The following is a 49,542-nucleotide window of genomic DNA, read 5'->3' as shown; positions in this document are numbered from 1 at the left end:
AGGGGTTCGAATCCCCTAGGGGATACCACTTTCTTAACTCTGAGTTATCAAACTGAGTTTTAAGTAATATCAAAGCCACTTAATTGTGGTTTTTTTATGTCTGAAATTTATCACTAACTCAAAAAGACCTCTCTAAATGAATACCTATACGTAACGACTATAATGTCAACGCCTAAAGTGTTAGTTAGCAACGCCAATCAAATCAAGATGAGCTCTTAATAATTACATAATCTATCTAGGATACTTAGTGAGTTGAGGCTTTAGCTATTCTTTAAAGTTCACTCTAAAATGAGTGCTGAACAATTAAAATCAAACATTACGTATTGTATTTGTACATGAGGTACAAAGTGAATGTAATAACTGGATACTAACGTTGTTTCAATAGACAACTCAGTTTTGAACGTCGAGCAGGCTTAGCGCAAGAAAAAACAACAAAAAAAGAGGCCTTTAGGCCTCTAATTCAAAGGTAGAAAACTTATCTATGTCGTTACTGTGTTTGCGTATTGAGCTCTTGTTCAGCTGCCTTCGATTGATGATGTGTCAACCTTAAAATAGCCACTAATAACAGAGACAATAACCCTACCGAACCAATAACAACACCTTGCCACTCTGATTGATGCCAAAATATCATCAAATAAGGGCCTCCAAGGGACGCTCCTAGATAATAACTGCAAAGGTATAGGGAAGTCGCCTTAGCTCTATGAGTCGATGCTCTTATCGCCACAAACGAATTACAACAACTATGAGTTAAGAAAAAACCACTCGCAGTCAGTAAAAAACCAATTGTAATGCAAAGTAGATTATCCATTAAGGTCAATAACGTGCCAAGCAGCATCACAACCAATGCGCCTTTGAATAATCGTTGAGCGCCAAATTTAACCACCCACTTGGCAGATAAATAAGACGTTAATGTTCCACTTAAATAGCAAAGAAAAATTAAAGTCGCCGCAAAACGGCTAAAATTGTATGGCTCATCCATTAAGTGCAGCTGGATAAAGCTAAATTGATTCACCATCATCATAAAAGCAAGTCCACCGATGGCATATACAAGCCGCATCTGGGGATCTGTCAAATGATAAATAAAACCACCGATATCGTGCTTTATTTTATTAATGACGCTCGTTGAGTGTTGGGTTGCCGCGCACTTTATTTCTCTTCTTGGTAGCAAATATGTGACTATAGAAATCCCAACCAAAGTAACCGAAAAATTCACCATCATGGCTTGTTCCCAGGTAAAGTATTGAGACAAAAGCCCTCCCATTAACCTGCCACCAATACCGCCTAAACTATTTGCCATAATGTAAATACCAGCCGCTTTTAATAAAAAACCTGCTGGTAATTGTTCTTTAAAATATGCCATTGCAATGGCAGGTACTGCTGCGAGTAATCCCCCCTGCAATAGCCTAACCAATAATAAAGCATCAAAGTCTCGAGCAAGAATAAGTAATAGATTGGAAGCGACTAACATCCATAAGCTGACCATAATTGGCGCTAAACGGCCTACTCGGTCTGAAATTACCGCATAAATAAGTAACGAAAAAGCCAGCGAAAAACTGGTAACAGACAAAATCAATGTTGCTTTAGCACCACTGACATTAAAATGCTCAGCAATTAAGGGCAGCATGCCTTGTACTGCATATAAATTGATATAAACAACGATAGATGCGAGACACAATGCCCAAATTAATCTTTGTTCGCCACCAGATTGGTTTTCAGGGGCTTCTTTGGCAAGTAAATCAGGCACAACATAAGCCTCGATTAAATAGTTAACTGAGCATTGATTATTGCTCGATGAAGACCATAAGCAATTTGAGAAAGTTAAAGATGTGAGTTATGTCTTAATTTGTCAGCATAATCATTAAGACATAACGTAAAGTTCGAGCAATAGTTTTACTATTGAACCCTGATGTTTTTAAACAGGTGTAAAGTGGTCTGTTTAGCGCTCTACCTTTTTCATAATAACTTCAGTGGTGAACTTATCATTATTGATAACCGGAAATTTCTCATAGGTTTGAAAAATAGGTCTATCTTGATACAGAATCATCGCAACAACCCCATACTCAATATCTTCATCAATACTGTCCGCAGGTAAAGTAAACTTAAATGGTACTGGTGCTCTGGCAATATCGAACGTTTTTTGCGAGATAATTAAACCTGGGGTATTAAGACCAATAATCGCAATGTTAATTTTACAGTTTTGAGGCAATACAATTTTCTCGAGGTAACCCGCATAGCCATTAATAATAACCGGTTCATCTGGGGTAACGGTTACACACGCAGTCATCATAAATGTCATCAACGCAAACATTGCTGCTTTTACACCGAACTTCATATTTTTATCCTTTCGTCATTCTTAATAAGCCTTCTTGTGTTGCAGATGCAACCAAGCGACCTTGTTGATCAAAAAACTGCCCTTTAACAAAACCGCGGCCACCGCTGGCATTGGTACTTTCTACACTATAAAGCAACCAATCTGAAAAATTAAACGGCCTATGGAACCACATGGCATGATCTATCGTCGCCATTTTAATCCCTGGCGTTAAAAATGACACACCATGAGGCTGAGCCGCAGTCACCAGAAAGTTGAAATCTGACGCATATGCAAGTAAATATTCATGAACACTGTGATCACTTGGAATATGGCCATTCGCTCGCATCCAAATATACCGCTTGGGTTCAGTAGAGTCTGGAGCGATAGGATGTATTGGATTAACCAAGCGCATTTCTATCGGCGAGTCAGCCATGAATTTTTCAAGTATGTTAGCGGGTACTTTATCGCGCATTGTAGAAGCTAATTCTTGCTGATTTAGTAACCCGTCTGGACCATCGACGACTGGCATTTCAGCTTGATGTTCAAAACCTTCTTCAGGAGCTTGAAACGAGCAAGTCATGTAAAAAATAGGGCGGCCTTTTTGAATCGCTTTTACTCGTCTTGCACTGAAACTGCCCCCATCACGCATGTTTTCAACATCGTAAACAATAGGAAGTTTCTCATCACCCGCCCGCAAAAAATAAGAGTGTAATGAATGCACATGCCTATCTTCACTTACTGTTTGCTTTGCAGCACTTAACGCTTGCCCCATCACTTGTCCGCCAAAGACATGACCGAAGCCTAAATCCTGACTTTGCCCACGGAACAGCCCTAGTTCGATTTGCTCTAATGAAAGCAGTGATAATAAATCGTTTAAAACTTGACTCATAATTTCCCTAACGTCTGCACAATCTGACTCAATAAACTTAGATTACCTTAGAACCACACGCCTAGCGTAAATATATTCTCGAATTTACGTACAAATAAACAAAAAAACGATAAAATTCAGCACAATTAGTAACAAGATTTTACTTAATTGCGCGATCACAACCTCGTACTTAATCAAAAAAAGTTGCTATGCTATTAGTCTATCCTAATTTAACTCGATATCTTGAAGCCTTAACAATATGCAATCTTGGATTTTAGCCATTAGACCTCGCACTTTACCTGCTGCCATTGGTCCATTATTAATTGGTAATATTTTAGCCCTACACCTTGAGCAATTCAGTTATACCATTGCTTGCATTTCAATGTTATGTGCCATTTTATTGCAAATTGCCGTCAATTTAGCCAATGATTATTTTGATTTTAAAAATGGCATCGACACAGAAGAACGAGTAGGGCCTGTCAGAGTGACCCAAAGCGGAATGTTATCACCTAGCAGTGTACGCAATGCCATGGTTGTCTGCTTATTGCTTGCATTATTGGTTGGTTCAGCACTTATTTTTCATGGTGGCTGGCCTATTGCAATATTAGCCGTGGCATCCTTACTTGGTGCGGTATGTTACAGCGGTGGACCTTACCCTTTAGCATCACATGGTTTAGGTGAAGTGGCAGCATTTGTATTCTTTGGACTTGTTGCCGTCGTTGGTAGTTATTACTTACAAGCAGGTGACACAAGTACCAGTGCTTGGCTGTTAGGAAGCGCTATTGGCATGTTTAACGCAGCGATTATGCTAGTAAATAATACCCGTGATATTCAAACAGACACCAAAGCAGGTAAAAATACCCTTGCTGTCAAAATTGGACAAGCTCAAGCTAGAGTCTTATATCAAGCATTAGTCTATTTACCTTTTGGTCTTATTATTGGTGGTTTTTTAATGGGTAACCTTGCAGGCCTTCCAGTGCTGCTAGCAGGTTTATCATTAATCTACGCTCGTCAACTCAGCGGAGAGTTCAGTAATACCAGTGGTGAAGCCTTAAACCCAATCTTGGGGCGCACAGCTAAATTAACAATGATTTTCAGCCTATTGTTCAGCATAGGATTAATCTTTAGTTTGCCAATGTAACTGACCGCTCGCACAATAAGTCTTCCTATGAACTTGCTTTAACATTAATACAAGCATGTCATAGGAAGCTTTTTACCTTATTAAGCCTATACTTAATCCTGTAATAATTACCCTTTTCTTCCCTCTTCATGCCATTCAAGAATAGCACTATCATCCAGCCTATAAAGCGGATAATACACAGCTTCATTTGGTTTAAATGCTTGATTAGTAATTGCATTGTAAGCACATATCATCGACCATCTAGGCTTATCTGAGCGATTTTGATTTGATTTATGCAGCAAGTTGCAATGAAAAAACAGAACATCCCCTGTTGCTAACTCAACATTGACTAAAGGATGATACTTCATTGCTTCTTCGACAAAAGTCATGTCTGCGCCTTTTTGATCGCCAGTTTTAGCGTGATCTAACCTTCCTATATGATGTGAGCCTTTTAGTACCTGTAAGCAGCCATTTTCAACTGTTGCAGGGTTGATGGCAATCATGCAGCTAATCGCTTTTGGGTACAGCATAAGGTTATCTTGATGCCAATAACCGAAGTCTTGATGCCATTCCCAAGCGCCTCCAACCAATGGCTCTTTCATCATGATTTTGGTACTCGTATGGTAAGCCTCCTCTTCTAGTATCTTTTCTACTGAATCAACAAGTCGTCGGCCTCTAGAAAACATACTGTATAAGTCATCACCAGTTTGCTGCCAAATGCACACCTTGCTTAAGGCGCCTTGACTGTCTTTCTTATTCCATGCTTGTTGGTACAAACCCTCATCATTAAAAGCGACTTGCTGCAATTTCGCCATTTCTTGTTGAGAATAGTACCCCTTTACAATGACATAGCCATCACGATTAAAATCTTTAATCTGTTCAACTGTTAATTCAAGCTTACTCATCTTCCATACTTCCTTTTAATTGCTAATGTTAGTTCCGTCTTTATTCATCTTGCTCGATAATGGCAAAATAAACGCCTAAACAAACCAAGTATTGTTAACAATAATCAATTAAACTTATTGAGATCGCAAGTTTTTATTTACATATAAACATTAAATTCATATAAGTATTAATCTTATAAATAAATACCCTGTCGGTTTTCTATGCAAATTTTGCCCAAATAGCCTTACCTACATCTCAAAGAAAAAGGCCAACCGAACAATTGGGCACCATTAATAAAAGGGAAAGGTGATATGCCAGCAAGTGTTAACTCAATAGCAGAACAAAAATACTCTGTGCCAGCATTGGACAAGGGCTTTGATATTTTGGAATTTTTAGCTGAGCAACAAACCCCTTTACTTCAATCAGAGATAGCCAAAGGTATTGGGCGTAAGCCAAATGATATCTATCGGGTATTGGTTAACCTTGAAGCTCGGGGATATCTTCATCGGGATGAGTCTTCTGGTCGATATCAGCTGTCTTTGAAAATATATAACCTCTCAAGAGGAATATCGCCGATTGATAAAGTGAGGCAAGCAGCGCTGCCGTTAATGGAGGATTTGGCGGTTACAACAGGTCAAGCTTGCCACTTAAGCATGCTTTACCAAAGTCAGGCAATGGTTATTGTACAAGCAAAAAGTCACTCCCCAGTGTCAATCAACATAACTGAAGGAGCAATGTTCTCTACCGTTTCATCAACTGCAGGTAAGGTATTACTGGCAAACAGTAACCCTGATGTCGCCTTGATGATACTAAAACGAGATGCACTTTATTTAACAATGAATCAAAAACAGAAAATGGCTTTATCTGCTCAACTGGAAGAAGTTAAGCAACAAGGTTTTTTGTTTACGCATACAAGCCATATTGAAGGTATCGCGGAATATTGCGCATTGATTGGAGAACCAGAAGGACAAGTGATTGCCGCACTCACCTTTTCAGTGTTACCCAATGTGCTAAACCACACAGAGCTAAACCTGCTTCAAAATGCGCTGAAGCAAACAGCGAAACAAATTACCCACCAGTTAATAAGTTAAACGCAATCCGCTTAATACGCCTTTCCTTTATGGGAAAAGGCGTTTTGGCATACGTAAAAACTTAGCACTGTAGACTTTTAAGATTCAACTTCTGCCGTTGCATTGGCCGAGATCTGTTTTCGGTCAAAATCATCATTAAGCAAGATCATGTCGGCTAAAGAAGCTCTTAACTTCACTGATGCAGGTGCTTTAGCTGCCGTTCTTTGACTTAACGATTCCCTTAGCAGTACGACTTCAAGTAATTTTTCTAGTGCATCATTATTGTCAATTTCAAGGGGGGGGAGTTTTTTGGCAGCATTTTTGGAGTATTGTTCATATTCAAACGTGACGCTTTCTATCGCTTCGGCTATTCGTTTCTTTTTATCAGCTTTTGTCGGCATTATATTCCCTCATAACTATGAATTTTTACTTACAAACCTTACTGCTTATAGTTGAACCTATAGCAGTCAAGCCGCAGTTACAAGTTTTGCTTACCCGCTGGATTGGGTAATATCATTATTCTATACACAAAAAAGCACTTCTAAATAGAAGTGCTTTTAATCAATAGCCAGCTAAAAGCTGTTATTCAAACTCGATATCAGACTTTTGATAATGTGCGTTGCTTAGCACTCCAATCTAGATGATATTTTTCACCTGCTGGTTTATCGGTACGTTCAAATGTATGAGCCCCAAAAAAGTCACGTTGACCTTGGAGTAAATTTGCGGGCAAGGTTTCACTGCGATAGCTATCATAATAAGCCACTGCAGAACTAATGCAGGGTGCAGGGATCCCTTGCATGACAGATGCCGCAACGGTCTTGCGCCAATTCATATGCTTAGCTGATAAACTCTCGCTAAAGGTATCCGCCATGAGTAAGTTTGGAAGCGCTGCATCATCTTGATAAGCTTTAGTAATTGACTGTAAGAAAGTGGCACGAATGATACAACCCGCACGCCAAATCTTGGCGATTTCAGCAAAATCTAAATCCCAATTTTGCTCTTTAGCCGCCATCGCCATTAATTGAAAACCTTGGGCATAACAACATACCTTGGCGCAATATAAAGCATCTTCCAGGTTAGCGATAAACTCCGCTTTTTCGGCATCGTTCAATGGTATTTTTGCAGGACCAGAAAGCTTACTGCTTAAATTAACCCGCAAGGTTTTTTGCGTACTCACCGCACGTGCATAAACCGCTTCAGCAATTGTTGGCGCAGGGCAGCCAATTTGTAAGCTGCTTACCGCAGTCCATAGACCAGTGCCTTTTTGACCCGCTTTATCTAAGATCATTTCAACCAGAGGTTGACCGGTTAACGGATCATCTTGTTGTAACACCTCTGCGCTTATTTCCATAAGATAGCTATTTAAACTACCTTGGTTCCAAGTATGGAAAATACTACCAACTTCATGAGCAGATAAACCTAAACCATCATGCAATAATTGATAAGCTTCGCAAATGAGTTGCATGTCAGCATATTCAATACCGTTATGCACCATTTTAACGTAATGGCCAGAACCCGCAGGACCAATGTAAGTCGTGCATGGCTCCCCTTCAATCACTGGATTGCCCGGCTCAAACCGCTCAATAGGCAAGCCAGTTGCAGGATCAACTTTTGCTGCCATTGCTTTCCATACAGGTGCTACGTATTGCCAAGCATCTTTATCACCACTAGGCATTAAAGAAGGTCCAAAACGTGCGCCAACTTCTCCACCTGAAACGGCAGAACTGAAGAATACAAACTTACCTTTAAAGCGCGCTTCACGCTCCACAGTATCAGTCCATAGACTATTACCTGTATCAACAATGATATCGTCTGATTCGATACCTGCTTCAATAAGCGCATTACACACGCCATCAACAGGTCCACCAGCAGGCACAGATAACACAATGACGCGAGGTTTAGCTAAAGAATCAAGCATTTCAGTAAGATTATTACAGCCTAGCATTCGGGGAGCTAAGTTTGCTTTTCTTTCTGCTTGTTCTTGATTTATTGCGGTATTCACTTTGTCGCTGTCGAGGTCGAAAGCCGCGACCTGGTAGCCATTATCAGCAATATTTAACGCGAGATTCTTGCCCATTACACCGAGGCCGATAACACCGATGTCTGAACGAAAGGGTTGGGTAGTCATTATTATTTTCCAAAGGTCACAGAGATTAATCGCGCGTAGCGAATCCATTTGGACGGTGATTATACTGATTTATGTAACTAAATTACAGTCGCAAAATGTGCACACACAATTGCATAATTAGGAAAGCAAACTAATAAACAAGTTTTAGCTAATAAACACAGTGAGTTAGAAAAAATTAAGACGGATTGTAAATAATCGTTACAACATTTATTCCAGCAGTCTGAAAATACAAGATTTTTGGTTAAATAACCAAGCCAGCGACCTTAATAAAACATGATTAATGAGCTCACTTTAGCTTAAAAGTAACTAAAAAAGGTTGTATAAGCTAATCTAAGCAAGCTAACTCATACAACCTTTAACACATTGATGAACGATTTAGTTCAGTCCGTGCATCACATCAATACCTAAGCTTTTCCCTTCGCCATGACAGGTTTGGCAAGACTCATCACCAGGATGATATATTGCGCCAGAGCTTGCATCTTGTTGGAATACACCGCCGAAGCTTTCTGCATGAGCTGCCCAGCTTGCTTCAGTGTTATGGCATGAGGCACACACAGCAACAGTCGGTGAATACTCAGAAACTTGACCCGATGAGGTCGCATCACGAGCTGCCACTATGACTGAGTCTTGCGCAGCAAGCGTATCCATTTGGAGCTGACCTTCATCATGACAAGCACGACAATCGTTCGCAGAAGCCGGATACGTCATTGCTTCACGTTCACTACCGGTATAGCCTTTGGTTGTGCGAGTTAGTGCATGCAGTGAATGCACTAACTCTCGATAACCTAGACTATTATTAATAGTTCTAAATGCTTTAATACTTGCATCACCTGGTGTGTGTTTGCGTGTGGCATTCATGTATTTAACCATGTCGTTGGTATGACAGCTTTGACAACTACCATCTGCTAAGGTTGTCGCAACTTGTGGCGAGTGACAAGCACCGCAGGTTGCCCCATTAGCTGGTGTAGATATTTTACTGTGAGCCTCATTCACTCGTTGCTGGAACTGTTCATCATGGCAAGCAATACACTTTTGGTTATTCACTAATTCAGTATAAAGCTCAACATTCGTGGTTAATGGTATCGCTGCATCAGCTGGGACCTCAGCAAGCACGATACTTGCTTCCGTCTCTAGTGCCTCACATGAAGCTGCTAGACCCGTTAGTTTGTCTCCGCAAACCATAACCTTCGCATATAAGGTACCCGTCGTATTCAGCCCAAGATCGGCAACACCAGCATTGTTAATCGTCACAGTAACAACTGAGCTCTCTCTAATTAACGTGATATCTTCTGAGCTTGATACCAGGTCCCACACTTTACGCTGGCCATTGTTTTCTGGCATTACAGCTTGTTGCGGATTACCTGATGCCACCAGCCAAAGGTTATCTATAGCGGGATCAGCATCTGGATTCGTGCTTAATTGGTTAAAAGTTAGGGTAGCTGTTAACGTGTCTTGCGCCTCATCTACCACACTGTCAGTTAACGCAAACTGATATTGCTCAATCAAGGAATCTGTCACACTCACAGTAGCATTGTGGAAAATGGCCGAACCTAATGGATTATTACTATCTGGATGACAACCACTGCAGCTCATCGCCCATGCATCAGGAAACGCATCTCGATCGTGAAATAAGCCTACCGCAGTCCCATTCCAGGTATCAGGTGCATATTTCTCATGACAACTTAAACAGGTTTCTTGACCAGGGTATTGGTAAAAGTCAGCTTGAGGCGCACCATCTTCAATATGACATTGCTGACATTGATGCATATCACCAGGATAAGTCAGATCGCTATAATCATGGACAGATCCTTTATAACCAATGACCAAATAATCACTTTTATGGATTCTATGTACTAAGCTGGCCATGCCAATGCTCACGCCTGTTTCAGGATCGCCAGAATAACTGGTATGACACATCACACAGCCTTCGTAATCAAAGCGTTTATTGCCATGCATTAATAAGCTATTGTCAGCACTTAAGTCATTTGTATGGCATCGATAACAACTCTGCTCCGCTGTCAGTAACACCCGAGTATCTTCTGCTGGAGCGTTTACGCCAGTGGTCGGGTCAAAGTCAAATGTGGTGTTCACCAACATCGTACTGATGTCTGCATCGGAAAAAGGCATTAACTCTAAATACACCCGATGAATATTTTCTACATTGTATTCAGTATTAATTCCATCAATATTTGAATAGCTATCTAAAGGCTGTGAAAACGTATAGCGATATAAACCGTTTCCAATAGCTTCAATACAAGCTTCTTTACAATCCGACTCAATACTTGCTTGCCACTGAGTCCCTTTGTGCTTGTCCCAGCCCTCTTCTAAATCATTGTCCGCAACGTCTCCAGGCTCAACCACGTTATTGATATAACTCGTCCATTGTGGTGATAAATCAGTTTCAGCAGTTGTCACAACAGTAGCGCTATCTGCTTCATTCAATGGGCGCACGCGCCTTTGTTGAACTCCGAGCTTAGCAATGCCTGCCCCTAAAGTTGAAATGGACGCCACATCGGCTAAACCACTTACAGCTACACCGTTGGCATTACTAAGATAAAACTCAAAAGAAACCTGCAACGACTCATCAATCGTGACCTTTTCAATTTCAGCTTGTAATGATTTTGCCGATGAAATTGCAATGTTAATGTCACCAGATTCTCCATCATCGCCATTTTTTCCGTCATCACCGGAACATGCAGTAAGTGCAACCATTGGAACTAAAACAAGCGGTGTTATCCACTTCTTATATTTCCTAATTAACAATTTGCTCATCATTATTATTCCTTTTATTAATTCACGGCATTTTTAATTTTTAGTAATAATTATTTATTTATAAAAATCTTATTGTGATAAAAATCATGAATCCACTCAAAATATTAAAACAACAACTAACAAAACAGTACATTCCACAAAGTAAAATACTCAGTTCAAAAGTAACAATTCCAAAAAATGGAATCGAATAGTATTTCTCAACAATTAAATAGAAAAGCAACTTTTAATAAATGGAATACACAGCCAAAAAATGTGACTTAAGATATATATTAAGACTAATTAGAAAAACAAGAAAACAAACGTGATCATAATCAACTTGTTTTTAAATTAATTAAATAATACTCGAATCATAAATATAAACATAAAAGCAATATTTATAATTAAGAGGAAACAAATATGATTACAAGGAGAGCACTACTTGCTAATGGCGCTAAGGTCGCTGTCGGAACCATTTATGGTGGAACATTAGTCGGTTTTTTAACTGGGTGTGGTAGCAGTGATGACGCAGAAACCCCAATAGTTGAAGTCATACCCGGTGGACTCATGGTCGTCAACCCTATCTTATGTGTAGGTTGCCGACGTTGCGAAATAGCCTGTAGCTGGAGCCACGGAAAATCAGCTGTCAGCCCAAGTACCTCAAGAATTAAAGTTGCCAAAAACCTCAATTTTGGCCCCCATGGCGTGCAGCCAAACTATCAAGACCAGCGTGGTGAACAAGGTGATAGCACCATTGTGCCATCAACCTGTCGTCAATGTGATGTTTGCATGACCGTTTGCCCTCAAGAAGCGATTACCGTTAACGAAGAAACGGGAGCCAGAGTGGTCAACGATGACTTATGTGTCGGTTGTGGCTATTGCGCTGACAAATGCCCGCAGCAAGTTATCACCATAGATAAAATCACTCGAAAATCTCTCAAATGCGATCTCTGTGAAGGCAGTCCTAATTGTGCCCAAGTTTGCCCAACTGGCGCAATTAAGTTTTATACCTGGGAAGACGCTGTTGCCGAAGTTGAACTTCATGAAAAGTATTTAGAATTAGTTTAAAAACTAAAAAGGAATAATTATGACTACTACATATGGTGGCTGGGCCGGTTATATTTTAAGAGTTAATTTAACTACAAAAGTTATTACTAAAGAAACAACAGAAACCTATCACGATTATATTGGCGGAATGGGAATCGGTTATAAAGTTTTATGGGATGACCATGTCGATGGAATTAAAGCAACTGATGAAGAAAACCAATTAGTTATTTCAGCGGGGCCATTAAGTGGCTCAGGTGCAATTTGTTCGGCTAGAACAACGATTACTTCTCGTAACCCTGTTATTCGAAATCACTTAATCACTGATGGCCACTTTGGCGGTCACTTTTCACCAGAGCTTAAATTTGCTGGTTACGATGCAATTATTATTGAAGGTAAATCAGAAACCCCTGTATGGCTAAAAATTGTTGATGACACTGTCACACTCGAACCCGCAGATTCTTTATGGGGAGTAGGCATATTCGATACCTTTGCCAGCATCAGTAAATTAATGGGACAACAAGCTCAGGTTGCAGCAATTGGCCCTAGTGGTGAACACCTTGTAGCTCAATCAACTATTCAAACTCAAGGTGGCCACTCAGCAGGCGGTCATGGGGCTGTACTAGGCTCTAAAAAACTTAAGGCCATTGGTATTATTGGCACTGGTACAGTCGATATCGCAGAATCGACAACCAATGAGCAATTACGTGCATTAGATGACCATATTCTTGGGATCATTGGTGCTAACAATCAAGGAGTTGTTCCTAATCAGCCGCAATCTTGGGCAGAGTATAGCTCTACAGGCAGTCGTTGGCGTGGCGGTCCAGGCGTCACATGGGGAGCAGCAGACAATCCTGTAGATGTGGGTGAAACACCATGGGATGACCGCCAAAAAGTGGGCATGCGCACCTCAATGGCCGAAATGTATTTTGGCCGTGACGAAGCCAATAAAATCTTCAAACGTCCAGGCGGTTGTCACTCTTGCCCTATTCGCTGTTTTTGTGAAGTTAAAAACCCAAAAATGAAAACCGAATACAATTTGCCAACCGAAAACATTACCAATGTATGTTTAGGTTTTCTCGATCCTTGGTACGCCATGGGGAAACCAAGCAATGGTGAAAAACGAACCGACATTCAAACCGTTGGTGCCTATTATATGGATGATAATGGTATTTGGAGTGCTTACGGCCAACTGTCCCATTTAATGCGAGAGTTTACCGCCCGCGGCTTTTGGGAAATCATTCTACCAGCTGAAGAATATGCTGCGATTAATTGGGCACAATACGCTGATCTCGATGCGCATTTTATGCAAGATTTCTATACCCGTATTGCCTACAGTGAAGATTATCCTGGCTCAAATATTCTAGGGCGCTGCCTAGGCCGTGGCTTACATGAATTCATTAATGAAGATGGTGAACTGTACAACGTTGAAGATATTCTTAATGAGGTAGAATCTCCTCGTATGGCGGAATTGACCTTCGAGTTAGAATCTGATGCAAATTATGATTTAGTCGGTAAAACCTACAGTGTATTTCTCGATAAAAACATGAAAGTGTTTAACCGTTCTATGGTGGGTGGCGTTCACCACGCCAGTGAATCAGCAGGTCAAGTAGGAGCGCTGCTAAACACAGTATTTAACCGTGATCCGCAATGTCACTCGCACATCAACTTAATTAACTGTGGCCTTCCCCACGCCAAGATCGCCGAAGTAGCCGCGTCACTATGGGGCGAAGGCGCATTTGATCCAGTTCAACATTACACCGCCATGAATACCTCCAAAGCAAAATTTGCTAAATGGTGTTTAGTGAAAAATGTATTACATGATTCATTAACCCTATGTAACTGGATGTTCCCACTCGTTGTTTCACCAGATGCCAATCGAGACTATATCGGTGACAGCTCAATCGAAGCACAAATGTTCAGCCTTGTCACAGGCATTGAAACATCAGAAGCCGAACTGGACGCCATGGCAGAAAGTGTCTTGCAATTGCACCGCGCACTTACCGTGTTGCAAATGAATGAAATTGATCAGCGAAATAAACATGATGTCTTGTCTGAATGGGTTTATGACTTAGATCATGACAAGAACTTCGGCGACGAAGGCACGATTAAAATGGATCGAGACGATATCCAAATAGGCTTAGACATGTTTTACGCTGAAATGGGCTGGGATAAGGATACTGGCGTGCCGACTCGTGCAACATTAGAAAAATTCAAACTGGGTTACGTCGCTGACAAGCTAGAAAGCTTGGCATTGTTACCAGCATAGGTAAATAAAATATGATTGAACTGGTTGATTATATTCGCTTGCTAAGTAAGGACGGTCGTCTGGTGACGGCCGAGCAAGTTATTGCTGTCGCAGGCCTTGATGTAGAAATAGAAGATGTTGAACTCGCTCATCAGCAATTGATTGAAGATAGCCAATATCACGATATCGCCATTATAGCGGGAGAAAAAGAGCACTATTTTTATTCTAAAAGGTTCATTGTAAGAAGTTACGCCATCCAATGGATTGGGGTAAAAGATGATAAGTTAATTGAAACAATGGCGGATTATATTCGCCGTTATTCAGCAATGGGCGAACTCGTTGCAGCGGTTAACTTTAGCTATCCCCCTTATAAACTTGAACTCAGTGAATTAACGACATTAATTGATAAATTTAGCCAAACTGAGGGGTGCGAAGACATTCATTTTCAAGCCGATGCCAAGAATCATGAAACACAAACTCATGGTTATTACTTCTCCATAAAAACCATGACCAACACTTATGCCAAAGTGTTGGCTGACCATGATCCATTTGAGTGGTCTGCATAGGTAAACGTTATTGCCTTATATGCCGTGTATAAGGCAATAACACCCCAATAAAATGAATATAGGCTAAATTTCTTATTTATATTTAAGCCAGTTTGGCTATGTACAGAATAAACTTTTGACTGATTTTCGCTAATCTTATTCGTTAGTTAACACTTCAAGAATAAAAACGCCGCTTTATCGTGACTAAGGTAAAACTTATCTAGTTTTTAACTCCTAAATTACCTCCTAGTTGGTACATTACTCATACATGATTCCAACTAAGTGTGATATATGAAGCCAACAACTACACAAGAAAGTCTTCTGCATCTTGATTACATGACTTTGCTGGTATTTCTTCGACTTTACGAGTTTCAAAGCGGTAAACTCACAGCTGAGTCATTTAAAGTTCCCCAATCAAAAATTAGTCGTTGCCTGTCTAGGTTACGAGAAGCTTTTGATGATCCCTTGTTTATCAAAAAAGTGTCAGGCTTAGAAATAACCGATAAGTCTCAGCGCCTTTACCCTATCCTTAAACGTATTGAGATCAACCATATCGATCTTGCACAAGAAATAGATAAAAGCATCGAAACACTTAACAGTGAAATTGTCATTCATGCGCCTTCTGGTTTTACAAATGGCGTGCTAAGGAAACTGTATAACTGCCAGTGTAATAACGCGTGTATGAAACCCTGCGTTAAATCTGCAGTATTGCAAGACAACGGCGCAAATGACGAAGAAATGTTACTGAATAGTCATTGCGACATCGTCATTACCTGCAATCCGTCCATTCATGTTGGCATACAAAGTCAGAAAATTTGTGAAGTTACCGACACCTTTGTAGTCGCAAGAGAAAACCACCCAATTTGGGATGAGATGTATAAGCCAATTTTAGATCGTGTGCTTAATTACCCTGTAATTTTGACTGAAGTGCTGCATTTTAATAGCGAACTTGAAGCGACACCGCTAAAACAGTTTGCCGATTCTCGTCAAAGAGAATTACTCGTTGCCGCTAAAACAAACAACCTCAATGAAATTTCTGACTTCTTAGTCGGCACTGACGCTATTACTTTAGTGGTATCTCAAGGTGCGGTAGATTATTTAACCCATGATGACACCATCAGAGCGCAAATTGTCCCACGAAAAGAACGTGAAGAATTAATGCGTAATAAGCCCAATATGACGCTCTACATGCAAACCAGAAAGTCTGAACGTAAGCTATCTGAATGTGTAAAAAACAAAATTGCCGAGCTCATCACCACAGGAGCAAATGGCTGCATTAAAGCTTGTCAATTTGAGCGCTAAAATGATTGCCAGATTGTTAGTTAACCTAATACAAATAAACAAAATACCAGAAAGACTAATAAGCTAAATACTAAAACCTTACTCTATACACCAGCCGCAATGGCTGGTGTTACCATGCTTTGCCATCACTTCCCTTTCAATCACAAAACACGCAAAAGCCATCGCAAGGTTCATTTCTAAATACGCCTGACAACTCGAGATACTGGTTCCGTAAGATTTCAGCAGTAATCTCTTCACCGGCCCACGGTTTAAATAGCATCGTTATTATTCACTCAGATTTGACACTTGTTTGGAATGTCCGCAAGATAATTTGAGCTTTTGCTCTTTTCTCATCCAATCGGTTGAAAAACAGCAAGAAATTTATCGATAAAAATAACACAGAAACAACGTTAAGTTTTCTTGTTCGTGTTTAATCAGAATGGAATCAAGATGCATAGACAAAATATCATTATCACAGGGGCAAGCTCAGGTTTAGGTCAAGGTATGGCTATAGAGTTTGCTAAACAAGGCTGCAATCTAGGACTTTGTGCTCGTAGAACCGAACGATTAGATGCATTAAAAAGTCAAATCGAGTCGATTAATCCGAATGTCAACGTCTGGTTATTACCGCTAGATGTCAATGACCATCAACAGGTGTTTGACGTTTTTGAGCAATTTACTCAGTTAATGGGGCAAGTTGATCGCATCATAGTGAATGCAGGAATGGGAAAAGGTGGCTCAATAGGCACAGGATTATTTGAAGCCAATAAACAAACTGCACAAACTAATTTCATCGCAGCTTTAGCTCAGTGTGAAGCTGCAATGAGTATATTCCGTAAACAAAACGCGGGCCACTTAGTCACAGTTTCCTCAATTAGTGCACTGCGAGGTTTTAGACGAGCAATGACCGTTTATGCAGCAACTAAAGCAGGATTAAGCTCGCTTTCCGAAGGCATACGGTTAGATGTAATGAATACACCGATTAAGGTTACTTGCGTACACCCTGGTTACATTAAAACAGAAATTAACGATCACGCCGATGGGGCATTATTTATGGTCGATGCTGAAACAGGCTGCAAAGCTATGGTCAAAGCAATCAATAAGGAACCTGCGAATTGTTATGTGCCGAGTTACCCTTGGGCGATGATTCAATTAATCCTCCGTATATTACCTGATAAGTTTTTACGTAAAATGAGCTAGAAAATCGCTTACTTTTCAGCTTGTCGTCATATGTTGTTTACACTAAACCTCAAACATAAAAGAGCAATAAAACAACATATTGCAGACATATCAAACTAAAAGCACACAAAACTGTTCATTAAATAATTTGATACCAGTTCATAAAAATTAAGTCAGAAACATAAAAAGAGAAGCGTAAAGCTTCTCTTTTTATGTTCAAAATACTGAAACAGGATTACTTTAGCTCAGTAATATTAATCGAGCCTTTGCCATAGGTTGGATGGCCTTTTTGTTGTTCTTCCGGTAATTGATTTATGCAGTAATTAATATAAAAAATATTAAAAATTACCGTGAAGAACTTATTCATCTTGTAATCAATATCGAAGTTAACGTGAGCATAATCTTGAATCGCCGCTCTGGCACGAAAAGACCAAAAAACATAAAGACCAAATGCGATCAACAGCATCATATTTCCGACAAATCCGAATAATCCCATATCACTGTGGGTTAGCACGCCGCCAAGGCCAAAACACACAGCAATAGTTATCACGAAGCTATCGTCAGCAGTGCGAATTGAGGTGATATCATCCATTTTAGGGTATTTCGCAAACAACCAAAGAATGGGATAAATACCGCCAGTGAATAACGTCAACCAAAACAAACGACTTGTTTTAGTGTTAATTTTTTCAGGCAATTCTTTAATGTTGGAAATCATGAATGCTAAAACCTTTTTAATCGAATAAGCTGCTAACAAAAACGGATTGTATTAGCTTATTATAAAACTAATTTGCAGTCGTTATTATCATGCAAAGTAAAATTAAATAATAAAATCAGTGTTTAGCTCTCATTTTAGACTAATAATGTCGCTTCGCCAGTCATGCCATATTGAGTCACCTTTTAGCGACACCCCCCCAGCATTACACGAGATTTCAGGCAATTATTCATCAAGGCGCAAAACTCATCAAAAAAGCTGAGCGTAGATTAAGCTCAGCTTGTTCCCAAACGCATCTTCTTGTCACAGCTATACCACAGTGTAACTCAAGAGGCTGTGAGTTCCTTTGCTAACGCATCGGCATATCCCATCTTAGTTAACGCTGAGCGCACAATATCTAAAGTCATGGGATCTTCGATTGTGGCAGGCACAGTAAAGGCACTATTGTCGGCAATTTTACGCATCGTCGCCCGTAATATTTTACCTGAACGGGTTTTAGGCAGCTTTTGCACCGCACTCACCAATCTAAAGGAGGCAACAGGACCTATTTCATGGCGAACTAAGGCTAATAACTCCTTATATAATTGCTCATCAGAGATATCGACACCATTTTTTAATACCACTAACCCTAGAGGCACTTGGCCTTTAAGTTTATCTTGCACACCAATCACCGCCGCCTCAGCCACAGCATCATGTTGACATAATACTTCTTCAAATCGACCTGTCGATAAACGGTGCCCAGCAACATTTATGATGTCATCAATACGACTCATAATATAAAGATACCCGTCTTCATCGATGTAACCAGCATCACCCGTTAAGTAATAACCGTCATACATGGATAAATAACTGTCGACGTAACGGCTGTCATTATTCCAAAGCGTGGTGAGATTTCCTGGCGGCAATGGCAATTTAATCACGACATTACCACTTTCATTGGCAGGCACTTGCTCACCCATAGCATCAAGTACTTCAACTTGGTAACCCGGTACTGGCCTTGCTGGCGATCCTGCTTTAACTTCAATAGGATCGGCTCCCATTAAATTGGCAGCAACTGGCCAACCAGTTTCAGTTTGCCACCAATGATCAATCACTGGCTTGTTCAACTTTTCTTGCGCCCAGTAAAGCGTATCAGGATCGCAACGCTCACCCGCTAAAAAGACCTGCCCAAGACAAGACAAATCAACGCCGTCTAATCCATCACCATTAGGGTCTTCTCGTTTAATTGCACGAATGGCCGTAGGAGCGGTAAAAAAACTTTTAACGTTATATTGTGCAATAATTCGCCAAAAAGCCCCAGCATCAGGCGTGCCAACGGGCTTGCCCTCATACATTAAGGTTGTCGCTCCCGCCATTAACGGTCCATAGACAATGTATGAGTGACCTACAACCCACCCCACATCTGATGCAGCCCAAAATACATCGCCCGCATCAATATTATAAATATGTTTCATTGACCACATCATGGCGACTGCGTGGCCACCGTTATCTCTTACAACTCCTTTTGGTTGCCCTGTGGTACCTGAGGTATATAACACATATAAAGGGTGAGTTGACTCAAGGGGAACACAATCAATTAATGGTGCATCTGCTACTGCTTGCTGCCAATCAACATCGCGCTCACTCAGTAATTCAGCTTGATATTGTGGTCTATTTAAAATGACACAATGATTAACTTGATGAGTCGCTTGCTCTAACGCTTCATCCAGTAGCGGTTTGTATTTTACAACACCAGATGGCTCGATACCGCATGATGCTGATAACACAAGCTTAGGCTTAGCATCGTTAATTCTGGTCGCAAGTTCATTAGCAGCAAAGCCACCAAAAACGACAGAATGGATTGCACCGATACGAGCACAAGCCAACATTGCATAGGCGGTTTCTGGCACCATGGGCATGTAAATGACGACTCTATCGCCTTTTTTAATACCAATGGATTCCATGTAACCTGCTAAACGACTGACTTGAGATAACAATTCTTGATACGTAATACTGTAGTGATTTTGAGTCACAGGACTCACATACTCGATGGCAATACGATCGCCATGACCCGCTTCAACATGCCTGTCGACAGCATTAAAACAAGAGTTCATTTTGCCACCAGCAAACCACTGATAAAAAGGGGCATTCGACTCGTCCAACACAGTGTTAAAGGGGGTAAACCAAGTCACTGCTTGTGATGCTTGTTGCCAAAACGTCTGCTTATCTTGTATAGATTGCTGATGCATCTTCATCCCTAATCCAGCCATATGCTATTCCTCTATCAGTTTTTTATTCGCAATTGATATTTTTATTTCTGATCATAATTTTTTCATTATGGCGTGGTTAAAAAATAAACCCTATTAGACCAAGGGATATAGAAATACCGATAAATCCCGCTGCAATTTGCATAGAAATAATTAACTAACTAGCTGAAATTAAAACAGTCGTATAAATTTTCATGATAAACAGCAGCAAAAATTTGCTACACTTCGCCCAATTAAACACAAGCCTTTTCACCTCACCGAAACTGAGATTTTCTCAGTATTGGCAAGCTCAATTTACAACTTCATCAAGCGAAAACACATCACAAACCGGTGACAAACTTTACCTTTACGTAAACTTCATATATCTTGCATCAAAAGACGTATTTTTGGTGAGATGATGAGCGCGAATATAAACCCACAATCAACCTATTCAATTAGTGATTTATCAAAAGAATTTGATATCACGACTCGGAGTATTCGTTTTTACGAAGACCAAGGGCTTATTAAACCTAAACGCCGTGGGCAAACCCGTATTTACAGCTTAAAAGACAGAGTTCGTCTAAAACTGATTTTGCGTGGTAAGCGATTAGGCTTTTCGTTAGCTGAAACCCGTCGGTTATTCGAACTGTATGATGCGGATAAAAGCAGTACGTCACAATTACATACCATGCTCGACTTAGTAGAAGAAAAGAAAGCTTCGCTGCAGCAGCAAATGGATGACATCAAAGTCGTACTCATGGAGCTGAATTCTGCAGAGCAGCAATGCCGAGCGGCGCTAGAACAAGATTAAATAATTGGGGGGAGCCCCCCTCAAAGCATCACAATTAACAACTAAGCTCAAAACGTCGCACTCATCGACTCGATATAACGTTAAACCAAGCAATTAGTCACTAAGAACTGATGCTTAACCAATACAAAGCTCAACATAAAAATTATAAGCCTAAGAAACAACATAGTTTCACGGTAAAAGTACCTAATATTCAACAGGACACAAGACAATGACATCACTCTACACAAGCCTTAATTTCGGCCTGGGCGAAGACGTGGATATGCTTCGCGACGCCATCAATGATTTCGCAACAAATGAAATCGCACCGATTGCTGCGCAGGTCGATCAAGACAATACATTCCCTAACCATATGTGGCCACTATTAGGCGAAATGGGACTACTAGGCGTGACCGTACCTGAAGAGTTCGGCGGCGCTAATATGGGCTACCTTGCTCATGTTGTAGCCATGGAAGAAATCTCCCGCGCATCAGCTTCAATTGGCCTTAGTTATGGCGCACACTCAAACCTTTGCGTTAACCAAATTAACCGTAACGGTAATGCTGCTCAAAAAGCCAAGTACCTGCCTAAGCTGGTTAGTGGTGAGCACATTGGTGCCTTAGCCATGAGCGAACCTAATGCGGGTTCCGATGTGGTATCGATGAAACTTCATGCTCGTAAAGAAGGCGACCGCTACATTCTAAATGGCAACAAAATGTGGATCACTAACGGTCCTGATGCCGACACTCTAGTGATTTACGCTAAAACCGATATCGATAAAGGCCCTCACGGCATTACCGCTTTTATCGTTGAAAAAACCTTTAAAGGTTTCAGCACCGCTCAAAAGCTAGACAAACTCGGAATGCGTGGTTCAAACACCTGTGAGCTTGTTTTTGAAGATTGTGAAGTCCCAGAAGAAAACATTCTAGGCGGCCTAAACAATGGCGTAAAAGTATTAATGAGCGGCTTAGATTATGAACGTGTCGTATTATCTGGTGGTCCATTAGGCATCATGAATGCGTGCATGGACATCGTTGTGCCCTACATTCACGAGCGTGAACAGTTTGGTAAATCAATCGGTGAATTTCAGCTTATCCAAGGCAAAATCGCTGATATGTACACCGGTATGAATGCAGCAAAATCATACGTTTATAATGTGGCGAAATCATGCGATCGCGGTGAAACCACTCGTAAAGATGCCGCTGGCGCTATCTTATACAGTGCAGAGTTGGCCACGAAAATGGCGTTAGATGCGATTCAATTACTCGGCGGCAATGGCTATATTAATGAATATGCCACAGGACGATTATTACGAGATGCCAAGCTATACGAAATCGGTGCTGGCACATCAGAAATTCGCCGCATGCTAATTGGCCGTGAACTGTTTAACGAAACAAAATAGTCAAGATAGCAACACGCTATCGTAAGCACATAACCTAAGCCGTTCAAACGGCGGGCATCCGTAACTAATCGGTAAATCGAAAGTGTTTTGCGTAGCGTGGTTGAGAGTTTCCCCCATTGTCTCAGCCATGCTAACGCCTCACTTGATTCAATAAGGATATGCATTGTGACGCAACTGAGCAGCCGTATTAACTCCCGTAGCGATGAATTTAAAGCCAAACATAATGACATGGCTGCCATCGTAGACGACCTAAAACTCAAACTCGCTAAGATTGAACAAGGTGGCGGCCCCGCTGCACTTGAACGTCATCTTTCGAGAGGTAAATTGCTCCCTCGCCAACGTGTCGAAAAGCTACTCGATCCAGGTTCACCTTTTCTGGAAATTTCTCAATTTGCAGCATACGAGGTGTATGATGAAGCCGTACCAGCGGCTGGGGTCATTGCCGGTATTGGTCGTGTTAGCGGCGTTGAATGTATGATTATTGCTAATGATGCAACAGTCAAAGGTGGAACCTACTACCCCATCACAGTGAAGAAGCATTTACGCGCTCAAGATATTGCAAGTCGCTGTCATCTTCCTTGTATCTATCTGGTTGATTCTGGCGGGGCAAACTTACCGCGCCAAGATGAAGTCTTCCCTGACCGAGATCATTTTGGCCGTATTTTCTACAACCAAGCGCAAATGTCAGCGAAAGGGATCCCGCAAGTGGCAGTGGTTATGGGGCTATGTACCGCAGGCGGCGCATACGTTCCAGCAATGGCTGATGAATCAATTATCGTCAAAGAGCAAGGCACCATCTTCTTAGCTGGGCCACCATTAGTTAAAGCAGCTACAGGTGAAGAAGTCACAGCAGAAGAGCTTGGCGGCGCTGAAGTGCACACCAAAATTTCTGGTGTGGCAGATCATTTAGCGCAAAATGACGATCACGCATTAGAGCTTGCTCGTAAATCCATTGCGCGCCTTAATCATCAAAAAGACATTGCTGCGCAGCTAAGTCCAGTGAAACCACCTAAATTTGATATCAACGAGCTTTACGGCATTGTAGGCACCGACCTTAAAAAGCCATTTGATGTAAAAGAAGTGATTGCTCGTGTCGTTGATGACTCTGACTTTGATGAGTTCAAAGCGAATTACGGTAACACCTTAGTGTGTGGTTTTGCCCGTATTCACGGCTACCCTGTCGGTATTGTCGCCAATAATGGCATTTTATTTTCAGAGTCAGCACAAAAAGGCGCTCACTTTATTGAGCTATGTTGTCAGCGCAAAATCCCATTATTGTTCCTGCAAAACATCACTGGCTTCATGGTCGGTAAAAAATATGAACATGAAGGCATCGCTAAGCACGGCGCTAAAATGGTAACAGCTGTTTCTTGTGCAAATGTGCCAAAATTTACCGTGATTATTGGCGGCAGTTATGGCGCAGGTAACTACGGCATGTGTGGCCGTGCATTCGAGCCGACGATGATGTGGATGTGGCCAAATGCCCGAATTTCCGTCATGGGCGGCGAGCAAGCTGCAGGCGTTTTAGCGACCGTTCGTCGTGACGGTTTAGCTCGTAAGGGACAAGAATGGTCAGATGAAGACGAACAAGCCTTTAGAAAACCCATTGTTGAGCAATACGACAAAGAAGGACATCCATATCATGCGAGTGCACGATTATGGGATGACGGCATTATCGACCCAGCGCAAACACGCGATGTGGTAGGTCTTGCTTTATCGGCGGCACTAAATGCGCCTATTGAAGATACCAAATTTGGTGTATTCCGCATGTAATTGCGGTTTAACAATAGGAGTACATGATGACTGATACAGTGACACTACCGCTTTCTTTTCAACACATCGAATGTCAGCTTAACCAAGGTATTGGTGAGTTAATACTTAATCGTATTGAAAAGCATAACGCCTTTGATGAAGTGATGATTAATGAAATGATCACCGCCATTGAGTTTTTTGCCAATAACGAAACTTGCCATCAATTAATTCTACGAGCCAACGGGAAAAACTTCAGTGCAGGCGCAGACCTTAATTGGATGCGCAAACAAGCTCAAATGGACTTCGAGCAAAATCTCGATGACGCCCATGAGCTAGCCAAATTAATGCATGTTTTAGACAAATTTCCCAAACCGACCATTGCCTTAGTCAATGGCGCAGCCTTTGGCGGTGCACTTGGCCTTATATGTTGCTGCGATATCGCCATCGCCAATGAGCGTGCAAGCTTTTGTTTAAGCGAAGTCAAACTCGGCCTTATCCCTGCGGTGATTAGCCCTTATGTCGTCAGAGCAATGGGGAACCGCCAAGCAAGACGTTACATGCTCACAGCTGAACGTTTTAGTGCTGACGTTGCGTTAAATCATCAAGTTATTCACGAAATTAATGATGATTTAGATGCCGCTGCACAACCCTTTATCGATGCTTTTAACGCGAATAGCCCACAAGGCATGGCATGGGTTAAAACCTTAGTATCTCACCTCGAAGATGGTGTTATTAACGACGACACTCTTGCCTACACCAGTGAGCAAATCGCCCGTATTCGGGTCTCTGATGAAGGTCAAGAAGGTCTTAACGCCTTCTTTGAAAAACGCCCTGCTGCTTGGACAACTGCCAGCAAAAATAATAACGATAAAAGCCCCCAAGCAAGCACAAAGACTGCTGCACAAGGAGTTCAGTAATGTTTACCAAATTATTAATTGCTAATCGCGGTGAAATTGCGTGTCGCATTATTAACACCGCCAGAGATATGGGCATACGCACAGTCGCTTTATACTCTGACGCTGATGCCAATGCCCGTCACGTTGCTATGGCTGATGAGTCATTTCACATCGGTGGCAGTGCTCCTGCTGACTCATATCTAAAAGCTGATTTAATTATTGATATTGCTAAAAAATCAGGCGCTGAAGCCATTCATCCTGGTTATGGCTTTTTATCAGAAAATGCAGAATTTGCTCGCAACTGTGAACAAAATGGCATTGCATTTGTCGGTCCAGGTAGTGATGCAATTGATGCCATGGGCAGCAAAAGTGCCGCTAAAATCATTATGGGGGCGGCCAATGTACCATTAGTGCCTGGTTATCATGGCGATGACCAAAGCGATGCGACATTACTTGATGAAGCAAAAAATGTTGGCTACCCAATGCTCATTAAAGCCGCTTATGGCGGTGGTGGTAAAGGGATGCGCATTGTTGAGAGCCAGGCCGACGTGCTTGAAGCCATTAACTCAGCACGTCGTGAAGCTGCATCATCATTTGGCAATGACAAACTATTGATGGAGCGCTACCTTCGCCAACCTCGTCACGTTGAAGTGCAAGTCTTTGCTGACACTTTTGGCAACACGATTTACTTATCCGATCGTGACTGTTCAATTCAGCGTCGCCATCAAAAAGTGGTCGAAGAAGCACCAGCACCAGGCCTAAGTGATAGTTTGCGCAAACAAATGGGTGAAGCGGCAGTCGCTGCAGCAAAAGCTATTGATTATGTTGGCGCTGGTACGGTTGAGTTCTTACTTGATACCGATGACAGCTTTTACTTCATGGAAATGAACACTCGCCTGCAAGTTGAGCATCCAGTGACAGAAATGGTCACAGGGCAAGACTTAGTCAAATGGCAATTGATGGTAGCAAGTGGCAGCGAATTACCTTTGTCTCAAGATGAGGTGCGGGTTCACGGCCATGCTTTTGAAGTGCGTATTTACGCCGAAGATCCCCGTAATGAGTTTTTACCAGCTGCCGGTAAATTAAACTTCCTACGTGAGCCTGATCAAAACCGTCATGTACGCATTGATTCGGGTATCCGTGAAAACGATACCATCAGTAACTTTTACGATCCGATGATTTCAAAACTGATTGTATGGGACGAATCTCGCCCTCGCGCATTGCAGCGTTTAACCCACGCATTAAGCTCTTACCAAATCAGCGGTTTGAAACACAATATCGAATTTTTAGCCAATATTGCCGAACATAAAGCCTTTGCAGAAGCCGACTTTTGCACCGACTTTATTGAGCGTTACTCAAATAGCTTAATTGGCGATGTCACCGATGAAACTGAAAATGCATTGGCATTAGCCGGTCTTTACCAGGTATTGGCCCGTCAACAAGCTGCAAAAATCAATGCCACCAATAGCGATGATCCTTACTCGCCTTGGGGTCAAGTCAGCGGCTTTAGGCTCAACAGTGCCAGTGTGCATCATGTTGCATTGCTGCATGTCACAGGCGCAGATGGCGAACACGAACTGCAAAACCTAGTGATAACTGATTTAGGAGACTCGCTGCACCTTGGTTTAAATGGTCAAGCCCTTAAACTGGCTGGCAGCATCAAAGATGAGGTCTTACTGGCTGAAATTAACGGCCATAAAAGTAAAGTACCAGTTAGCCATGAAGGCGATGAGTTCACGCTATTTTTACCTTCTGGTAGTTATCACTTTAAAGCGGTTCTCGCCCAAGAAGCCGAAGAAACAGTTGATAGCGCAGAAAAACTAAAAGCCCCGATGAATGGCACGGTGGTAACACACTTGGTTGAGGTCGGTGAAACCGTCGTTGAAGGACAAGGGCTGCTAGTCATGGAAGCCATGAAAATGGAATACACCATCGAAGCCCCTTTTGATGGTGTCGTGAGTGAATTTTATTTTCAAAGCGGCGAGCTCGTCACCGACGGTGTTCAGCTTTTAAATGTCGAACCAACGGCTGACGCCGAACAAGCATAAGGCGTAAATAATGTTGCCGCATAAAGTCAGTATTTTTGAAGTTGGCGCCCGTGACGGATTACAAAATGAGCTTCCCGTCAGCACGCAAGACAAGTTAACGCTCATCGACCAGTTAGCTGATGCAGGTGTAACGCGAATTGAAGCGGGTAGCTTTGTTTCCCCTAAATGGGTGCCACAAATGGCCGACTCGGGTGATATTTTTAAGCAATTAACCCGCAAGCCAGATGTTGTTTACTCCGCTTTAACCCCTAACTTAAAGGGGCTGGAACTTGCGCTTGACGCTGGAGCAGATGAAGTTGCTATATTTGGCGCAGCATCAGAAACCTTCAGTCAGCGCAATATAAACTGCTCTATTGAAGAGTCTATTGCACGCTTTGAGCCAGTCATGGCAATGGCTAAAGCCCGTAACATTCCAGTACGTGGTTATGTCTCATGTGTCCTTGGCTGCCCTTACGAAGGTGACATTGAGATTGATGAAGTCGCTCGTGTGTCTGAAATACTTTACAAAATGGGGTGTTACGAGATTTCACTTGGCGACACCATTGGTGTTGGCACCCCCATTAAAGCCCGTAAGATGGTTGAAGCCGTGGCTAAATTAGTGCCTGTTGAAAAACTGGCACTACACTTCCACGACACCTATGGCCAAGCGCTTGCCAATATACAAGCTTGTTTAGACACGGGGATCAGTGTGATTGACTCATCTGTGGCCGGCCTAGGTGGTTGCCCATACGCTAAAGGTGCGTCAGGCAATTTAGCGACAGAAGATGTTGTATACATGCTTCATGGTATGGGGATTGAAACCGGTATCGACTTACACAAATTAGCTAAAGCTGGCCAACAAATTAGCGCCGCTTTAGGCCGACTAACGGGCTCGAAAGTTGCTCAAGCAATTTGCAGTGAATAACCAAGGTTATTCTGGCCCCAATAATTTGCACTTAACGCAAGATAGAAAAGGACAAGATGATGGCAGGACTCAATAAAGTCGTTCATAGCTACGAAGAAGCCTTAAACGGACTCACCAATGACATGACCATCATGGTCGGTGGCTTTGGCCTTTGTGGTATTCCAGAAGGGTTAATTAACCACATGGTAAAAATGGGTGTAACAGGATTAACCGCCATCTCAAACAACGCTGGTGTTGATGATTTCGGCTTAGGCCTTCTGCTAAAAGAACGTCAAATCGCCACCATGATTGCCTCGTATGTGGGCGAAAACGCCACGTTTGAGCAGCAAATGTTATCGGGTGAGTTAAACGTTATCTTGACTCCACAAGGCACATTGGCTGAAAAAATCCGTGCTGGCGGCGCTGGAATTCCTGCGTTCTTTACCGCAACTGGATACGGAACTCCTATTGCTGAAGGCAAAGAAACCCGTGAAATAAAAGGCCGACATTACGTGCTTGAAGATTCACTGACCTCTGACTTTGCCCTTGTTCGAGCATGGAAAGCTGACACGATGGGCAATCTGATCTTTCGTAAAACGGCAGCGAACTTTAACCCTATGATGGCAACTGCGGGCAAGATTACGGTCGTTGAAGCAGAAGAGATTGTCCAGCCGGGTGAATTAGATCCAAACCACATTCATACCCCAGGTATTTATGTTGACCGCGTCATACAAGCAAGCTTTGAAAAACGCATCGAACAACGTACTGTCAAACCAACTGACACGGCTGCAAAATAAGGAGCAAGAACATGGCTTTATCAAGAGAACAACTTGCTCAACGTGTAGCACAAGAAATGCAAGACGGCTTTTACGTTAACTTAGGTATCGGTATTCCAACCTTAGTCGCTAATTACATTCCAGACGGCATGAGCGTCATGCTGCAATCTGAAAATGGCTTGCTGGGTATGGGCGAGTTCCCAACCGAAGACACCATTGATGCTGATTTAATTAATGCAGGTAAACAAACGGTCACCGCTGTTGATGGCGCATCTTTTTTCTCATCAGCAGAAAGCTTTGCCATGATCCGTGGCGGCCATGTGGATTTAACCGTACTAGGTGCATTTGAAGTGGATGTTAATGGTTCAATTGCATCATGGATGATCCCAGGAAAATTAATTAAAGGCATGGGCGGCGCAATGGATTTAGTTGCTGGCGCTGACAATATTATCGTCACCATGATGCACGCAGATAAAAAAGGTAACTCAAAGCTACTGCCTCTATGTGAGCTGCCATTAACAGGCTACGGCTGCATCAAACGTGTCATGACAGACTTGGCCTTTATGGAAATCAAAGACGGCGCATTTCACTTGCTAGAGCGTGCACCAGGGGTGAGCGTTGAAGAGATTGTTGCTAAAACTGCGGGTAAGTTGGTCGTGCCAGAGCATGTACCAGAAATGGTGTTTTAAATTGAATGCTTGATTCAATTTAACTTTGAAAAGATCAAAAGCGAGCTTCAATGGAGGTTCGCTTTTTTGTTGGTGATTCTGAAGTTTTATGGGATTGCTTAAAGCCACAAAGATAACAGCAGAATCAAAGTCGTGGCGCTTCGCCCACACCAGAGCCAAGGGGGAAAGCGCTTATCCCCCTTAACAAACCCGCAGCGCTCCAACGAAGTTATTCTATGAAGCGAATAAGCTGCGGCCTTACTCGAAAATAACTAACGCTTCCGATGGGGCGTCCCTTCCCCTCGAAAGCTAGCCAGACATCCATGACTGGACTTACGTTATTTTCTTCAACGACCACAGCAACTTCGAATGGAGAGTGTTGAACTAGCAGGGCCAGTTGTTACTTTTGAGGTTTAACCATATAGCTAATACTTATCAAGCATTAATGAGCTCATATACACTTTGTAGAAATGACATTTTGATGGCTAATAAAATCAGTTATTCTTTATATCATTAGAACTTCACCCGTTAATTCGTTCTAATAATGGAGTAAATGGGTTTCAAACTTAAAAATCAATTTCTTGCAGGAGATACTATGAAAAAACAAACAAAAAAGAATCATTTTAGCCCTGTATTTGCTAATCAACATTGGACAAATGAAGAAAATGGTTGGCATTATAAATATTATTATTATTGTCCTCATCGAAAATGTGTTGTGGATTCACACAAAGATAAAGGTAAAACGGCATGGGGGTATGAATTCAATTTATATTCACAGGAATTGGAAGATAAGCTTGATACTGAAATCGAGAATAATACCGCTCAAATTTACGATAAGCTTTCAAATGAAGAAACTCTAAATAATGATGAAAGAATGAAGTGGGGACAATTTATTATTACCCAATCTATGAGAACTCCTAGTTTTTTCAAATATCGCGAAGAGCTTGAAAAATCAAGTGATGTAGATAATTCCTTTAAAGAAGATATTATTGGCTGCCAATGGTGCGAAGATAATAAATATATTGCATCTCGAAACTGGATAATTCTCGAAGCAGCCGAAGGTGATTTCTTTGTTCGAACTGATAACCCTGTTTATATGACTGGCTTTCTCCATAACCCAAATACAACGATATTTTATCCTTTAAGTCCTAAAAAATGCTTTGTTGCTTGTTCATTTATTGAAATACAGCTAGCTCTTATAGGAAGCAAATTACCTTTCCCAAAACAAGAAGTACTTAAGTTAGAGAAAGGTAACGCATATAAAATTAATTTTGACCTCATAAAATCAGCTTCGACCTCTTTAATAGTTGCAAAAAATGACAACAATAACGTCATCAGCAAGATGAACCTTGAGCTTCTAGGGGCCTTTCCACAGATACCATATATGTTATCTTCTGCAGAAAATGATTATGCCGAATCGATTAAAGTTGAGCAGTTAATACAACTAATGTCATGCACCGATGGGATTGAATACCCAGAATATAGAGACTACGAGCTAAAGCCCTTTTATGGAATTGAATTTTCAATAGGGATAAATCCATTCTCTGTTTTTGGTGTTACTAATCAGCAGTTAAAAGAGTTAAATCCCGATATTGAAATAGAAATAGAATAAGTTAGGCAAATATCCAAGCTTCAATTAATCCTGCTGATTCAATGCTCTCCGTTGGAAGTGTCTGAATGCGTTAAGTTCATTTGCGTGATGGAGGCTGGTCATTCTCGTGCATCCATGCACTTCATGACATTCAGGCATCCTGCCTATCGTCGCCGACATAGCCTCAGTTGAGCCATGATCACTCTCAGCATCCCAGCTAGAGTCACATTAAAAAATATTAGGCTTCTATCACAAAGCTGCCTTGCATAATCGCCCAGTGACCTGGAAATGAACAAAAGAATCGGTAAGCGGCTTTGCTATCTAACCCCTCAATATTAAACGTTATTGATGTTGAGCCACCGCCGCCAATAACGTCAGTATGGGCTAACACTCTTTCATCACCCGCTTTTATATAGCTGTTATCAACACCTGCAGTCATGCCGTCATTCGCAATAGCTTGAACATTGTCAGCAGTGCTTAGTACCCAGTTATGGCCCATTGCTGATTTAGGTAAACTGCCTGAATGGTGTAAGTTTAAGGTCACTTCTTTGCAGGTCGCTGGCACTGATAAACTTTTCTTATCAAATTGCATCGCATCATTGGCCGTAATTGTTAGTTCGCACTCACTTGCGTTAACGTTTAGGCTCATTAACATTACGCCTAGTGCAGCTGTAGCTTTAATCATGTTGGTCATATCATTTCCTTGTGACGGTATAGAATGCATTGTTATTAAAAACGAAAGCATACTAAAACAATTCACTCCAAATGAGAATGATTACCAATTGTAAATAAGTTAAATATTGATTAGCGCTTGATAAATAAGTCCTTAGGAGAAATCAAAAGAGTTAGCGCATCCTACTCTTTTAGGATGCTTACTTCATATGTCTGCGTATTTAAAAATATCGATAATGTGGCGAAAGAGCACTGTAATTTAATATTTAATTACCGTTTTGCATGTAAGATTGGGGGTTAATCTTCCTAAATAGGCTCTGCCCTATTGCCATTGCTAGGCTAATTTCATGACGTTTGATATTTTATTACTGTTACTTGCTGGTTTTTTTGGCGGCGTTTTAAACTCGCTAGCTGGCGGTGGCAGTTTTATCACTTTCCCTGCACTAATATTTGTTGGCGTGCCACCGATTATGGCTAATGCAACCAATACTTTTTCGTCTTTTGCTGGATATCTCAGTGGTGCATTTGCATTTAGGCGAGAGCTGCTTGCTCATAAAAAAGAGATTAAAACCATTATCATCACCAGTTTATTTGGTGGTGCTTTCGGCGCATGGCTATTACTCATTTCTCCAGAGACCGTGTTCCAACAAGCGATTCCTTGGTTACTATTATTTGCCACCTTACTGTTTATTTTTGGCTCTAAAATCAATGCCTTTTTCAGTCGCTTATCGAATCAACATAAATATGCCTCTCAATTGGGCGCGGTAATGTTATTTTTAGTGCTACTAGCTGTTTGTATATACGGCGGTTTTTTCAATGCGGGATTAGGCATTATCGGTTTAAGTTATTTGGCATTAGCTGGGCACACTAATATCAATGCGATGAATGGCATTAAGCTAGTCATTTCTTCATCGGTTTCCTTAATCGCTATTATTTTATTTATCTACAATGATGCAATTGCTTGGTTCGAGGGGGTTACGGTACTGGTTGGTACTTTGATTGGCGGTTATATGTCAGCCCATATTGCCAACAAGGTATCCCAAGTACGCATGAGGCAGTTTGTGATTGTGATGAGTTGCGCCATTACGGTTTATTTCTTTTACTCCACATATTCTCACCCTCTGTAAAAACTAAATGCAGCTTGTTGTTGTGATGCGATGCGCCATTACGGTTTATTTCTCTATACACCACATATTTAAACCTTCCCCAAAAAACTAGATGCAGCTTGTTATTGTAATGAGCTGCGCCATTACGGTTTATTTCTTTATACACCAGATATTTAAACCTTCCTAAAAACTAGATACACCTTGTTGTAATGAGCTGCAACATTACGGTGTATTTCTCTTACTCAACTTATTGTCATCCTCTCAAAAGATGAGATACATGTAGTGAGTGACTGCTATTCCAGTTGCATTCTTAACAACAAAGCGGTGTTGATTGCAGATATAAGGTTATCGTTTCTGGCAAGTCACTGCTTTGTTACTGAAGTAACAATTCAGGGTTTAAGCAAAGTAAAATTCACTTCTAAGCTTCAACCAAAAGTCCCATACCGAAGAGGCTTAAACTAAAATAAAATGAAATAATTCTGTAACAAGCAATAAACCCAATGAAAACTCAGACACATATAGTAAATGGAATTTACGATACTGAAAAAATGTACCTCACGATTGGTAAAGACTCAGTAGAGAAGCACTTTAAACCTTACCGTAAATACATTAGTCGTTATAACATCGAAAAAGAATCATTAGTTAGACTTCAAAATATTAATGGAGTCCCCAATTTAATCGACTGTGATGACAGAAACAAAACACTGGTGATGTCAAAAATTTCGGGTGAAACGCCAGCCCATCTAACCCGTGATAACTTGAAAGATTTGATTGAATTAGTCAATAAAATGCTCGAAGCAGGTGTTGCTCGGCACGCCTTACCCATAAGAGATATCATTGTTGATAATCAGAATAAATTAGGCTTAGTAGACTTCGAACGCTCTACTTTACGAGGCTCAATCATCCGCCTTGATTGGTATGTGGCAAAAAAAGTCACTCACTACCACTTATATCGATTAATTGCTCAATTCCAGCCTGACCTACTTACGAATAAGCAAAGCCAAAAACTCAATGCTGTAACTCGAATTCGACACTTCTTCAAACGCTAGTACAGCGCGCTTTACTAGAAACAGCCGGCGATTGTCATGCTTTAACTGCTTTCAGTGCAAATCAGTCTATTGGTTGATAGCGGTTGTTTTTAATCAAGATTAATCAACCTACAAAACTCACAATATATAGCAAAATCAGTAAATTAGATAAAATTCGTTATTATATTCAACGTTAAATATCACCTATTAATTCTGTGGGTTTAATCGTGCAAGTTTTGCATTTTATATTAGGCTTAAAGATTGTCATCTATTGACATAAAGCAGTGATTTGACAAACTTCTAAGGAGAGAAAAATGTCTAAGAAATTAATAGCGCTACTTATCTCAGGTCTATTGCTGGGTTGTGGTAGTAGTGATGATTCAGAAGATCCAGCACCAGAAGCTGAAATACCGCAACCAGAGGTTGAAGAGCCCGCTCCCACACCAGCCCAAGGTATCTTTATCGATAGTGCCGTTATCGGTATTGGATATCGAACAGAAACTCAATCTGGAGTCACTGATGAAGAAGGTAATTATAATTACCTTGAAGGTGAAACTGTCACTTTCTTTATCGGCGACCTAACCTTCCCAGCAACACCAGCATCAGGAATTGTCACCCCTTTTAATATTGCGGCATCTGAAAGTGTTGATGACAATCAAGTAGTAAACATCGCAAGGTTGCTACAAACGCTTGACCAAGATGGCGATACTTCCAATGGGATTACCATTACCGATACCGCTATCGCAACAGCTGAACCGGTTGATTTTAATTTAAGCACAGATGAATTTGCCGACGATCCTGCGGTTAAAACCACTATTGAAAATGGCGGTCAAGATACCGCTGTAACAGACTTGGTTGATGCAGACGATGCTGTCGACCACTTAACCGAACAAGTTGCGGCGAATGGCGTTCAGGTTGGTATCACAGGCACTTGGCATTATCCAGATGACGATAATGATTTACTCACGTTAGTGTTCTTTAACGATGGCACCTATGCGCATTTTGAAGTTGACTCAGAGGATGAAGAGGAAGAGTCAGGAATGGAATGGGGAATGTACAGCCGTGACAGCGAAACCAACCGTGTTATTGCCAGTCAATCATTTGATGAAAATGGCGATACAGGCTTAACTGATTTTACTGACGTAGATGGTGCACCTTTATTATTTGCCGAAGTTATGGAAGAACAATTAGTCCTTTCAATCGACGAAGATGCCAATGACTCAATTGATGAAACACTTAATTTTGATAAGCAAGGCAGCGAGGGGGTTGTCGGCACTTGGTTAGTAAAAGCAACCGATGATCAACCCGGTGATGAAAATGACTTGTTGATGTTGTTATTTAACGATGATGGAACATACATTCATGCAGAAATAGACCTAGATGGTGAGGCCGAAGAGTCTGGCATGGAATGGGGAACCTACAGTATCGATAGTGAAAGCAATATGGTCACAGTAACCCAAACGTTTGATAGTAATGGAGACACTGGGTTAACTGATTTTGTCGGTGAAGATGGGCCTTCCCTATCAATGTCGGCACAAGGCAATACATTGCTTTTATATATCGACGAAGATGGTGATGGCGACGTTGATACTCAGATGTTATTCCAGCGTCAATAAACAATGTACACAAGCTAACTCAGTAGATTCAATCTACACCTTTAAGAATGCGCAATACACGTCATGCTTGAATCTGCTGAGTTTTACTATCCCACCGTAATTAAAGCTTTATCATTACGACTTAATCAATAACGACGCATTAACTGGTCGTTAATAGCGAATACACATGCAATAAACTCAAGTAGCCATTCTTAAAAAATAATTCTTTAGGGAAGCAAGGTTTTTTGCTTCCCTCCTTATCTAACAAACTGCTAAAAATGATACCTAACGCCACCAATAGCCTCTAATTCTACTTTGACATCATCAATTAGGTACAATGTAGGCTGCGCTTCGATGAAAAAAGTAAACCGCTCTACTTTAGTGTGAGCACCAAATACCGCTCTTGCGCCCAATTTAATATCATCATTTTTTTTATCAGCAATCTTGCCGCCCACGCCCCAATAAAAATGTGGGTGGTCCTTAAAATTAAATGTTTTATCTAAGGTAAATGAAAAGTCATCAAAACCCACCCCAAACTTATACTCATTCATTTTTACATTAATGCCTGAGTCGCTACCTACCATTAAACCGACTTCAGGCGCAGCATTGGCCTTAGGTGTAAAAATGATAACCAGAGAAAGCATGATTGAAACAAAGACGGTGACAAACTTCATGATGGACCTTGTTAGAAAATAAAAGGCGACATCCTAACGAGTTTGCTTTTAAGAGTAAATTTGACGAGTAACATTGGGACATTTTTAAACAAATAACGCGAGTAAAGCGCCAGTATACATAACGATTTCATAGCGATTTTGCATCAAGTGTTTCAATGCAGGGCAAAAATAACACACAATAAAATTGAGGTGTATATGAAGCATGAATGACAAAGTAGCATCTGGGTCGGAACCTATTCAAACTCGTCAGTAAATCATGAACAAGTCCCGATTATCTTATTTCAAGATAATTTCTCGCATTCTATATTCCCCTGTTAAGGTTCTCACTTCGGGGTATTTGGCAGAGATTTCGTTAGACATTTTTTCATCCGAATCACTCCATTTCTGCATAAATTGTTTGTACTTCTCCTTATTGGGTTCAATATCAGCTGCATTGTCAAAGGTCACCACCAGCAACATATTAAAGTCACCACTGGTTGCCAGATCGCTGCCGTAAATTTTCCAATCTTTAATAAAGCCAAGCTCCTTTTGAATATTAACTGCTTTAACCCAGCTACTGCGTAAACCCGCTAAGTAGATATCTCCCATATTGGGATCCACTTTTACCGTGGTCATCATCATGATTTCGCTGCCGAGATCGTAATCTTCATATACTTCTAATCTATCCTTTGAAAATACAGAACTACTAAATAAAACACATAATGCAATTATTAAGGTCTTGTTCATGTCGTTCACTCCTAATTGTTAACTTAATTCGCTGGTTATTTTTTAACCAAATTAAGCTTTAAGAGTATAGTCGAAAGGGTTATAAAAGCAGGAAAAATATAAAACTGAAAGTTATCAGTTCATTAGCGGTGAATATAAAAGAGCATAAAGAAATAAGTCAGTCTAAAGTTATACAAATAACTGAGATTAAAGGATAAAAACCGCACATAAAAAAGAAATAAAAATGAATCTCGAAGTACATTTAACGTATATAAAGTAAAACACCGCCCGAAGAGCGGGTTTTCACCGCTCAAAAACGTATCACTTTAGACTTACATAGAAAGAGTTGTTAATTAAGCATCTTTAGCGGGGGCTGCAGTAAATAATCCCTGAATTTTCGGTGTGATACTAATAAGTTGATTGGTCAATAAACTCATGCTGTAACCCAACATGGCGCCCAATAATAATGGCGGTAGAATAGCAGCTAAATCAGCGCCTAATGCAAATGTAATACAGCAGCCAATAAACGCACCTGGGATAAACGCCAGTTTTTGATAACTCGCCTGTAAACACATTGCAGCAGTGGCAACACCGGTAAATGCGTAACCTACCATCGGTGAAATAAAGAACCCACTCCCCGAGATAATAAGCCAACCCCAAAAAACACCTGACAAATTTGTACTCATAGCCATCAGCATGCCTTTAATGCCAGTTTCTGTTTGAGCAAAAAAAGTGCTACAGCTTAAAAAACCAACCCAAGTCACTAACTGGAAAACATCGGCAACCCCAGCCCATAGCGCTGCGAGTAGACCTGCTGATATTGCTATTTGCCAACGATGTTCCATATTGCCCTCTCGAATGTCGCCAAAATAAAACGTAGAGTTTATAAAATAATACAATCAACACGTAATCTACGCTATTTAGCGATGAAACAAAAGTGATCTAGAACAGATTAATGAGCAAAATACAGTCAACCAAAGTGATAAAGCCGCTAGTACATTTAATATTACTAATTCAAGATACACTTATTGTTAAGGATTTTTATCCTCCTCAATGAAGTAAATCTGTAAATCTATCGACAAAACCCATAACACTTGTCACTTCCAAACAAGCTAAAACCATTCATAAACGAACTATTTAAGTGATACCGTTCAAATTTTTACTACAAGAACACCGAGTTTATGTAGCTAATTGTATTTTCTTGCGAGAGCTATCATTTTCTATTCTTTGACTCATCTAGTCTGATATTCAACAAGTCATCAACAGCAAAGCTGCCTTATTGGACTCAACAAAACCAATAGTCATGACAATAATTTGAGGAACGCCTATGAAAAACTACCTATCAAACTCAAGATTAAATCTTGCGACAAATAGTCTTGACTGGGTCATGGGACACACCATCAAACAATCGCTAAGTCTTAAAGATGCAGTGCCTTTAGATGGAATTCAGCAATTAGCGGTACCAGAAAAACCGATTGAGACCTTATACATTCACATTCCTTTTTGTCATACATTGTGTCGATTTTGCTCGTTCCACAAAATTAAGTTTAATGAAGGCGTCGCTAAAACTTATTTTAAAGCCCTAAGACAAGAAATTCGCACAGTAATTGCACAAGGATACCGATTTAATCGAGTGTATATTGGCGGCGGCACGACCACGATTTTAGAAGATGAATTAATCAAAACTATCGAACTGATTAAATCTATTACCACGATAAGAGAAGTCTCTTGCGAGAGCGATCCGATATACTTTAAAGAAGGTAATCCGCATTTACTTAAAGGCTTAGTGGATCGCATGTCTATCGGGGTACAAAGCTTTGATGACAAGATTTTAAAGGCCAGTGGTCGATTTGAAAAATTTGGTAGTGGATTACAACAAGCCGAATACGTTAGCCGTGCGATTGAAGTAATACCAACGGTTAATCTCGATATGATGTACGGCTTTAAAATGCAGACCCCAGAGACTGTAGCCAATGACTTAGCCCAAACAATTCGTCTCAGCCCAGATCAAATCACCACTTATCCCCTTACCGTAGGCATTGGTCAAAACCGTAAAAAAGCGGGTTGCCTTGCAGGCCAACCCGAAGAACTTTGGCCACAATTTTTAGCGGTAAAAGAAGCACTGGCTGAGCGGTATATTATGGAATTCCCATGGACTTTCAGTCGTAACTTTGGCCAACCCGTTGAAAATAAGTATGTATTAGATGGCGAAGATTGTTTCGGTGTTGGCTCTGGTGCTTTCGGGCGTTTTGGCGAGCAATTCAGGATCTCAAGCTTTGATATCCCTGACTATATTGAGCGTATCCAATCTAATCAAACCGGAACCAGCTACACCAAACCATTAGATAACAAAGCGTTATTACAACATCATTTAATGATGATGATGGGGCATGGACTATTGGATAACGCCCAATTTAAAGCACATACAGGTAAAACATTGTGGCAAGCGTTCCCACTTGAGATGAGTTATTTGATTTCAGCTGGCGCACTGAATAAACAAGGCAGTAACTATGTGACCACACCGGCAGGTCAATTTATTGGTTTGAAAATGTTCTCAGGCTTTTTAGCTGGGATGGACTTCTTACGTGAACAAGCAAGAGAACTGCCCTTATCAACGAAATCTGACAGCGAAGCATCTGCTAATAACTGCATCACTAATGAAACAAAAACAGATTCAGGCATTATCGTTTAATACAGGCTCTGCGGCTTACTATTTAAGTCGCAGAGCAAACATCCCTTAAATTTACTACGACTTAATTAGCTTATAAAAGGATAACTAAACGGTATTACGGCGTAAGGATATATTCCATGGCTTGAGCTAGTTTAGGCGAGTCAGGGTCGGACACTTGTGTCACCCACACCACTTCCCCACTTCGGTTTATAAATACGGTAGTAGGTGTACCTTTAACGCCATATAAGTCGGCCACACTGTCACCGTTTATCAGCGTTTGTATCTCTATCCCTCGGCTTTTTAACACGCTTTGCGGTTGTGCGCCCTTATCTTCACGAAAACTAATCGCTATCATCTCTAAATCAGTATCTTGATAAGTTTGCCGTAATCTTTCTAAACCAGGTTGCAGCTTTTTGCAGTAAGGACACCAAGTCGCCCAAAAGTGAATGACAACGGGCTTGCCAGCAGTCGATTCAAGTGACCATTGTTTGCCATTAGCATCAAACAGCGCAAAATCGGCAGCTTTGGGAAATTGATACCCTTTATCACCTTGCTCATCAGCGCCCCATGCTAGCGATGACAATAAAATACCTTGTATAACTGCCGCAGTGAATAGTAGCCATTTGGCGAGTTTTATATGGTCACCGTTATGGTGAATATCAATCACATTCATACAGACAAACCTCGGAAATATTAAGAATGATTTAACGCAAATGTCATCTAAATTCTGTCTTAAACGCTCTCTTAAATTCGGCCTTTAATTCGGCCTTGCTTGAGCACCTATATACAGACCGAGCTACCCGCTTATTGCTTTCATCACTATTAACTTTTAACTGAGCTTGTCACAGAAATATGTTCATTTATCCAAGTCATCAGCCATTTTACAAACTGGTCTAATCAGGTTAACTTGGCATAAAAGGTAAATGGAGTTCACATGCCGACATTGACTGACTGGCAACAAGATAGCTATTTTCAGCAATTTTCTTTTGCTAAAGAAGCTGACTATTCTATTTTCGTAAAACATGCAGGAGATACTAATAATCCCGCGTTATTACTGATTCATGGCTTTCCCACCAGCAGTTATGATTGGCAGCCTATATGGCAAAGTCTCAGCGCTCAGTTTCATGTCATTACCTTAGATATGATTGGCTTTGGATTATCAGATAAACCCACCCAATTTCACTATTCGTTCGCCGCTCAGGCCAATTTAATCGAGCAACTACTCGCGTCACTCAAAATAACTAATGTGCATATTTTGTCTCATGATTATGGCAACACAGTCACACAAGAGTTACTGGCGAGGCAGCTGCACAATCAACCCAATTATCGAATACTGAGCACAGTGTTATTAAACGGCGGTATTTTCCCTGAAGTGATTCACCCAATTCTTATCCAAAGATTGTTATTAAGCCCACTCGGCTTTTTAGTCGCTAAAGGAATGGGATTCAAAGCATTTAAACGTAACTTTGATACCATTTGCACAATCAACATTTCAGAAAGCGAACTACAAAAACATTGGCAGTTGATTAAACATCATCAAGGTGAGCGAGTGTTTCATAAGCTTATTCAATACATGAAAGAGCGAAAGGTGAATCGTGACCGTTGGGTCAATGCGCTTATTGATAACCCAACGCCGATGCGCTTCATTAATGGTCTAGATGATCCTATTTCTGGCCAAGATATGCTTGAGCGATATGAAGCTCTGATTGATACTCCAGATGCTATCAGCCTGCATGATGTTGGTCATTACCCTCAACTAGAAGCGCCAAGCCTAGTATTGAAGCATGCAATGGCATTCTGGCAGCGCCACCAAATTATTGATTAATCTGCGTCAATAAAACCAAGCAATGAATGAAGGATAATGGCGCTCAAGCAACACAAATTATTACCGCTTAAATTAACTGAGTTTTTACTCAAAGTTCGCTAAAGTAGACTAAGTTATAACCAGTCGCTGAAAAACTTATTCAATAATTAATAACAACCACGACGACTCTACAACCACAACTATGGTGCGAAAAAACGCAAAAAACAAAGGACCGTATTATGCCGATTTATCAAGCCCCACTGCGTGATTACCAATTTATCCTATCTGAGCTGCTATCTATCTATGATCAAACCGGACTCGCAGGCTTTGATGAAATAGACCCAGAACTAACCGACGCTATTTTGCAAGGCGTCGCCGATTTCACCACCGACATCATGTTACCTTTAAATGCCTCAGGCGATCTTGAAGGATGCCAACTTAAAGATGGCAACGTCATTACGCCTAAAGGTTTTAAAGAGGCTTACCAACAATACATTGATGATGGCTGGGCTACGCTCACCTGCGATCCTGAATATGGCGGTCAGGGCTTACCTGAAGTCATTGGCACCTTTGCCACCGAAATGAAAACTGCCACCAATATGGCTTTTGCCATGTATCCTGGGTTAACCCATGGCGCTTATTCAGCCATCCATGTCCATGGAAGCGATGCACTGAAACAAAAATATTTAGCCAAATTAGTCAGTGGCGAATGGACTGGCACCATGAACTTGACTGAATCCCATGCTGGAACCGATCTTGCCCTTCTTCGTACTAAAGCAACCCCCGTTGCTGATGGCAAATTTGCAATCAGTGGCGAGAAAATTTTCATTTCATCAGGGGATCATGACTTAGCTGAAAACATTGTCCATTTAGTTTTAGCCAAATTGCCTGATGCACCAGAAGGGGTGAAAGGTATTTCATTGTTCGCGGTGCCAAAGTTTCATGTAAACGATGACGGCAGCTTAGGTGAAGCCAATCAGTTATGTGCCAGTGCGTTAGAGCACAAAATGGGGATTCATGGTAACTCAACCTGTGTCATGGTGTTTGATGGCGCTGTAGGAGAGTTGGTTGGCGAACCTCATCAAGGTCTAAAAGCCATGTTTACTATGATGAACCAAGCTCGCCTTGGCGTTGGTATTCAGGGCTTAGGCGTATCTGACATCGCTTATCAAAATGCGCTGGTTTATGCTAAAGAGCGCATTCAAGGCCGAGCCCTTTCTGGAGTTAAACAGCCACAACAAGCTGCAGACTCGATTTTGGTTCACGGTGATGTGCGTCGTATGTTGTTATCTCAAAAGTCATTCAATGAAGGAACGCGTGCATTAATGGGCCAACAGGCTTTATGGCTTGATCAGGCAGAGCGACACAGCGACCCTGTAAAAGCTAAACAAGCTGCAGCGCTTGCAGCCCTTTTTACGCCAATCGTAAAAGGGTTTGTGACCGATCAAGGCTTTAAAGCGTGTGTTGATGCTCAGCAGATTTATGGCGGACACGGCTATATTAATGAATGGGGTATGGAGCAATTTGTACGTGATATTCGAATTGCGATGATTTATGAAGGCACAAATGGCGTACAAGCACTCGATCTTGTTGGGCGTAAATTATTATCAGATAAAGGCGCAACACTGACATTATGGTCAGATATGGTTAAAGGCTTTATTGGTGAGCATAGTAATAATGACGCGATGAAACCTTACCTTGCAGGGTTAATGGATGCAGCCACGGATTTAGAAAAAGCCACCGGCTTTATTGCACAGTCAGCGGCTAAAAATCCCGATATGATTGGTGCAGCCTCAATGCCATATATGCAGTTATTTGGCATTAGTGCCCTTGCATGGATGTGGGCACGAATTGCAGCGACGTCAATTGCCGCCCTTGATGCAGGTACAGATGAGTCTGATTTTTATCAAGCTAAGTTAAATACAGCCGAGTTTTATATGCGATATTGGGGATGCCAAACGCGCAGTTTACGCAAGCAAGTCGAAATGAGCAGCGCGCAAATTGCAACCTTTGATGAAGCCGATTTTTAGTCTGACTTCATACAAGCAATCTATGTGAGCTTTATAAAAAACAGCGCCTTTAGGCGCTGTTTTTGTATTTCTGGAAATAGCCTTTAATGACTAATCCCAGATGAATTCTCTAAAATGCTTACGACACACAGACTCATAGCTTTCATTACCACCAATAGCAACCTGCTCACCTTCACGCATAGGTTTTCCATTACCATCAAGGCGAACGACCATATTGGCTTTGCGACCACAGTGACAAATGGTTTTTAACTCAACCAATTTATCTGCCCAAGCGAGTAGATATTGACTACCGCTGAACAGCTCCCCTTGGAAATCCGTTTTCAGGCCGTAACACAATACTGGGATATCAAGATTATCCACCACATGAGTTAATTGCTTCACTTGTTCTTTACTTAAAAACTGGGACTCATCAATTAAAATGCAGTGTAATTGCTGAGATTCAAGCTCAGCTTCAATCATGGTCGATAAATTATCGTTTGCTCCAAATACTTGAGCATCTGTTTCAATCCCTATTCTAGACGCCACTTTTCCAACACCGTATCTGTCATCAATTGACGCTGTCATAACAAGCGTATTCATGCCACGTTCACGGTAGTTATAAGATGATTGGAGAAGCGAAGTTGATTTGCCGGCATTCATTGCCGAATAATAGAAATAGAGTTGTGCCAAAACAGAAGATCCTTATTGTTATAATCGAGGTTAGTCTACCATTGAATCGATTTAGAGATAAGGCATGTGAGGATTAAATAGCGTGAACTTGCTAGCACTATTCCTTGATGATGAATCCCCTTTATCATCACAGTTAATTTGCTTTCCCTATTGATGGTTAACTCGCCCTCCTTATCCGTTTCTCAAGAGAATATCGCACAAAGCCAAAGCATGACTGATGAAAAGAATGTATTCCAAACAAGCATCTATTAACATAATTTACATTTTGCAATAAATTAGATCACAGTTTTCAAGCTCACTACCAGCACAACATATACAGGCATCACGAAACGACAAAATCTTCATATACGATTAAGAAACAATTGATAAATTGCATAAACAATTATAATTAAGGAAGTAGAAACACAATGCATAAAACAATTGTCGCTGTCGCGATTGCTGCAACACTCGCATTAAGTGGTTGTAGTCATACTCAAACAGAAAACACCACTCAGGGCGCTCAAGTGCAATCTCAAAATCCATTGATGCAAGCAAGCGTACTCCAGTACCAAGCACCTGACTTTAGTCAGCTTAATAATGAGTATTTTCAGCCAGCGCTTGAGCTGGGAATTGAACAGCACCATCAAGAAATTCTCAAAATTGCTGCTAACCCTGCCTCACCGACATTTGAAAATACCATTGTCGCTATGGAAAAAAGCGGTGCATTACTCACTCGCACCTCAAGTATTTTCTATAACTTAACCGGCTCAAACAGCAACCCTGAATTACGTAAAGTACAAGGCATAATGGCGCCGAAGATGGCGGCACATTCAGACAACATTAATTTAAATCCACAGTTATTCAGCCGTATTCAAGCAATTTATGATACTCGAAATAACAGCTCGTTAACTGCAGAAGAAGTTCGTTTAGTAGAGGTTTATCATCAGCGATTTGTACTCGCTGGCGCCAAACTAACTGAAGCGGAAAAACAAAAGATTCGTGAATTAAATGAAGAGCAATCAACACTCACCAATGAGTTTGCACAACGACTGTTAAGGCTCAGCAAGGAAATTGCAGTAAAAGTAGACGATGAAGCCCAACTGGCAGGTTTATCACAATCCGCTATTGCAGCAGCAAAAGCAGATGCTGAAGCGGCAGGACTTAAAGGCCAATATCTACTCAATATCACCAATACCACACGCCAACCTGTTTTAGCTCAATTAGATAACCGTGAGCTGCGTCAGCAAGTTTGGGAAGCGTCAGCAAACCGTGGCTTAACGGGTGACAACGAAACCGCTTCATTAGTCGCTCGTTTAGCGCAGCTTCGTGCTAAAAAAGCCAAACTACTTGGCTTTGACACTTGGTCTGATTACCGTTTAGCACCGCAGATGGCTAAAACGCCCGAAGCGGTGTACGACATGTTTGGCTCAATGGTGCCATCTGTGGTGGAAAACACTCAAAAAGAAGCCGCTGATATACAAGCCATGATAGATAAAACTGGCGGTAACTTTACCCTAGCACCATGGGACTGGGCATATTACGCAGAGTTAGTCCGTAAGGAAAAATATGACCTCGACTCAGCGTCTATCAAACCTTACTTTGAGTTCAATCGTGTTTTAGAAGATGGCGTATTCTTTACCCTAGAAGCATTGTACGGTGTTACGTTAAAGCCACGTCCAGACTTACCGGTTTATCACCCAGACGTAAAAGCTTACGAGATGTTTGATGAAGATGGCAGTAGCATGGCTATATTCTATGCAGACTACTTTGCTCGTGAAGGTAAACGTGGTGGTGCGTGGATGAGCTCGTTTGTAGGTCAATCTGAGTTATTAAATCAAAAACCTGTCGTCGTAAATGTCATGAACATTAAAAAGGCGCCAGAAGGCCAGCCAACCTTTGTGAGCTACGATGAAGCGACCACCATGTTCCATGAAATGGGCCACGGTACTCACGGTATGTTCTCTAAAGTGAAATACCCATCTTTAGCAGGTACTGCTGTATCTCGTGATTTCGTTGAATTCCCTTCAACTTTTGAAGAGGACTGGGCTGCGCACCCTAAAGTACTTGCAAACTACGCTAAACACTACGATACAGGCAAACCTATTCCAGACGATTTACTGCAAAAGCTATTAGCTTCTCGAAGCTTTAACCAAGGCTTTGACACCTTAGAATACATGTCAGCTGCGCTGCTTGATCTAGAATGGCATGCACTGGATGCTGACGCGCCGCTGCAAAATGTTGAAAGCTTTGAAGCTGCTGCGCTTAAAAAACATGGTGTCGACTTACCAGCAGTACCACCTCGTTACCGCTCAACTTACTTTGCTCATGCCTTCCCCGGGGGATATTCAGCTAGCTACTATGCATACATGTGGAGTGAAATTCTTGCTGCTGATGCCTTTGCTTATGTGCAAACTCAAGGTGGGCTGAATCGAGAAATCGGTATGAAGTTTAGAAAAACTATCCGTGAAGTCGGCAATAGCGTGCCGCCAATGGAAGCCTATCAAAACTTTAGAGGCCAAGCCCCTACCACTGACGGCTTGCTTGAGCGCCGTGGCTTAAAGTAACTTAGCTCTGGTTAACGAGCAAAAAAATGCCACTCAATTGAGTGGCATTTTTATTGTTAGATTTTAGCCTAAACTGGGATCTGACTTTAACAAGTCGAGCTCATATTAAGTCACAAACTAAATCCAAGTGCTTAGGACTACTTAGTGGCTATTTTTAGCCCTAAGATTGCTAATACGAACAATACAGAACACGTAATAAAGCCCATCGCAACAGAACCAGAGAAACCAAGCACGGTATAACCCACAATACTGATAACCGCTACGATTATCGCGTAAGGCAATTGTGTCATAACGTGGTCAAGATGGTGACAGCTCGCTCCTGTCGAAGACAAGATAGTGGTATCAGAAATCGGTGAACAATGGTCTCCAAATACCGCACCAGAAAGCACAGCGGCAAGCATTGGTAACATCATAGTGCTATCACTGCCCATCGCCATATCGGCAGCGATTGGTAACATAATACCAAATGTCCCCCAGCTAGTGCCGGTTGAAAATGCGGTTAAACCAGCTAATAAAAATAGCACTGCAGGCAGTAATGCAAATGGAATATTACCCGTTGCCAAGCTCGCCATATATTTACCCGTTTCAAGCTCGCCAATCACTGACGCAATTGTCCAAGCAAATAACAAGATATAAATAGCTGGCAACATTGACTTAGCGCCAACTTTGATTCCAGTAAACATCATGCTGGTGCTAATTTTTTGCTGCATGGTTAATGCAATCGTCACCACTAGACCCACTAATGAGCCGTAAAATAATGATTCGCTGACTTCAGTGTTTTCAAATGCACCTAAAACACTAAATGGTAAACCTTCACCCGCCAGCGCATCAGCACCAGTTGAAACCATAAAGTAAATAGTTGCCGCCACAAGCACAAAAATCGGCAGGAATAACCCCATGATTTTACCTGTATCAGCTTCTGGTAAATCAGCGGTCGCGCCTGGAGGTAACCCTTTGCTTTCGTCAAAGAGTTCGCCTTTTTGCGCATTACGCTCATGTTGGCGCATTGGGCCAATGTCTAAACCAAAGATAGCAACACACAATAAAAGTAATAGCGCAAAAATGGCATAAAAATTCATCGGCACCATTTGTAAAAACACGCTTAAATGGCCTGTATCAGCAAAACCATGTGCCGTTAAGATACCGCCAATTAGGGCAATAATGTATGCGCCCCAGCTTGAGACAGGAGAGATAACACATACTGGTGCAGCGGTTGAATCTAACAAGTAGGCCAGTTTTGCACGTGAAATATGGTAGCGATCAGTAATAGGACGTGCAATTGAGCCAACCACGATACTGTTGAAGTAATCGTCGATAAATACCACACAACCTAAGAACATGGTCATGAGTTTGGCGTCACGTTTATTGCGAATACGTTGGTGTGCCCAATCAGCAAACGCACGTGCTGAACCACTCACGGTAATTAAAGCGGTGATCATCCCTAGCACAACCAAGAAGCCAATAATTTGTAAATTCCAGGCATTGAGTGCGCCGTCATCCCACACTAAACTGGTGACAGTACTCACTAAGTGGCTTGCAGCTCCAGTAAAAGAGAAGTCAGTCAGCAATATCACGCCAGCAATAATACCTAAACCTAATGAAAGAAGTACTTTGCGTGTAACTACTGCTAATACAATTGCCACAACAGGAGGCAAAAGAGAGAGTGCCGAATCGGCATAACTTGTTATCATCATTTATATATTTTCTTCGTTGAGTACGAATGGAGGATAACTGATAAGGCAAGACATCGCATAAAGCGAAGACAAGAATCTTTTCAGTAGCACTCCACAGTAATATCGATATCAACATCGATATCCATTGTTTTATCCTCACGGATAAAAATTACTATGACAGTGCAGCCCCTTTCGGAAACTGCCCCAGCAAATGGTATTGATCGTACCGATTCACTTCGGCACCAAATCCTTTCAAATTAAGTTATTGGTATCAACCAACTTAACCATACTGATATTTGATGCGCCTCTACTTATGTATACGACAGTTTAAATGCTTTATAAAAGCTCACTGCCGCGACACAAGACCATACAAACATAAGCACGAGGTTAATTACCAGATAAAACTAGCTTATCTTGTGAGAAATAACATCACAATCAAAAAACAACACAAGACGATATCGACACCGTAACGAATTGTTAGCAAGCGAAGGATTATCCATCAATTAACGACAGTGAGATTAATATGCTTAAAAAATCTGATTATTGAATTAATTCAGGTGTATTTATATCGTTCAATAGGTTTAGCAATGATAAAGCTGAAAAACAATGTCATTTAATGCGCACTGACACTAAAACAAACTATCGAATAATCACGCCATAAACTGCGACCCAAAAAAAAGGTTTTTGCCTAAAAGACAAAAACCTTTTTCTACAATCAGTTTATAATTACAAAGATTGAGTTAACTCTGGAATCGCATCAAATAAGTCTGCTTCAAGTCCATAATCAGCCACTTGGAAAATTGGCGCTTCAGGATCTTTATTGATAGCCACAATCACTTTAGAGTCTTTCATACCCGCTAAATGTTGAATAGCGCCAGATATACCGACAGCGATATACAGATCAGGAGCAACAATTTTACCTGTTTGACCGACTTGTAAATCGTTAGGAACATAACCAGCATCAACAGCGGCACGTGAAGCGCCAACGGCAGCGGTTAGCTTGTCAGCTAATGCTTCTAGAATAGCAAAGTTCTCACCGCTACCCATGCCACGACCACCAGAAACAATCACTCCAGCGCTGCCTAATTCAGGGCGCTCAGATTCTGTGAGAGTTTGCGAAACAAAAACTGTCTTAGCTTCTGCAACAAAATCAACGTTAACCGCTTCAGCATTGCCATCGTTGCCTGCAGCATCAAATGCACTGG

The 49,542-nt window shown here is 41.3% G+C and carries 40 protein-coding genes and 1 riboswitch (1 of these 41 running past the window's edge); of the genes, 23 read left to right on the top strand and 17 right to left on the bottom strand.

All coding sequences use genetic code 11. The features are described 5' to 3' along the window. Positions 1 to 487: 487 nt before the first annotated feature. From J8L86_RS15545 to tesB, 3 genes are all read right to left on the bottom strand, one after another. Positions 488 to 1,744, bottom strand: coding sequence for an MFS transporter (locus tag J8L86_RS15545; RefSeq protein ID WP_211030966.1), 1,257 nt, complete (start codon positions 1,742 to 1,744; stop codon positions 488 to 490). A gap of 192 nt (positions 1,745 to 1,936) precedes the next feature. Beyond that, on the bottom strand, positions 1,937 to 2,332 hold the full coding sequence (locus J8L86_RS15540; RefSeq protein ID WP_055026089.1) for a YbaY family lipoprotein: 396 nt from the start codon (positions 2,330 to 2,332) through the stop codon (positions 1,937 to 1,939). Between the two features lie 4 nt (positions 2,333 to 2,336). Continuing rightward, positions 2,337 to 3,200, bottom strand: coding sequence for an acyl-CoA thioesterase II (gene tesB, locus J8L86_RS15535; protein ID WP_055026088.1), 864 nt, complete (start codon positions 3,198 to 3,200; stop codon positions 2,337 to 2,339). A 238-nt stretch (positions 3,201 to 3,438) separates the two neighbouring features. Here tesB and J8L86_RS15530 point away from each other — a divergent pair, with 238 nt between their 5' ends. Beyond that, the gene (locus J8L86_RS15530) at positions 3,439 to 4,320 is read left to right on the top strand and encodes a 1,4-dihydroxy-2-naphthoate polyprenyltransferase (RefSeq protein ID WP_065108472.1); all 882 of its coding nucleotides are present in this window, start codon (positions 3,439 to 3,441) and stop codon (positions 4,318 to 4,320) included. Between the two features lie 107 nt (positions 4,321 to 4,427). Here J8L86_RS15530 and J8L86_RS15525 read toward each other — a convergent pair whose 3' ends face one another. Further along, positions 4,428 to 5,204: a phytanoyl-CoA dioxygenase family protein gene (locus tag J8L86_RS15525; RefSeq protein ID WP_211030965.1), complete on the bottom strand. Its 777-nt coding sequence runs from the start codon at positions 5,202 to 5,204 to the stop codon at positions 4,428 to 4,430. Between the two features lie 291 nt (positions 5,205 to 5,495). Between J8L86_RS15525 and J8L86_RS15520 the strand changes: the two genes are divergently transcribed. Then, positions 5,496 to 6,275, top strand: a complete 780-nt coding sequence (locus J8L86_RS15520) for an IclR family transcriptional regulator (RefSeq protein ID WP_055026092.1) — start codon at positions 5,496 to 5,498, stop codon at positions 6,273 to 6,275. 77 nt (positions 6,276 to 6,352) lie between these two features. On the opposite strand, the gene J8L86_RS15515 is transcribed toward J8L86_RS15520, so the two are convergent. The 3 genes from J8L86_RS15515 to J8L86_RS15505 form a co-directional block, all read right to left on the bottom strand. Further along, complete coding sequence (locus J8L86_RS15515) at positions 6,353 to 6,655, bottom strand: hypothetical protein (protein WP_055026085.1); 303 nt, start codon at positions 6,653 to 6,655, stop codon at positions 6,353 to 6,355. Positions 6,656 to 6,852: 197 nt separating this feature from the next. Continuing rightward, on the bottom strand, positions 6,853 to 8,382 hold the full coding sequence (gndA, locus tag J8L86_RS15510; RefSeq protein WP_065108475.1) for an NADP-dependent phosphogluconate dehydrogenase: 1,530 nt from the start codon (positions 8,380 to 8,382) through the stop codon (positions 6,853 to 6,855). Between the two features lie 375 nt (positions 8,383 to 8,757). Further along, on the bottom strand, positions 8,758 to 11,157 hold the full coding sequence (locus tag J8L86_RS15505) for an OmcA/MtrC family decaheme c-type cytochrome (protein WP_211030964.1): 2,400 nt from the start codon (positions 11,155 to 11,157) through the stop codon (positions 8,758 to 8,760). A gap of 393 nt (positions 11,158 to 11,550) precedes the next feature. Between J8L86_RS15505 and J8L86_RS15500 the strand changes: the two genes are divergently transcribed. The 5 genes from J8L86_RS15500 to J8L86_RS15480 all read left to right on the top strand — a co-directional run bounded on the left by J8L86_RS15500 (position 11,551) and on the right by J8L86_RS15480 (position 17,448). Further along, entirely contained in the window at positions 11,551 to 12,198 is a 648-nt protein-coding gene (locus J8L86_RS15500) for a 4Fe-4S dicluster domain-containing protein (protein ID WP_211030963.1), read from the top strand. A gap of 19 nt (positions 12,199 to 12,217) precedes the next feature. Continuing rightward, complete coding sequence (locus J8L86_RS15495) at positions 12,218 to 14,443, top strand: aldehyde ferredoxin oxidoreductase (RefSeq protein ID WP_055026081.1); 2,226 nt, start codon at positions 12,218 to 12,220, stop codon at positions 14,441 to 14,443. 11 nt (positions 14,444 to 14,454) lie between these two features. Beyond that, complete coding sequence (locus J8L86_RS15490; RefSeq protein WP_211030962.1) at positions 14,455 to 14,988, top strand: hypothetical protein; 534 nt, start codon at positions 14,455 to 14,457, stop codon at positions 14,986 to 14,988. 270 nt (positions 14,989 to 15,258) lie between these two features. Beyond that, complete coding sequence (locus tag J8L86_RS15485; protein ID WP_211030961.1) at positions 15,259 to 16,269, top strand: LysR family transcriptional regulator; 1,011 nt, start codon at positions 15,259 to 15,261, stop codon at positions 16,267 to 16,269. A 429-nt stretch (positions 16,270 to 16,698) separates the two neighbouring features. Beyond that, on the top strand, positions 16,699 to 17,448 hold the full coding sequence (locus J8L86_RS15480; protein WP_080916190.1) for an SDR family oxidoreductase: 750 nt from the start codon (positions 16,699 to 16,701) through the stop codon (positions 17,446 to 17,448). A 214-nt stretch (positions 17,449 to 17,662) separates the two neighbouring features. On the opposite strand, the gene J8L86_RS15475 is transcribed toward J8L86_RS15480, so the two are convergent. After that, positions 17,663 to 18,142 carry a hypothetical protein gene (locus J8L86_RS15475; protein ID WP_247663432.1) on the bottom strand — a complete coding sequence of 160 codons (480 nt, stop codon included), beginning with the start codon at positions 18,140 to 18,142 and terminating at the stop codon, positions 17,663 to 17,665. Between the two features lie 323 nt (positions 18,143 to 18,465). Next, positions 18,466 to 20,388 carry a propionyl-CoA synthetase gene (locus tag J8L86_RS15470; protein ID WP_065108479.1) on the bottom strand — a complete coding sequence of 641 codons (1,923 nt, stop codon included), beginning with the start codon at positions 20,386 to 20,388 and terminating at the stop codon, positions 18,466 to 18,468. Positions 20,389 to 20,782: 394 nt separating this feature from the next. On the opposite strand from J8L86_RS15470, the gene J8L86_RS15465 reads away from it, so the two are divergent. The 9 genes from J8L86_RS15465 (at position 20,783) to J8L86_RS15425 (ending at position 31,188) form a co-directional block, all read left to right on the top strand. Further along, a complete protein-coding gene (locus J8L86_RS15465; RefSeq protein WP_055026075.1) occupies positions 20,783 to 21,175 on the top strand; it encodes a MerR family DNA-binding transcriptional regulator in 393 nt (130 codons plus the stop codon). A gap of 208 nt (positions 21,176 to 21,383) precedes the next feature. Continuing rightward, positions 21,384 to 22,553, top strand: coding sequence for an isovaleryl-CoA dehydrogenase (locus tag J8L86_RS15460; RefSeq protein WP_211030960.1), 1,170 nt, complete (start codon positions 21,384 to 21,386; stop codon positions 22,551 to 22,553). Positions 22,554 to 22,718: 165 nt separating this feature from the next. Further along, positions 22,719 to 24,326: a carboxyl transferase domain-containing protein gene (locus J8L86_RS15455; RefSeq protein ID WP_055026073.1), complete on the top strand. Its 1,608-nt coding sequence runs from the start codon at positions 22,719 to 22,721 to the stop codon at positions 24,324 to 24,326. 23 nt (positions 24,327 to 24,349) lie between these two features. After that, on the top strand, positions 24,350 to 25,222 hold the full coding sequence (locus J8L86_RS15450; RefSeq protein ID WP_211030959.1) for an enoyl-CoA hydratase-related protein: 873 nt from the start codon (positions 24,350 to 24,352) through the stop codon (positions 25,220 to 25,222). Next, positions 25,222 to 27,249 (top strand): acetyl/propionyl/methylcrotonyl-CoA carboxylase subunit alpha, encoded by a 2,028-nt coding sequence (locus tag J8L86_RS15445; protein ID WP_065108482.1) that lies wholly within the window; start codon positions 25,222 to 25,224, stop codon positions 27,247 to 27,249. The genes J8L86_RS15450 and J8L86_RS15445 overlap by 1 nt, the downstream gene beginning before the upstream one ends. 10 nt (positions 27,250 to 27,259) lie before the next feature. Then, a complete protein-coding gene (locus J8L86_RS15440; protein ID WP_065108483.1) occupies positions 27,260 to 28,153 on the top strand; it encodes a hydroxymethylglutaryl-CoA lyase in 894 nt (297 codons plus the stop codon). Positions 28,154 to 28,212: 59 nt separating this feature from the next. Further along, positions 28,213 to 28,929 carry a CoA transferase subunit A gene (locus J8L86_RS15435; protein WP_055026069.1) on the top strand — a complete coding sequence of 239 codons (717 nt, stop codon included), beginning with the start codon at positions 28,213 to 28,215 and terminating at the stop codon, positions 28,927 to 28,929. Between the two features lie 11 nt (positions 28,930 to 28,940). Further along, positions 28,941 to 29,597: a 3-oxoacid CoA-transferase subunit B gene (locus tag J8L86_RS15430; protein ID WP_211030958.1), complete on the top strand. Its 657-nt coding sequence runs from the start codon at positions 28,941 to 28,943 to the stop codon at positions 29,595 to 29,597. Between the two features lie 574 nt (positions 29,598 to 30,171). Further along, positions 30,172 to 31,188: a DUF4238 domain-containing protein gene (locus tag J8L86_RS15425; protein ID WP_211030957.1), complete on the top strand. Its 1,017-nt coding sequence runs from the start codon at positions 30,172 to 30,174 to the stop codon at positions 31,186 to 31,188. Between the two features lie 217 nt (positions 31,189 to 31,405). On the opposite strand, the gene azu is transcribed toward J8L86_RS15425, so the two are convergent. Continuing rightward, entirely contained in the window at positions 31,406 to 31,861 is a 456-nt protein-coding gene (azu, locus tag J8L86_RS15420; RefSeq protein ID WP_119968952.1) for an azurin, read from the bottom strand. A 325-nt stretch (positions 31,862 to 32,186) separates the two neighbouring features. On the opposite strand from azu, the gene J8L86_RS15415 reads away from it, so the two are divergent. The 3 genes from J8L86_RS15415 to J8L86_RS15405 all read left to right on the top strand — a co-directional run bounded on the left by J8L86_RS15415 (position 32,187) and on the right by J8L86_RS15405 (position 35,589). Then, complete coding sequence (locus J8L86_RS15415; RefSeq protein WP_065108488.1) at positions 32,187 to 32,966, top strand: sulfite exporter TauE/SafE family protein; 780 nt, start codon at positions 32,187 to 32,189, stop codon at positions 32,964 to 32,966. A 479-nt stretch (positions 32,967 to 33,445) separates the two neighbouring features. After that, positions 33,446 to 33,994, top strand: a complete 549-nt coding sequence (locus tag J8L86_RS15410) for a hypothetical protein (protein WP_211030956.1) — start codon at positions 33,446 to 33,448, stop codon at positions 33,992 to 33,994. A gap of 293 nt (positions 33,995 to 34,287) precedes the next feature. After that, positions 34,288 to 35,589 (top strand): hypothetical protein, encoded by a 1,302-nt coding sequence (locus J8L86_RS15405; protein ID WP_211030955.1) that lies wholly within the window; start codon positions 34,288 to 34,290, stop codon positions 35,587 to 35,589. Positions 35,590 to 35,840: 251 nt separating this feature from the next. Here the strand turns inward: J8L86_RS15405 and J8L86_RS15400 are convergent, their stop codons facing one another. The 3 genes from J8L86_RS15400 to J8L86_RS15390 all read right to left on the bottom strand — a co-directional run bounded on the left by J8L86_RS15400 (position 35,841) and on the right by J8L86_RS15390 (position 37,792). Continuing rightward, positions 35,841 to 36,242 (bottom strand): hypothetical protein, encoded by a 402-nt coding sequence (locus J8L86_RS15400; protein ID WP_211030954.1) that lies wholly within the window; start codon positions 36,240 to 36,242, stop codon positions 35,841 to 35,843. Between the two features lie 276 nt (positions 36,243 to 36,518). Beyond that, positions 36,519 to 36,968, bottom strand: coding sequence for a hypothetical protein (locus J8L86_RS15395; RefSeq protein WP_055026061.1), 450 nt, complete (start codon positions 36,966 to 36,968; stop codon positions 36,519 to 36,521). 332 nt (positions 36,969 to 37,300) lie between these two features. Beyond that, a complete protein-coding gene (locus J8L86_RS15390) occupies positions 37,301 to 37,792 on the bottom strand; it encodes a DUF1097 domain-containing protein (protein WP_211030953.1) in 492 nt (163 codons plus the stop codon). Positions 37,793 to 38,274: 482 nt separating this feature from the next. On the opposite strand from J8L86_RS15390, the gene J8L86_RS15385 reads away from it, so the two are divergent. Further along, the gene (locus tag J8L86_RS15385; RefSeq protein ID WP_211030952.1) at positions 38,275 to 39,639 is read left to right on the top strand and encodes a coproporphyrinogen III oxidase family protein; all 1,365 of its coding nucleotides are present in this window, start codon (positions 38,275 to 38,277) and stop codon (positions 39,637 to 39,639) included. A gap of 94 nt (positions 39,640 to 39,733) precedes the next feature. Here the strand turns inward: J8L86_RS15385 and J8L86_RS15380 are convergent, their stop codons facing one another. Continuing rightward, positions 39,734 to 40,291: a TlpA disulfide reductase family protein gene (locus J8L86_RS15380; protein WP_211030951.1), complete on the bottom strand. Its 558-nt coding sequence runs from the start codon at positions 40,289 to 40,291 to the stop codon at positions 39,734 to 39,736. A gap of 261 nt (positions 40,292 to 40,552) precedes the next feature. On the opposite strand from J8L86_RS15380, the gene J8L86_RS15375 reads away from it, so the two are divergent. Both J8L86_RS15375 and J8L86_RS15370 read left to right on the top strand, forming a co-directional pair. Continuing rightward, positions 40,553 to 41,443, top strand: a complete 891-nt coding sequence (locus J8L86_RS15375; RefSeq protein WP_065108493.1) for an alpha/beta hydrolase — start codon at positions 40,553 to 40,555, stop codon at positions 41,441 to 41,443. 218 nt (positions 41,444 to 41,661) lie between these two features. Further along, on the top strand, positions 41,662 to 43,452 hold the full coding sequence (locus tag J8L86_RS15370) for an acyl-CoA dehydrogenase C-terminal domain-containing protein (RefSeq protein WP_211030950.1): 1,791 nt from the start codon (positions 41,662 to 41,664) through the stop codon (positions 43,450 to 43,452). Between the two features lie 90 nt (positions 43,453 to 43,542). Here the strand turns inward: J8L86_RS15370 and J8L86_RS15365 are convergent, their stop codons facing one another. Beyond that, the gene (locus J8L86_RS15365) at positions 43,543 to 44,121 is read right to left on the bottom strand and encodes a thymidine kinase (protein ID WP_055026057.1); all 579 of its coding nucleotides are present in this window, start codon (positions 44,119 to 44,121) and stop codon (positions 43,543 to 43,545) included. A gap of 407 nt (positions 44,122 to 44,528) precedes the next feature. Between J8L86_RS15365 and J8L86_RS15360 the strand changes: the two genes are divergently transcribed. Further along, positions 44,529 to 46,664, top strand: coding sequence for a M3 family metallopeptidase (locus J8L86_RS15360; protein WP_211030949.1), 2,136 nt, complete (start codon positions 44,529 to 44,531; stop codon positions 46,662 to 46,664). 137 nt (positions 46,665 to 46,801) lie between these two features. On the opposite strand, the gene J8L86_RS15355 is transcribed toward J8L86_RS15360, so the two are convergent. Together J8L86_RS15355 and J8L86_RS15350 are read right to left on the bottom strand one after the other, a co-directional pair. Continuing rightward, entirely contained in the window at positions 46,802 to 48,358 is a 1,557-nt protein-coding gene (locus J8L86_RS15355; RefSeq protein WP_055026055.1) for a Na+/H+ antiporter NhaC family protein, read from the bottom strand. A gap of 76 nt (positions 48,359 to 48,434) precedes the next feature. After that, positions 48,435 to 48,655: riboswitch (Lysine riboswitch) on the bottom strand. A gap of 408 nt (positions 48,656 to 49,063) precedes the next feature. Then, positions 49,064 to 49,542, bottom strand: partial view of an FAD-binding protein gene (locus tag J8L86_RS15350; protein WP_065108496.1) — the 3' portion only. The gene runs 445 nt beyond the window's last position; the window shows 479 of its 924 coding nt (coding positions 446–924); its start codon lies beyond the right edge, outside the window; its stop codon occupies positions 49,064 to 49,066.

Origin of the sequence: Shewanella sp. MMG014, assembly GCF_018100775.1 — a bacterium.
In the GTDB taxonomy this organism is placed as follows: Bacteria; Pseudomonadota; Gammaproteobacteria; order Enterobacterales; family Shewanellaceae; genus Shewanella; species Shewanella japonica.
This window is presented reverse-complemented; position numbering and strand designations above follow the sequence as displayed.

Bases quoted from the DNA above. Each gene is read 5' to 3' on its own strand.
- J8L86_RS15540 (WP_055026089.1), bottom strand. From the start codon at position 2,332: ATGAAGTTCGGTGTAAAAGCAGCAATGTTTGCGTTGATGACATTTATG.
- tesB (WP_055026088.1), bottom strand. From the start codon at position 3,200: ATGAGTCAAGTTTTAAACGATTTATTATCACTGCTTTCATTAGAGCAA.
- J8L86_RS15530 (WP_065108472.1), top strand. From the start codon at position 3,439: ATGCAATCTTGGATTTTAGCCATTAGACCTCGCACTTTACCTGCTGCC.
- J8L86_RS15525 (WP_211030965.1), bottom strand. From the start codon at position 5,204: ATGAGTAAGCTTGAATTAACAGTTGAACAGATTAAAGATTTTAATCGT.
- J8L86_RS15520 (WP_055026092.1), top strand. From the start codon at position 5,496: ATGCCAGCAAGTGTTAACTCAATAGCAGAACAAAAATACTCTGTGCCA.
- J8L86_RS15515 (WP_055026085.1), bottom strand. From the start codon at position 6,655: ATGCCGACAAAAGCTGATAAAAAGAAACGAATAGCCGAAGCGATAGAA.
- gndA (WP_065108475.1), bottom strand. From the start codon at position 8,382: ATGACTACCCAACCCTTTCGTTCAGACATCGGTGTTATCGGCCTCGGT.
- J8L86_RS15505 (WP_211030964.1), bottom strand. From the start codon at position 11,157: ATGATGAGCAAATTGTTAATTAGGAAATATAAGAAGTGGATAACACCG.
- J8L86_RS15500 (WP_211030963.1), top strand. From the start codon at position 11,551: ATGATTACAAGGAGAGCACTACTTGCTAATGGCGCTAAGGTCGCTGTC.
- J8L86_RS15495 (WP_055026081.1), top strand. From the start codon at position 12,218: ATGACTACTACATATGGTGGCTGGGCCGGTTATATTTTAAGAGTTAAT.
- J8L86_RS15490 (WP_211030962.1), top strand. From the start codon at position 14,455: ATGATTGAACTGGTTGATTATATTCGCTTGCTAAGTAAGGACGGTCGT.
- J8L86_RS15485 (WP_211030961.1), top strand. From the start codon at position 15,259: ATGAAGCCAACAACTACACAAGAAAGTCTTCTGCATCTTGATTACATG.
- J8L86_RS15480 (WP_080916190.1), top strand. From the start codon at position 16,699: ATGCATAGACAAAATATCATTATCACAGGGGCAAGCTCAGGTTTAGGT.
- J8L86_RS15475 (WP_247663432.1), bottom strand. From the start codon at position 18,142: ATGATTTCCAACATTAAAGAATTGCCTGAAAAAATTAACACTAAAACA.
- J8L86_RS15470 (WP_065108479.1), bottom strand. From the start codon at position 20,388: ATGGCTGGATTAGGGATGAAGATGCATCAGCAATCTATACAAGATAAG.
- J8L86_RS15465 (WP_055026075.1), top strand. From the start codon at position 20,783: ATGAGCGCGAATATAAACCCACAATCAACCTATTCAATTAGTGATTTA.
- J8L86_RS15460 (WP_211030960.1), top strand. From the start codon at position 21,384: ATGACATCACTCTACACAAGCCTTAATTTCGGCCTGGGCGAAGACGTG.
- J8L86_RS15450 (WP_211030959.1), top strand. From the start codon at position 24,350: ATGATGACTGATACAGTGACACTACCGCTTTCTTTTCAACACATCGAA.
- J8L86_RS15445 (WP_065108482.1), top strand. From the start codon at position 25,222: ATGTTTACCAAATTATTAATTGCTAATCGCGGTGAAATTGCGTGTCGC.
- J8L86_RS15440 (WP_065108483.1), top strand. From the start codon at position 27,260: ATGTTGCCGCATAAAGTCAGTATTTTTGAAGTTGGCGCCCGTGACGGA.
- J8L86_RS15435 (WP_055026069.1), top strand. From the start codon at position 28,213: ATGGCAGGACTCAATAAAGTCGTTCATAGCTACGAAGAAGCCTTAAAC.
- J8L86_RS15430 (WP_211030958.1), top strand. From the start codon at position 28,941: ATGGCTTTATCAAGAGAACAACTTGCTCAACGTGTAGCACAAGAAATG.
- J8L86_RS15425 (WP_211030957.1), top strand. From the start codon at position 30,172: ATGAAAAAACAAACAAAAAAGAATCATTTTAGCCCTGTATTTGCTAAT.
- azu (WP_119968952.1), bottom strand. From the start codon at position 31,861: ATGACCAACATGATTAAAGCTACAGCTGCACTAGGCGTAATGTTAATG.
- J8L86_RS15415 (WP_065108488.1), top strand. From the start codon at position 32,187: ATGACGTTTGATATTTTATTACTGTTACTTGCTGGTTTTTTTGGCGGC.
- J8L86_RS15410 (WP_211030956.1), top strand. From the start codon at position 33,446: ATGAAAACTCAGACACATATAGTAAATGGAATTTACGATACTGAAAAA.
- J8L86_RS15405 (WP_211030955.1), top strand. From the start codon at position 34,288: ATGTCTAAGAAATTAATAGCGCTACTTATCTCAGGTCTATTGCTGGGT.
- J8L86_RS15400 (WP_211030954.1), bottom strand. From the start codon at position 36,242: ATGAAGTTTGTCACCGTCTTTGTTTCAATCATGCTTTCTCTGGTTATC.
- J8L86_RS15395 (WP_055026061.1), bottom strand. From the start codon at position 36,968: ATGAACAAGACCTTAATAATTGCATTATGTGTTTTATTTAGTAGTTCT.
- J8L86_RS15390 (WP_211030953.1), bottom strand. From the start codon at position 37,792: ATGGAACATCGTTGGCAAATAGCAATATCAGCAGGTCTACTCGCAGCG.
- J8L86_RS15385 (WP_211030952.1), top strand. From the start codon at position 38,275: ATGAAAAACTACCTATCAAACTCAAGATTAAATCTTGCGACAAATAGT.
- J8L86_RS15380 (WP_211030951.1), bottom strand. From the start codon at position 40,291: ATGAATGTGATTGATATTCACCATAACGGTGACCATATAAAACTCGCC.
- J8L86_RS15375 (WP_065108493.1), top strand. From the start codon at position 40,553: ATGCCGACATTGACTGACTGGCAACAAGATAGCTATTTTCAGCAATTT.
- J8L86_RS15370 (WP_211030950.1), top strand. From the start codon at position 41,662: ATGCCGATTTATCAAGCCCCACTGCGTGATTACCAATTTATCCTATCT.
- J8L86_RS15360 (WP_211030949.1), top strand. From the start codon at position 44,529: ATGCATAAAACAATTGTCGCTGTCGCGATTGCTGCAACACTCGCATTA.
- J8L86_RS15355 (WP_055026055.1), bottom strand. From the start codon at position 48,358: ATGATGATAACAAGTTATGCCGATTCGGCACTCTCTCTTTTGCCTCCT.